This window comes from Microbacterium sp. SWDP-B6 (genome assembly GCF_059803615.1).
The window spans coordinates 788013-845308 of record NZ_JAPFGV010000001.1 but is presented as its reverse complement, the minus strand read 5'-3'; the positions used below and the strand labels follow the sequence as shown (position 1 = coordinate 845308).

51 protein-coding genes (2 of these 51 cut by a window edge) are annotated in these 57296 nt (G+C 67.6%); 36 read left to right on the top strand and 15 right to left on the bottom strand.

Features of this window, described 5'->3' with window-relative positions; all coding sequences use genetic code 11:
* From atpA to OPU70_RS04225, 8 genes are all read left to right on the top strand, one after another.
* Positions 1–1605, top strand: the 3' portion of a protein-coding gene (gene atpA, locus OPU70_RS04260; RefSeq protein WP_042541848.1) for a F0F1 ATP synthase subunit alpha. Its footprint begins 36 nt before the window's first position; only the last 1605 of its 1641 coding nucleotides appear in the window; the start codon falls outside the window, past its left edge; its stop codon occupies positions 1603–1605.
* Between the two features lie 20 nt (positions 1606–1625).
* On the top strand, positions 1626–2525 hold the full coding sequence (locus OPU70_RS04255; protein ID WP_042541847.1) for a F0F1 ATP synthase subunit gamma: 900 nt from the start codon (positions 1626–1628) through the stop codon (positions 2523–2525).
* 21 nt (positions 2526–2546) lie between these two features.
* Entirely contained in the window at positions 2547–4001 is a 1455-nt protein-coding gene (gene atpD / locus OPU70_RS04250; RefSeq protein WP_042541846.1) for a F0F1 ATP synthase subunit beta, read from the top strand.
* A 2-nt stretch (positions 4002–4003) separates the two neighbouring features.
* Positions 4004–4264 carry a F0F1 ATP synthase subunit epsilon gene (locus OPU70_RS04245; RefSeq protein WP_042541845.1) on the top strand — a complete coding sequence of 87 codons (261 nt, stop codon included), beginning with the start codon at positions 4004–4006 and terminating at the stop codon, positions 4262–4264.
* Between the two features lie 73 nt (positions 4265–4337).
* A complete protein-coding gene (locus OPU70_RS04240; protein WP_498557204.1) occupies positions 4338–5084 on the top strand; it encodes a YaaA family protein in 747 nt (248 codons plus the stop codon).
* Positions 5085–5202: 118 nt separating this feature from the next.
* Positions 5203–5988, top strand: a complete 786-nt coding sequence (locus tag OPU70_RS04235) for a DUF5684 domain-containing protein (protein ID WP_052493006.1) — start codon at positions 5203–5205, stop codon at positions 5986–5988.
* A 242-nt stretch (positions 5989–6230) separates the two neighbouring features.
* Positions 6231–7070 carry a PP2C family protein-serine/threonine phosphatase gene (locus OPU70_RS04230; protein ID WP_042541843.1) on the top strand — a complete coding sequence of 280 codons (840 nt, stop codon included), beginning with the start codon at positions 6231–6233 and terminating at the stop codon, positions 7068–7070.
* Between the two features lie 57 nt (positions 7071–7127).
* Positions 7128–9893, top strand: coding sequence for an FtsK/SpoIIIE domain-containing protein (locus OPU70_RS04225; RefSeq protein ID WP_042541842.1), 2766 nt, complete (start codon positions 7128–7130; stop codon positions 9891–9893).
* A 19-nt stretch (positions 9894–9912) separates the two neighbouring features.
* Here the strand turns inward: OPU70_RS04225 and OPU70_RS04220 are convergent, their stop codons facing one another.
* A complete protein-coding gene (locus tag OPU70_RS04220) occupies positions 9913–10908 on the bottom strand; it encodes an asparaginase (RefSeq protein WP_042541841.1) in 996 nt (331 codons plus the stop codon).
* An 81-nt stretch (positions 10909–10989) separates the two neighbouring features.
* On the opposite strand from OPU70_RS04220, the gene OPU70_RS04215 reads away from it, so the two are divergent.
* A complete protein-coding gene (locus OPU70_RS04215) occupies positions 10990–11484 on the top strand; it encodes an OsmC family protein (protein ID WP_498557203.1) in 495 nt (164 codons plus the stop codon).
* A gap of 14 nt (positions 11485–11498) precedes the next feature.
* On the opposite strand, the gene OPU70_RS04210 is transcribed toward OPU70_RS04215, so the two are convergent.
* Positions 11499–12278, bottom strand: a complete 780-nt coding sequence (locus OPU70_RS04210) for a lysophospholipid acyltransferase family protein (protein ID WP_042541839.1) — start codon at positions 12276–12278, stop codon at positions 11499–11501.
* Positions 12279–12401: 123 nt separating this feature from the next.
* On the opposite strand from OPU70_RS04210, the gene OPU70_RS04205 reads away from it, so the two are divergent.
* Both OPU70_RS04205 and dxr read left to right on the top strand, forming a co-directional pair.
* Entirely contained in the window at positions 12402–13391 is a 990-nt protein-coding gene (locus OPU70_RS04205; RefSeq protein WP_367820854.1) for an FKBP-type peptidyl-prolyl cis-trans isomerase, read from the top strand.
* A 36-nt stretch (positions 13392–13427) separates the two neighbouring features.
* Positions 13428–14510, top strand: a complete 1083-nt coding sequence (dxr, locus tag OPU70_RS04200) for a 1-deoxy-D-xylulose-5-phosphate reductoisomerase (RefSeq protein WP_498557202.1) — start codon at positions 13428–13430, stop codon at positions 14508–14510.
* Between the two features lie 95 nt (positions 14511–14605).
* On the opposite strand, the gene OPU70_RS04195 is transcribed toward dxr, so the two are convergent.
* The 3 genes from OPU70_RS04195 to OPU70_RS04185 form a co-directional block, all read right to left on the bottom strand.
* Positions 14606–16228 (bottom strand): Mur ligase family protein, encoded by a 1623-nt coding sequence (locus OPU70_RS04195; protein ID WP_498557201.1) that lies wholly within the window; start codon positions 16226–16228, stop codon positions 14606–14608.
* Positions 16229–16317: 89 nt separating this feature from the next.
* On the bottom strand, positions 16318–17004 hold the full coding sequence (locus tag OPU70_RS04190; RefSeq protein WP_498557200.1) for a YcnI family copper-binding membrane protein: 687 nt from the start codon (positions 17002–17004) through the stop codon (positions 16318–16320).
* Positions 17005–17093: 89 nt separating this feature from the next.
* Positions 17094–17666, bottom strand: a complete 573-nt coding sequence (locus OPU70_RS04185; protein WP_498557199.1) for a hypothetical protein — start codon at positions 17664–17666, stop codon at positions 17094–17096.
* A gap of 82 nt (positions 17667–17748) precedes the next feature.
* Here OPU70_RS04185 and OPU70_RS04180 point away from each other — a divergent pair, with 82 nt between their 5' ends.
* Positions 17749–19065, top strand: coding sequence for a M50 family metallopeptidase (locus OPU70_RS04180; RefSeq protein WP_153302160.1), 1317 nt, complete (start codon positions 17749–17751; stop codon positions 19063–19065).
* 59 nt (positions 19066–19124) lie between these two features.
* Here the strand turns inward: OPU70_RS04180 and OPU70_RS04175 are convergent, their stop codons facing one another.
* Positions 19125–21008 (bottom strand): chorismate-binding protein, encoded by a 1884-nt coding sequence (locus OPU70_RS04175; protein WP_498557198.1) that lies wholly within the window; start codon positions 21006–21008, stop codon positions 19125–19127.
* 251 nt (positions 21009–21259) lie between these two features.
* Here OPU70_RS04175 and ispG point away from each other — a divergent pair, with 251 nt between their 5' ends.
* Positions 21260–22390 (top strand): flavodoxin-dependent (E)-4-hydroxy-3-methylbut-2-enyl-diphosphate synthase, encoded by a 1131-nt coding sequence (gene ispG / locus OPU70_RS04170; RefSeq protein ID WP_042541832.1) that lies wholly within the window; start codon positions 21260–21262, stop codon positions 22388–22390.
* Positions 22391–22421: 31 nt separating this feature from the next.
* Positions 22422–23288, top strand: a complete 867-nt coding sequence (locus OPU70_RS04165) for an alanyl-tRNA editing protein (RefSeq protein WP_042541831.1) — start codon at positions 22422–22424, stop codon at positions 23286–23288.
* A 6-nt stretch (positions 23289–23294) separates the two neighbouring features.
* Here the strand turns inward: OPU70_RS04165 and OPU70_RS04160 are convergent, their stop codons facing one another.
* Both OPU70_RS04160 and OPU70_RS04155 read right to left on the bottom strand, forming a co-directional pair.
* The gene (locus OPU70_RS04160; protein WP_498557197.1) at positions 23295–24518 is read right to left on the bottom strand and encodes an NUDIX domain-containing protein; all 1224 of its coding nucleotides are present in this window, start codon (positions 24516–24518) and stop codon (positions 23295–23297) included.
* A gap of 17 nt (positions 24519–24535) precedes the next feature.
* The gene (locus OPU70_RS04155; protein ID WP_498557196.1) at positions 24536–25951 is read right to left on the bottom strand and encodes an RNB domain-containing ribonuclease; all 1416 of its coding nucleotides are present in this window, start codon (positions 25949–25951) and stop codon (positions 24536–24538) included.
* A gap of 216 nt (positions 25952–26167) precedes the next feature.
* Between OPU70_RS04155 and OPU70_RS04150 the strand changes: the two genes are divergently transcribed.
* Positions 26168–26938: an isocitrate lyase/PEP mutase family protein gene (locus OPU70_RS04150; protein WP_498557195.1), complete on the top strand. Its 771-nt coding sequence runs from the start codon at positions 26168–26170 to the stop codon at positions 26936–26938.
* Positions 26939–26980: 42 nt separating this feature from the next.
* Positions 26981–28738: a proline--tRNA ligase gene (locus OPU70_RS04145; protein WP_367820834.1), complete on the top strand. Its 1758-nt coding sequence runs from the start codon at positions 26981–26983 to the stop codon at positions 28736–28738.
* Between the two features lie 72 nt (positions 28739–28810).
* Here OPU70_RS04145 and OPU70_RS04140 read toward each other — a convergent pair whose 3' ends face one another.
* Positions 28811–29314, bottom strand: a complete 504-nt coding sequence (locus tag OPU70_RS04140; protein WP_042541827.1) for a pyridoxamine 5'-phosphate oxidase family protein — start codon at positions 29312–29314, stop codon at positions 28811–28813.
* 117 nt (positions 29315–29431) lie between these two features.
* On the opposite strand from OPU70_RS04140, the gene OPU70_RS04135 reads away from it, so the two are divergent.
* A complete protein-coding gene (locus OPU70_RS04135; protein WP_079112653.1) occupies positions 29432–30472 on the top strand; it encodes an LOG family protein in 1041 nt (346 codons plus the stop codon).
* On the opposite strand, the gene OPU70_RS04130 is transcribed toward OPU70_RS04135, so the two are convergent.
* Positions 30441–31796, bottom strand: a complete 1356-nt coding sequence (locus OPU70_RS04130; RefSeq protein ID WP_082041183.1) for a flavin monoamine oxidase family protein — start codon at positions 31794–31796, stop codon at positions 30441–30443. The two genes, OPU70_RS04135 and OPU70_RS04130, sit on opposite strands and share 32 nt — an antisense overlap.
* A 130-nt stretch (positions 31797–31926) precedes the next feature.
* On the opposite strand from OPU70_RS04130, the gene nusA reads away from it, so the two are divergent.
* From nusA to OPU70_RS04105, 5 genes are all read left to right on the top strand, one after another.
* Positions 31927–32910 carry a transcription termination factor NusA gene (gene nusA, locus OPU70_RS04125; protein ID WP_042541824.1) on the top strand — a complete coding sequence of 328 codons (984 nt, stop codon included), beginning with the start codon at positions 31927–31929 and terminating at the stop codon, positions 32908–32910.
* A gap of 59 nt (positions 32911–32969) precedes the next feature.
* Entirely contained in the window at positions 32970–33224 is a 255-nt protein-coding gene (locus OPU70_RS04120; RefSeq protein ID WP_079112655.1) for a YlxR family protein, read from the top strand.
* A gap of 95 nt (positions 33225–33319) precedes the next feature.
* Entirely contained in the window at positions 33320–36160 is a 2841-nt protein-coding gene (infB, locus tag OPU70_RS04115) for a translation initiation factor IF-2 (RefSeq protein WP_498557194.1), read from the top strand.
* A 71-nt stretch (positions 36161–36231) separates the two neighbouring features.
* Positions 36232–36666 (top strand): 30S ribosome-binding factor RbfA, encoded by a 435-nt coding sequence (gene rbfA / locus OPU70_RS04110; RefSeq protein ID WP_042541822.1) that lies wholly within the window; start codon positions 36232–36234, stop codon positions 36664–36666.
* Between the two features lie 304 nt (positions 36667–36970).
* Positions 36971–38926: a helix-turn-helix domain-containing protein gene (locus OPU70_RS04105; protein WP_082041166.1), complete on the top strand. Its 1956-nt coding sequence runs from the start codon at positions 36971–36973 to the stop codon at positions 38924–38926.
* Positions 38927–38935: 9 nt separating this feature from the next.
* On the opposite strand, the gene OPU70_RS04100 is transcribed toward OPU70_RS04105, so the two are convergent.
* A complete protein-coding gene (locus OPU70_RS04100) occupies positions 38936–39835 on the bottom strand; it encodes an iron-sulfur binding domain-containing protein (protein WP_269430353.1) in 900 nt (299 codons plus the stop codon).
* 108 nt (positions 39836–39943) lie between these two features.
* Here OPU70_RS04100 and truB point away from each other — a divergent pair, with 108 nt between their 5' ends.
* The 6 genes from truB (at position 39944) to OPU70_RS04070 (ending at position 46259) form a co-directional block, all read left to right on the top strand.
* On the top strand, positions 39944–40837 hold the full coding sequence (truB, locus tag OPU70_RS04095; protein WP_042541819.1) for a tRNA pseudouridine(55) synthase TruB: 894 nt from the start codon (positions 39944–39946) through the stop codon (positions 40835–40837).
* On the top strand, positions 40834–41202 hold the full coding sequence (locus tag OPU70_RS04090) for a hypothetical protein (RefSeq protein ID WP_042541818.1): 369 nt from the start codon (positions 40834–40836) through the stop codon (positions 41200–41202). Before truB ends, OPU70_RS04090 begins: the two co-directional genes overlap by 4 nt.
* Positions 41203–41256: 54 nt before the next feature.
* The gene (locus tag OPU70_RS04085) at positions 41257–41703 is read left to right on the top strand and encodes a hypothetical protein (protein WP_235558963.1); all 447 of its coding nucleotides are present in this window, start codon (positions 41257–41259) and stop codon (positions 41701–41703) included.
* Complete coding sequence (locus tag OPU70_RS04080; RefSeq protein WP_042541816.1) at positions 41700–42653, top strand: bifunctional riboflavin kinase/FAD synthetase; 954 nt, start codon at positions 41700–41702, stop codon at positions 42651–42653. Before OPU70_RS04085 ends, OPU70_RS04080 begins: the two co-directional genes overlap by 4 nt.
* 209 nt (positions 42654–42862) lie before the next feature.
* A complete protein-coding gene (locus tag OPU70_RS04075; protein ID WP_042541815.1) occupies positions 42863–45007 on the top strand; it encodes a DEAD/DEAH box helicase in 2145 nt (714 codons plus the stop codon).
* A gap of 223 nt (positions 45008–45230) precedes the next feature.
* The gene (locus tag OPU70_RS04070; protein ID WP_042541814.1) at positions 45231–46259 is read left to right on the top strand and encodes an ATP-dependent 6-phosphofructokinase; all 1029 of its coding nucleotides are present in this window, start codon (positions 45231–45233) and stop codon (positions 46257–46259) included.
* A gap of 132 nt (positions 46260–46391) precedes the next feature.
* Here OPU70_RS04070 and OPU70_RS04065 read toward each other — a convergent pair whose 3' ends face one another.
* Positions 46392–46667, bottom strand: a complete 276-nt coding sequence (locus OPU70_RS04065; RefSeq protein WP_228385701.1) for an endonuclease domain-containing protein — start codon at positions 46665–46667, stop codon at positions 46392–46394.
* Between the two features lie 426 nt (positions 46668–47093).
* Complete coding sequence (locus tag OPU70_RS04060) at positions 47094–49193, bottom strand: S9 family peptidase (protein ID WP_498557193.1); 2100 nt, start codon at positions 49191–49193, stop codon at positions 47094–47096.
* A 159-nt stretch (positions 49194–49352) separates the two neighbouring features.
* Here OPU70_RS04060 and OPU70_RS04055 point away from each other — a divergent pair, with 159 nt between their 5' ends.
* Positions 49353–50717: an inorganic phosphate transporter gene (locus OPU70_RS04055; protein ID WP_498557192.1), complete on the top strand. Its 1365-nt coding sequence runs from the start codon at positions 49353–49355 to the stop codon at positions 50715–50717.
* The gene (locus OPU70_RS04050; RefSeq protein ID WP_042541812.1) at positions 50714–51049 is read left to right on the top strand and encodes a peptidase; all 336 of its coding nucleotides are present in this window, start codon (positions 50714–50716) and stop codon (positions 51047–51049) included. The genes OPU70_RS04055 and OPU70_RS04050 overlap by 4 nt, the downstream gene beginning before the upstream one ends.
* A 25-nt stretch (positions 51050–51074) precedes the next feature.
* Here OPU70_RS04050 and OPU70_RS04045 read toward each other — a convergent pair whose 3' ends face one another.
* Positions 51075–51641, bottom strand: coding sequence for a TetR/AcrR family transcriptional regulator (locus tag OPU70_RS04045; protein WP_367820813.1), 567 nt, complete (start codon positions 51639–51641; stop codon positions 51075–51077).
* Positions 51642–51720: 79 nt separating this feature from the next.
* On the opposite strand from OPU70_RS04045, the gene OPU70_RS04040 reads away from it, so the two are divergent.
* Together OPU70_RS04040 and OPU70_RS04035 are read left to right on the top strand one after the other, a co-directional pair.
* Positions 51721–52635, top strand: coding sequence for a phosphodiesterase (locus OPU70_RS04040; RefSeq protein WP_498557191.1), 915 nt, complete (start codon positions 51721–51723; stop codon positions 52633–52635).
* 93 nt (positions 52636–52728) lie between these two features.
* Positions 52729–54189 carry an aspartate ammonia-lyase gene (locus OPU70_RS04035; protein ID WP_042541809.1) on the top strand — a complete coding sequence of 487 codons (1461 nt, stop codon included), beginning with the start codon at positions 52729–52731 and terminating at the stop codon, positions 54187–54189.
* Positions 54190–54247: 58 nt separating this feature from the next.
* Here the strand turns inward: OPU70_RS04035 and OPU70_RS04030 are convergent, their stop codons facing one another.
* Positions 54248–55117 (bottom strand): fumarylacetoacetate hydrolase family protein, encoded by an 870-nt coding sequence (locus OPU70_RS04030; protein ID WP_042541808.1) that lies wholly within the window; start codon positions 55115–55117, stop codon positions 54248–54250.
* Between the two features lie 87 nt (positions 55118–55204).
* Between OPU70_RS04030 and OPU70_RS04025 the strand changes: the two genes are divergently transcribed.
* From OPU70_RS04025 to OPU70_RS04010, 4 genes are all read left to right on the top strand, one after another.
* A complete protein-coding gene (locus OPU70_RS04025; protein WP_498557190.1) occupies positions 55205–56545 on the top strand; it encodes a PrsW family intramembrane metalloprotease in 1341 nt (446 codons plus the stop codon).
* Between the two features lie 13 nt (positions 56546–56558).
* The gene (locus tag OPU70_RS04020) at positions 56559–56741 is read left to right on the top strand and encodes an alpha/beta fold hydrolase (protein WP_042541807.1); all 183 of its coding nucleotides are present in this window, start codon (positions 56559–56561) and stop codon (positions 56739–56741) included.
* Positions 56701–56835: a hypothetical protein gene (locus tag OPU70_RS04015; RefSeq protein WP_257788275.1), complete on the top strand. Its 135-nt coding sequence runs from the start codon at positions 56701–56703 to the stop codon at positions 56833–56835. Before OPU70_RS04020 ends, OPU70_RS04015 begins: the two co-directional genes overlap by 41 nt.
* 222 nt (positions 56836–57057) lie before the next feature.
* Positions 57058–57296 carry the 5' portion of an FKBP-type peptidyl-prolyl cis-trans isomerase gene (locus tag OPU70_RS04010; RefSeq protein ID WP_042541806.1) on the top strand. 130 nt of this gene lie beyond the right edge of the window, so only the first 239 of its 369 coding nucleotides appear in the window; the start codon lies at positions 57058–57060; its stop codon lies off the right edge, out of view.

Sequence of the window (57296 nt, the reverse complement as noted above, 5' to 3'; positions counted from 1 at the left end):
GACGCGCTGAAGGACTTCGCCGCAGCATACGAGCCCACTGGGGCCGCGGCGACCGAGGTCGGCACCGTCATCGACGCGGCAGACGGCATCGCGCACGTCGAGGGACTTCCCGGCGTGATGGCGAACGAGCTCGTCACCTTCGCAGACGGCACCAAGGGACTCGCGCTCAACCTCGACGAGCACCAGATCGGTGTCGTCGTGCTCGGTGAGTTCACCGGCGTCGAGGCCGGCCAGGAGGTCACCCGCACGGGTGAGGTCCTCTCCGTCCCCGTCGGCGACGGCTACCTGGGCCGCGTGGTCGACCCGCTGGGCAACCCGATCGACGGCCTCGGCTCCATCGCCACCGACGGCGTGCGTGAGCTCGAGCTTCAGGCTCCCGGCGTCATGCAGCGCAAGTCGGTCCACGAGCCGATGCAGACCGGCATCAAGGCCATCGACGCGATGATCCCCGTCGGCCGCGGTCAGCGTCAGCTGATCATCGGCGACCGCCAGACCGGTAAGACGGCCATCGCGATCGACACGATCATCAACCAGAAGGACAACTGGGAGTCGGGCGACGTCAACAAGCAGGTTCGCTGCATCTACGTCGCGATCGGCCAGAAGGGCTCGACCATCGCTTCGGTGAAGGGCGCGCTCGAAGAGGCCGGCGCTCTGGAGTACACCACCATCGTGGCCGCTCCTGCATCCGACCCCGCCGGTTTCAAGTACCTCGCTCCGTACACCGGTTCGGCCATCGGTCAGCACTGGATGTACGGCGGCAAGCACGTCCTCATCATCTTCGACGACCTGTCGAAGCAGGCTGAGGCCTACCGTGCCGTATCGCTCCTGCTGCGCCGTCCGCCGGGCCGCGAGGCATACCCGGGTGACGTCTTCTACCTGCACTCGCGTCTGCTCGAGCGTTGCGCGAAGCTGTCCGACGAGCTCGGCGCGGGCTCGATGACCGGTCTGCCGATCATCGAGACCAAGGCGAACGACGTCTCGGCATACATCCCGACCAACGTGATCTCGATCACCGACGGCCAGATCTTCCTGCAGTCCGACCTCTTCAACGCCAACCAGCGTCCCGCGGTCGACGTGGGTATCTCGGTCTCGCGAGTCGGCGGTGACGCTCAGGTGAAGTCGATCAAGAAGGTCTCCGGAACCTTGAAGCTGGAGCTCGCGCAGTACCGCTCGCTCGAGGCGTTCGCGATGTTCGCGTCCGACCTCGACGCGGCTTCGCGTCGTCAGCTCTCTCGCGGTGCGCGTCTCACCGAGCTGCTCAAGCAGCCTCAGTACTCGCCGTACCCGGTCGAGGAGCAGGTCGTCTCGATCTGGGCCGGAACCAAGGGAAAGCTCGACACCATCGAGGTCTCCGACGTCCTGCGCTTCGAGCGTGAGCTGCTCGACTACCTGCGTCGCAACACCCAGGTTCTCGAGACGCTGCGCGACACCAACGTCCTCGACGACGACACCGTCGCCGAGCTCGAGAAGCACACTGACGCTTTCATCCTGGAGTTCCAGGGTGGCAAGGGACACGCCATCGGCGCTCCCGGCCACGAGGAGCACGCTGCAGCAGAGGCTGACGACGTCAACCAGGAGAAGATCGTCAAGGGTCGTCGCGCGTAACCGCGTGAGGAACTGAACTCATGGGCGCTCAACTCAGGGTCTACAAGCAGAAGATCAGCTCTGCTCAGACGACCAAGAAGATCACGAAGGCGATGGAACTCATCGCGGCTTCGCGCATCCAGAAGGCGATGGGACGTGTCAAAGCGTCCAGTCCCTTCGCGCGAGCCGTGACGAGGGCCGTGTCCGCCGTCGCGACGCACTCGAACGTCGACCACCCGCTCACGCGCGAGCCCGAGACGATCCGCCGCTCCGCGGTCGTGATCTTCTCGTCGGACCGCGGTCTCGCCGGAGCCTTCAACTCGCAGATCCTCCGTGAGGGTCTCGAGGTTGCGGAGCTCCTGCGCGAGCAGGGCAAGGAGCCGGTGTTCTACCTCGTCGGACGCAAGGCCGTCGGCTACTTCCAGTTCCGTCGCATCGCGGCGGCTGCGGAGTGGACCGGCGACACCGACACCCCGTCGTTCCACACCGCAGAGGAGATCTCGGCGAAGCTGCTCGAGGACTTCGGCCGCGGGGCAGACGACGGCGGCGTCGACGAGATCCATCTCGTGTACAACCGTTTCGTCAGCATGATGACGCAGTCGCCCGAGTCCGTGCGTCTGCTTCCGTTGGAGATCACGGAAGCCGACGACTCGGAGGCCGGCAACGCCGTCTATCCGTTGTACGAGTTCGAGCCGGATGCCGAGACAGTCCTCGACGCGATCCTGCCGGTGTACATCCAGAGCCGTGTCTTCAACGCTCTCCTGCAGTCGTCTGCTGCCAAGCAGGCCGCGACGCAGAAGGCGATGAAGTCGGCCAGCGACAACGCCGACAAGCTCATCACCGACTACACCCGTCTGCGCAACAACGCGCGTCAGGCGGAGATCACGCAGCAGATCGCGGAGATCGTCGGCGGCGCCGACGCACTCTCGTCGAGCAAATAGACCATCAGGAGAGAGACGAAAATGACCCCCACCGCTACGGCTGACCAGCCGGCGACCGCGGTCGTCGGGCGCGTCGCACGCGTCAACGGTCCGGTTGTCGACATCGAGTTCCCGCACGACTCGATCCCCGACATCTACAACGCACTCAAGACCACGATCGTGATCGGCGACTCTTCGGTCGAGATCACCCTCGAGGTCGCTCAGCACCTCGGTGACGACCTCGTTCGCGCCATCGCTCTGAAGCCGACCGACGGCATCGTGCGCGGCCAGGAAGTGCGCGACACCGGCGAGGCCATCTCGGTCCCCGTCGGCGACGTCACCAAGGGCAAGGTCTTCAACGTGATCGGCGAGGTCCTGAACCTCGAGCCCGGTGAGACCATCGAGGTCACCGAGCGCTGGCCCATCCACCGCAAGGCTCCGAACTTCGACCAGCTCGAGTCGAAGACCACCATGTTCGAGACCGGCATCAAGTCGATCGACCTTCTGACGCCCTACGTGCTGGGTGGAAAGATCGGTCTGTTCGGTGGAGCCGGTGTCGGCAAGACCGTCCTCATCCAGGAGATGATCCAGCGCGTCGCGCAGGACCACGGTGGTGTGTCGGTGTTCGCCGGTGTCGGCGAGCGTACCCGTGAGGGCAACGACCTGATCCACGAGATGGAAGAGGCGGGTGTCTTCGACAAGACGGCCCTCGTCTTCGGCCAGATGGACGAGCCGCCGGGAACGCGTCTGCGCGTCGCCCTCTCGGCTCTGACGATGGCGGAGTACTTCCGTGACGTGCAGAAGCAGGACGTGCTGCTCTTCATCGACAACATCTTCCGCTTCACGCAGGCCGGTTCCGAGGTCTCCACGCTGCTGGGCCGCATGCCCTCCGCCGTGGGTTACCAGCCGAACCTCGCCGACGAGATGGGTGTGCTCCAGGAGCGCATCACGTCGACCCGTGGCCACTCGATCACCTCGCTGCAGGCGATCTACGTGCCCGCCGATGACTACACGGACCCGGCCCCGGCGACCACGTTCGCCCACCTCGACGCCACCACGGAGCTCTCGCGTGAGATCGCGTCGAAGGGTCTGTACCCGGCCATCGACCCGCTGACCTCGACGTCGCGCATCATGGACCCCCGCTACTTGGGCGAGGACCACTACCGCGTCGCCACCACGGTCAAGCAGATCCTCCAGAAGAACAAGGAACTGCAGGAGATCATCGCCATCCTCGGTGTCGACGAGCTCTCCGAAGAGGACAAGATCGTCGTGTCGCGTGCACGCCGCATCCAGCAGTTCCTCTCGCAGAACACCTACATGGCCAAGAAGTTCACGGGTGTCGAGGGTTCGACCGTCCCGCTGAAGGAGACCATCGAGTCCTTCGATGCGATCACCCGCGGTGACTTCGACCACGTCGCCGAGCAGGCCTTCTTCAACGTCGGTGGCATCTCGGACGTCGAAGAGCAGTGGGCGAAGATCCAGAAGGAGAACGGCTGACCATGGCATTGCATGTCAGCCTCGTCTCCGCGGATGCGGAGGTCTGGACGGGAGAGGCGAGCCTCGTGGTCGCCAAGACCGTCGAGGGTGAGATCGGCTTCATGACCGGCCACGAGCCGGTTCTGGCCATCCTCGCCGAAGGCCAGGTCCGCATCACTCAGACGGATGGCACCAAGGTGCTCGCCAACGCGCAGGACGGCTTCCTCTCGATGGAGGGCGACGTCCTGACGATCGTGGCAGGCAACGCGGCTCTCATCGCCTGAGCAGTTCAGTTCATCGCGTCCGCCTCGACCCCTCCGGGGGTCGGGGCGGACGCGTCTGTATCACCGAGGTGTCATGAAGATTCTGCTGCCCCCATCAGAGACGAAGCGATCCGGAGGCGACGGTGCCCCTCTCGACCTGGGCGCGCTCGCGCTTCCGGGCCTCAGCGCGAAGCGTCAGGAGGTGATCGACGCTCTCGTCGATCTTGCAGGAGACGAAGAGCACGCGCGGAAAGTGCTGAAACTCAGCCCGAAGCAGGCCGGCGATGTCGCGCACAATCGGATGCTGCGCTCCGCGGCGACCATGCCGGCGGTGGATCGTTACACCGGCGTCCTGTATGACGCGCTCGACGCGGGCAGTCTCGCTCCCGCATCCCGTCGCTGGCTCGGCGCACACGTGTGGATCCACTCGGCCCCGCTCGGCCCGGTAGGCGCTCTCGACCCCATACCGACGTACCGTATCGCTGCAGGGATATCGCTTCCAGGTCTGCCCGCGCTGCGCCGACACTGGGCTGACGCCACCATGGAGGCGATAGCGGGGGAGGACCCCGACTTCGTCCTCGATCTGCGCAGCGAGGCCTACGTCGCGCTCGGCCCGGTGCCGGACGCCGTCGCCTCCTGCTACGTGCGAGTCGTGACGGAGCACGGTCGTGCTCTCAACCACTTCAACAAGAAGTCCAAGGGGCTGCTCGTGCGGGCTCTCGCCGAGGACCGCCCCCGCATCCGGTCGCTTCGGACGCTGGAGACGTGGGCCGGTGGCCGGGGACTCGTTCTCCGCCGCACCGACGAACCCGGTGTCGTGGAGCTCGTCGTCGCGGAATGACCGAGCATGTCGCGCAGGGAGATCTCCGCGCGTGTGTCGTTGCCCCAAATATCAGCACACCGATATGGTTGGTGTCGCGGCGCGCACAGCGTCAGCTCCATCGGATCCGGAGGGGATCATGTACAACGACTATTACGACAACGGGGCGGCTATCGCCGGCCTCTTCGTCGTCTTCTTGATCAGTCTGCTCTTCGCACTGGCGTTCTATGTGATCTCGTCGATCTTCCTCATGAAGATCTTCGAAAAGGCGGGCGTGCAGGGCAAGTGGCGCGCGTGGGTTCCCGTGTACAACACGATGATCTTCGCGAAGCTCGGAGACATCTCGCCGTGGGTCGTCCTGATCGGCATCGGGCTCTCGTTCATCCCGTACCTCAACTTCCTGACGGGTATCGCGCTCGCGGTCGTCCTCGCTCTCGCTGCATGGCGTGTCGGACTCAAGCTGCAGAAGGACGCTGTCTGGGTCGTCCTGTTCGTTCTGCTCTCGATCGTCTGGTATGGCATCAACGCCTTCGACAAGTCCCGCTGGAACCCGAACATCGTTCCCGCTCCGTGGGCAGGGAACAGCTTCCTCGCTGACTCCACGGTCTGGGACGGCGTGCCCGTGCAGCCGCGCCCGGTCGCGGGCCCCGGCTACGGCGCTCCGCAGGGCTACGGCGCGCCTCAGCAGGGCTATGCGCCTCCCGCGCCGCAGGGCTACACTCCGCCCGCTCAGCCCGGCTACGCCCCGCCGGCTCAGCCTGCCCAGCCCGGCTACGCACCGCCGGCGGCGCCGTCGTCCCCGGCCGCACCCGGCGTTCCGCCCGCTGCGCCGTCGACACCCCCGACGGCTCCGCCCGCTCCGCCCGCAGCGCCCCCGGCAGCTCCGCAGGTTCCGCCCACGGACCCCACGCAGCCCCCGGCCTGATCTGACGCGACACAGAGCCCTCGACTTCGGTCGGGGGCTCTGTGCTGTACGGAGACGACGCTCTGTGGCTCAGAGCACCGGTTGAAGACGATAACGTGGAGGCATGGTCATGTCGCAGCCCCGGGACGGCGCCGCTCGACTGCGAGCGGCCTTCACGGGCGCGAGTGCCACCGTGGCAGCGTCCACTACGATGTGTGAGTGTCCTGGGGGACCCCGACCCGCAGGCGATCCGGAGGCGATGAGTGGCTGAGACGACGACGAAGACGCACAGCGTCAGGGTTGCGCAGCGTTCGCTGTTGCTCTCCTGGGCGGGTGTCACTGATGTGGGGCGCCGCCGTGAGACGAATCAGGATGCGTTCTTCGCGGACTACCCGCTGTTCATCGTCGCCGACGGCATGGGGGGTCATGCCGGTGGAGAGATCGCGAGCCGGAGCACGGTCAGACGACTCGATGCGGTCGTCGCCGCCGGCGCGGTCGATCGCGGAGCCATCGAGGGAGCGCTCCAGCTGGCCGTTGCCGACATCGCCGACCACCCCGAGACCACCGATGAAGGCACCGGCACCACCCTCACCGGGGTCTTCCTCGAGTTCGAGGGGGACGAGCCGCACTGGACCTCGCTCAACATCGGCGACTCGCGTGTGTACCTTCTCAGGGACGAACGTCTGGTGCAGATCACCACCGACCACTCGGTCGTCCAGGAGCTCATCGCCGCTGGCAAGATCAGCCCCGAAGAGGCCGAGGGTCACCCCTACAGCAATGTGATCACACGAGCGGTGGGAGCGAGTGAACTCACTGCACCCGACTACGTCACTCTCGATGTCCGCCCGGGCGACCGGTTCGTGATCTGCTCGGACGGGCTGACGAAAGAGCTCACTGACTACGGCATCCAGCATTTCCTCCGTGAGAACGCCGATCCTGCCGCTGCCGTCGATGCGATGCTCGCGGCGGCGTTGGAGAACGGTGGCCGCGACAACGTGACGCTCGTCATCGTGCAGATCGAGGACGAGCCCTCTTCGGCGCCTGACGATGCCCCCTCCGCAGCGGACGAGTCCTCCTCCACACAGGGCGAATCCTCCGAATAACGTCCGATCCCTGTGGAGGGCGCTCTCTGGGCCCCTCCCGCGCGGTCCACTGGGGGCATGGATTCTCTGCCCATAGCGATCCCCGCCGCCCCCGTGCCCGCACGCAGACCGCCGACGCCGTTCATCGCGGCGCTCGTGCCCGTCGCCGCCGGGGTGGTGCTCTGGCTCGTCACCGGTTCCCTGTTCTCGCTGTGCTTCGCAGCCCTCGGACCTCTGATGATCCTCGCGTCGCTGATCGACGGGTCGCGCTCCCGGCGAAAGGCGTTCCGCGTCGCGGAGGCCGAGAGCGCGGCGGCGTGGTCGCTCGCGGAAGCGCAGCTGTCACGGCTCCATGATGACGAGCGTCAGATGCGATGGCACCGTCATCCCGATGCGGCCGCAGGTCTGGCGCAACCTCCGCTGCGCGGCCTCGAGCCACCGGACGCCGACACCGAGATCGTCGTCGGCAGCGGTGTCGGCACCAGCGGTGTGCGGGCGTCGGGAGGCGACGGGGAACGCGAACGAGACTTCAGAACGCGATGCGCCAGGGTCGAGAACGTGCCGATGACGGTTCCGCTCAGCAGTGGCCTCGGTCTGCGCGGTGCGCACCCCGTCGTCGCCTCCGTAGCGAGAGCCCTCGTGGTGCAGCTGTGTGTGAGATTCGGAGCTGCGCAGATGTCGATCGTCGGCCCACATCTCGAGGAGCTGGGGGTCGCGCGGTTTCCGCAGGCGCGCTTCACGCGGCGCGGGTCGCTCAGCGTCGCGGTGGCGCGAAGCGGGGACCCCCGGCCGGCGGCTGACGCCGTGATCTGGCTGCTCGGACGCGGCGAGGATGTCCCCGAGGGAATCACGACGGTCATCGACATCGTCGAGCCGCACCGCGCGAGCGTGCGCACACCGCAGGGGATCGTCGAGGTCTCCACCGAATGCGTGTCCCGCGATCAAGCGATCGCGACCGCAGAAGAGAGCTCGGTCGAGGGCGATGAGCTGGACTCGCTCCCGAGCAGGGTGGCACTGAGCGACCTCCGCCAGCCCGAGTCGCAGGTCGGTCTCGCTGCGGTGGTGGGCCGAGGCGAACACGCCGACGTCCTGCTCGACATCGTCGACGACGGGCCGCACGCCATCGTGACCGGCACGACGGGCAGCGGCAAGAGCGAGCTGCTGGTGTCGTGGGTGACAGCCATGGCGAGCAGCCATGGGCCGGATCGAGTGACTTTCGTCCTGGCGGATTTCAAAGGGGGCACGGCTTTCGAGCCGCTTCGGACGCTTCCGCAGGTGGCCGCGGTCATCACGGATCTCGATGAGGAGGGTGCGCGCAGAGGAGTCTCGAGCCTGACCGCAGAGCTGCGCCGCCGTGAGTCCGTCCTCGCAGAGGCCGGCGCACGTGATGTGCGGGAGATCGGAATGGCGAGGCTGGTGATCGTGGTCGACGAGTTCGCGGCGCTGCTTCAGGATCATGCCGACCTCGGTGCCGTGTTCACCGATATCGCTGCTCGGGGCAGAGCCCTCGGTATGCATCTGATCCTCGGAACCCAGCGTGCTTCCGGCGTGATCCGCGATGCGCTGGCAGCCAACTGCCCGCTTCGAGTGAGCCTGCGCGTCGCAGACGCCGCAGACAGCCGCGCCGTGATCGGCACCGACGGTGCGGCTGAGCTTCCCGGCGGGGTGGAGTCCAGGGGACTGGCGTTGGTCCGTCGTCCCCAGGATGCGGAACCGACGGCGATGAGAGTGGCGCTGACGGGCGCGGCCGACCTGAGAGCCATCGCCATGAGATGGGCCGACGCCGAAAGCCCGCACAGCCCGTGGCTGCCCGTGCTTCCGCGCATGCTCCCACTGGCCACGCTTCAGGTGGAGACGCGGAAGGGCGATGCCGTTCTGGGGCGAGCCGACGAGCCGGAGCGTCAGCGCCAGCCGCTCGTGTTCCTCTCAATCGGGTCCGATCGTGGCATCGTGCTCCTGGGCGGGCCGGGGTCGGGGCGTTCCTCGGCTCTGCGTGCGCTGGCCAAGCAGCACGCAGACCCGCTCTGGATACCGTCCGACCCGGAGCACGCCTGGGACGCCGTCGTCGCTCTGGCTGCAGACGGATCGCGCGGCGCAGGTCTCGTTCTCTGCGACGACATCGACGTCAGGATCAGCGAGCTGCCTGTGGAATACGGTCAGCATGTCGCGCAGCTCTGGGATCAGATCCTGCGGCACGGTTCCCGTACCACCTTCGTGCTCACGGCGACGAGAGCGGCGGGGCCCATCGGTCGGCTTCTCGATGCGCTGCCACGCCGGGGGCTCCTGAGGATGCCGAGCCGTGTCGATCATCTCGCCGCAGGCGGCGAGTCCGACGGTTTCGATCGAGACCGACCGCCGGGGCGGATGCGGATGGGAGATCGAGAGATTCAGCTGGTCTGGGTACCCGAGGAGCGACTGCGATCGTCAGGCCCTGCCCACGGTGCCTCTCGGTATCGGCAGGACAGCGGTTGGTCGCCGCGATGCGCTCTCACGGCGCTCGTCACCGCGGGGGTGCCGACGGTCGCCGAATCGCTGGCCGCCGCGCACCCAGGATGCGATGTCGTGGCGCTCTCGGGTGAACCTCGCGACCTCACGGCGTCGACACGTCCGACCATAGTGATCGGCGACGCGGACGCGTGGCAACGGAACTGGCCGCTGTGGCAACGGGTGCGCCGAGAGGGTGAGACTCTCATTCGGGCAGAGAACGCCGCCGAGCTGCGGCAGCTCGCGGGCGTGCGAGAACTCCCGCCCTACGCGCGACTGCATGCCGGACGTGCCTGGTCTCTGATCGGCGACGCCGGGCCTCGTCGTGTCGTGGTCCCGGCACTGGCGTCCGGGCGATGAGCAGCGGTACGTCGTGTGGTCAGATGCCGCTGCCGGGGCGGACGGCTCCGACCTCCGCGCCGCCACCGAGCACCTCGAGAGGCAGAGCGGCGGAGAGAGTCGCGACCTCGGAGTCGGTGAGCCCGCCTGCGCGTGCGAGCAGAGTCGCGGCCACGATGGTCGATGCGCGTGCGCCGCCGTCGAGCATCTTCAGCGCCACGGTCGTTCCGTTCGGAGCGACCATGACCATGACGCCCTCTGCGCCGCCCTTCGCGAACACCCCGAGCTTCTCGATCGCGATGGTGTCAGGGCGACCGGGTCCGTCGATGGTCCACGGGTGCTCGCGCACCGCGCGCACCAGAGAACCTGCGACCCGATGCAGGGCGAACGGAGAGCGATCGGAGGCGGTGCCGATCCGGTGGATCGAACGGGCGAGACCCGTCAGCGTGATCGCGTAGACCGGGGCGCCGCATCCGTCGATCGCCGTGTGGGCGACCTTCTCGCCGGTCAGACGCTCGATGACCTCGCGGATGTGCAGCTGCAGCGGGTGAGTCGGGTCGAGGTAGCTGTCGGTGGGCCAGCCGGTCGCGACGCAGGCGCGAAGCATCGCCGCATGTTTGCCGGAGCAGTTCATGCGGATGCGGGTCTGCGCACCGTGCTCGCGCACGAGCTCGTCACGGGCGGACGTATCGCCGGGCCACGCCGGCGGGCAACCCAGGTGGTCCTCGGTGAGGCCGCCCTCGGTGAGGACGTCGCGGACGACCGCGGCATGACGGTCGGTGCCGCTGTGGCTCGCGGTGGACATGGCGAGCTGCGCGCCCTCCAGAGCGGCTCCTGCGGTGATGCACGCCACGGCCTGCAACGGCTTGAGGCTCGAGCGAGGCAGGATCAGAGCGTCCGCGTTCCCATAGCGCGCGACGATGTCGCCATCAGGTGAGAGCACCACCGCTGCTCCCGCGTGGCGGGACTCGATGAATCCGCTCCGTTCGACGACGGCGAGTTCCACGGCATCTTGAACGGTGAGAGTCTCCAGCACCTCCCAAGGATATCGTCGGTTGGGTGCACGCAGTGCCAGGCGCGGGGATCGTCGAGGGCTTCCTGGTGGCAGACTGTCGACATGGCAGATAGACCAGTGCCGCTCGGCGAGCATCGCTATTCACTCAGCTCCACCTGGACCGGCAACTCCGGCACCGGCACCAGCGGCTATCGCGAATATCGTCGCGATGTCACGCTGGAGGTCGCGGGCAAGCCCGACATCCTCGCCTCAGCCGACAAGCCGTTCCGTGGCGATCCGTCGCGGTGGAATCCCGAGGATCTGCTGCTCGCCTCGCTCTCCGAGTGCCATCTGCTCTCCTACCTGCACGCCTGCGTCACTGCAGGCGTCGTCGTCGTCTCCTATCGGGACTCGGCTACGGGGATGATGCGAGAGGACGGGAAAGGCGGCGGCGCGTTCGTCGAGGTGATGCTGCGTCCGGAGGTGGTCGTCGCGGATGTGTCGATGATCGACGCGGCCGAGCGTGCTCATGCGCAGGCCAACGAATGGTGCTTCATCGCGAACTCGATGAACTTCCCGGTGCGGCACGAGGCGTTGGTGCGCGCCGAGACGGACTGAGCGGTCGGTCCGCGTCAGCGGCGTTCGTGGGGGAGCGCCTGCTTGATCTTCTCGATCGTGCTCTGCGCGGGAGCCTCGTTGTAGGCGTCGGCCAGCTCCTGGCCGGACAGGGCATGGATCGCGGCCATGATCTCGTCCGTCGCGAGTCTGCGGGCGCGACCGCTCGTGGCGGGGCCATGGGGCGAGAGGTCGAGCGGTTCGCCGAAGCGCACCGTGATGCGTTCCTTCAGAGTGGGCATCTTGGCGCCGACGGGCATGACCTTGTCCGTGCCGATCAATCCGACCGGGACGACAGGTGCTCCGGTCTGCAGCGCAAGGAAGGCCACACCCGTGCGCCCCTTGTACAGGCGTCCGTCGGTCGAACGCGTGCCCTCGGGATAGAGAGCGACGGCGAGGCCCTCGTCGAGCAGCTGGCGTTGCACGTCGAGGGCGTCGAGGGCGGCCTTGCCCGCACCACGGCGCACGGAGATGGCGCCGATGGACTCGAAGAACGTCTTGCTGAGCCAGCCCTTGAACCCCGTCCCCTCGAAATAGGTGGACTTCGCCAGAAAATGCACGGGACGCGGAGAGGCCACCGGAATCGCGATCGAGTCGATGAAGGACAGGTGATTGCTCGCGAAGATGACCGCGCCGTCCTTCGGGACGTTCTCCCTGCCCTCGATGCGTGGGCGGTAGATCGTGCGCGCGAGCGGGGTGATGAGGCTGCGACCGAGCGCATAGGCGAAGCCTGCGTGACGAGGCTTCTCAGTCTCTGCGGGCGAAGTTTCGGGCTCCACGGACTGCTCTGACGTCATCAGAGCAGATTACCCCGGCAATCATGCCGCGGTGGGAATGAAGCGCCAGCGCGCGCCTCCCAGCATCAGCAAAGGGGCGTGAGAGATGATGGGGTGTCCCGCCCGCGATCCTGAGGTTCAACTGTGCGCAAGCGTCCGCTTATCGTCCTGTCCACCGTCGCCGCGGCGACCCTTCTGCTGGCCGGGTGCTCCGGTGGTGCGACTCCGGAGTCGACCGCCACCCCGGACGCCGGCTCCGAGAGCTCCTGCCTCGCTGACATCGCGTCGGGGGCAGGTTCCGATGCCGTGTCCGTCGAGGGATCCGGCGCAGGTGCCAAGGTCTCCGTACCCGAGGGCACGGATCTCGCCGAGGCCGAGCGTTCGGTCGTGGTCGAGGGCGATGGTGACGACGTCATGCCCGGAGACCTCGTCTCGCTGCGCTACCAGCTGATCGACGCCACGACCAACGAAGTGCTCAGCACCTCGGAGCGCGGGCCCGACGGAGTCCTGTCCGCTCTCCTCGCCGTCCAGCAGCCGCAGCAGATCGTCGATCCGACGCAGTCCACCGTCTTCACCGTCGCGGCGGAGTGCCTCCCGATCGGTTCGAGCGTCGTCCTGACCCTTCCTGCAGCGCAGGAGGGCATGAACCCGAGCGTCCTCTACGTCGAGACGATCGAGCAGCTTCCCACGACGGCTTCCGGCTCCGATGTCGATGCGACTGAGGGCATGCCCGTCGTCGAGCTCGACGACGCCGGTTCTCCCACCATCACGATCCCCGACGCCGACGCCCCCACCGAGACGGAGGTGGCCGTCCTCAAGCAGGGTGACGGCGCCGTCGTCGGAGCGGGCGACCTCGTCACGGTGCAGTACCGCGGCGTGAAGTGGTCGGACGGCTCCGAGTTCGACTCGAGCTGGAGCCGGGACGCAGCGCCATCGCAGTTCCCGACCAGCGGAGTGGTCCCCGGGTTCAAGATGGCCCTCGAAGGCCAGAAGGTCGGGTCGCAGGTGGTCGTCGCCATGCCTCCGAAGGACGGCTACGGTGAGGGCGAGACGAACGACACCGATCTGACCGGAGAGACCCTCGTCTTCGTCGTCGACATCCTCGCGACGACTCCGGTCGAGCAGGCGCCGTAACGCAGAGGGGCCGGGGGCTTGCCATAGGCTGGCGGCATGCGTCGCATCATCGTCCTCGGCTCCACCGGCTCCATCGGCACGCAGGCGCTCGACGTCATCCGCGCCAATCCTCGACGTTTCGAACTCGTCGGCCTCGCCGCCGGGACGAACGCCGAGATGCTCGCGGAGCAGGCTGCGAGCTTCCACGTCGACAGCACCGCACTGGGTGCGGCCGAGGCCGAGCAGCTGGTCCGCGATGTCGAGGCCGACGTGGTGCTCAACGCGATCACCGGATCGATCGGACTCGGTTCCACTCTTGCGGCGCTGAAAGCCGGCAGAACCCTCGCTCTCGCGAACAAGGAATCCCTCATCGTCGGTGGTGAGCTGGTTCTCGCTGCGGCCGCCCCTGACCAGATCGTCCCTGTCGACTCGGAGCACTCGGCCCTGGCGCAAGCGCTGCGCAGCGGCACCCACGCCGAGGTGAGACGCCTGGTGGTGACGGCATCCGGTGGGCCGTTCCGCGGGCGCTCACGCGAGCAGATGCTCGAGGTCACCCCGCACGAGGCACTCGCGCACCCGACGTGGGACATGGGTCGGATGGTCACGACGAACTCCGCGACGCTGGTGAACAAGGGTCTCGAGGTGATCGAGGCGCACCTGCTGTTCGACGTCGCCTACGACGACATCGAGGTCGTCGTGCACCCGCAGTCGATCGTGCACTCGATGGTCGAGTTCATCGACGGCTCGACGATCGCCCAGGCGTCCCCGCCCGACATGCGTCTGCCGATCTCGCTGGGGCTCGACTGGCCGAGTCGCGTCGGCGGGGTCGGACGGCCCCTCGACTGGACCCAGGCGACCTCGTGGACCTTCGAGCCGCTCGACGACGTCGCGTTCCCGGCTGTCGACCTCGCCAAGGCCGTGGGCCGTGCGGGCGCGACATTCCCCGCCGTCTACAACGCCGCCAACGAGCAGGCGGTCGATGCCTTCCATGAGGGACGCCTGCCGTTCCTCGGAATCGTCGACACGATCTCGCGCGTGGTGGATGCCCACGAGCCGCCGCAGACGCTGACGGTCGAATCGCTCGCCGAGGCCGAGGAGTGGGCGCGCCGCAAGGCTGACGAGCTGATCGCGCGCGCCTGATCCGCGCTCAGGCGGTCACCCGCTCGAGGCGAGAGACCATCGAGGGCCGCCCCGCTGCCGCGCCGCCGCGGATCGCGACGGCACCGGCGCTCGGGTCAGTCCTCGTCGGGGTAGGGGACCGGCCAGTGCGAATCGGGCACCGGCCACCCGGCCGCACGCAGCGCACGTCGCGCCAGCTCGCGGGCCGAATAGGGCGTGCGCACGCCCCGGATGTCGCGATAGTCCTGATGCCCCGGACCCGCCCACAGGATCGAGTCGCCCTCTCCGACCAGGCCGACCGCTGCCACGATGGCCGCCTCGGGAGGCGAGTACTCGTGGATCTGGGCGTCTGGCCGCGTCGCGCGGGCGCCGGCGACGAGAGTGGCCCTGATCGAATCGGGGTCTTCGAAACGGGGGTGGTGGTCCGTCACGACGAGGATGTCACTGCCCTCCACGGCCGTGCGCGCCATATCGAAGCGTTTGCTGGCATCGCGGTCGCCGTCGGCGCCGAAGAGCATCAGCACCTTGCCCGGTGTGACGCGGCGGACCGCGGCGAGGGTCTTCTCGAACGCGTCGGGAGAGTGCCCGAAGTCGACGAAGACGACAGGGCCGGTGTCGCCGGAGACGAGTTGGGTGCGACCCGGGAGATGCGCCAGGATGCCGCCGTCACGGTCGAGCGCCGAGGCAATGCGGTCCCATTCGTAGCCGCCTTCGAGCAGCATCACGATCGCGAGGGCGGCGTTCGCCGCCATGTGCGGGCCGATCACGGGAACGGTCGTCGTCAGTCTTCCTGCCGGGCCGGTCAGCGTGAACGTGGTTCCGGATGCGCGCTCGTCGTCGATCACCACGACCCAGTCCGCGCGGGCCGCGCCCTCGGGATCCGCGGCGATCGAGGGGGTGCCGACGGTGACCACGGGGATCTCCGAGCGCTGCGCGACGGTGGCGCCCGACGGTGAGTCGAGGCATACCACTGCGCGCGTCGCCCGATCCGGTCGGAACAGCGCCAGCTTGGCCTCGAAGTACTCCTCCATGTCGGCGTAGTCGTCGAGGTGGTCATGGCTGAGATTGGTGAAGCCGGCGACGTCGAAGCGGATGCCGTCCACGCGGTGACGAGAGAGCGCCTGAGCGCTGACTTCGACGGCGACGGCCTCGACGTCGCGCTCGCGCATCAGCGCGAGCAGCGCGTGCATCTCCGAGGCTTCCGGGGTCGTCAGTCTCGAGACGATGACCTCACCGGCGATGTGGCGCTCGGCGGTCGACGAGAGTCCGGTGACGACGCCGAGCTGGCCGAGGATGCCCTCGAGCAGATGCGAGACGCTCGTCTTGCCGTTGGTGCCCGTGGTGGCGAACAGCAGCGGGAGCGGTTCGCCTGCGCCCGTGCCGTAGACCCAGGCGCTCAGCGCACCGAGCACGGCGCGGGGGTCGTCCACGATGAGCACGGGGAGTCCGGCCGGTTCGGCGATGTCGGCGCCGTCCTCGTCGGTGATGATCGCGACGGCACCCTTCTCGGCGGCGGTGGCCGCGAACTCGGCCCCGTGGCGGTTCACACCCCGGATCGCGACGAAGGCCTCGCCGGTGCGGAGGTCGGCGGTGGCGAGGGTGATCCCTGACAGGGTGACACCGTTCACCTCGCCACGGACGTCTCGCGCGAATCGAGAGGCGAGTTCGGACAGCTCACGCCGGGGCGGGTTCGCGGGGCGGAGCACGGGAGGCAGGCTCGGTTGTTGTTCAATCGACATGTCGCATCAATGATCTCACGGCTCCGACGAGAACACGGGGTGCGGCACGTCTCCTCGGCCCCATCGAGCCGAGGAGACGCGCCGGGGCGTCACGCCTTGCGGCGGTACGCCAGTACGGAGACGACGAGTGCGGCGATGCCAGCGACGAGGCCGCCCGCGCCCAGTGCCGTGCCGAGCGCGTTCGCGGAGACCGCATCGTCGTCGGCATCCGAGTTCGCGGTGTCCGCGTCTTCGGCCCCGTCCGCGGAGCCGTGCTCCCCGTGTCCGTCAGCGGACGCGGCGACGACCTCGACGACCGGAGCCGGGGCGTCGAGGCTGTGCGGGTCTTCGCCGTCCTCTGCGAGCTGCGTCCATTCGGTGCTGCCCTCGACGCATGTCTGGACGACCGGGAATGCGAGCGAGTCGGGCGTGTCCTCGTCGAGCCCGACAGCCATGCTCACTGCGCCGCGCAGTTCATTGGGCACCGGCGCGATGGCGGTGTAGGTCACGGCGCTGACGAGGCCGTCATCGCCTTTCTCGATGTCGATCGTCCAGTCGCTGTCCATGGTGGGCGCGACCGAAGCGAGGCCCTCGGGCATCGTCACCTTCAGCGAGGTGGTCGGCGAGTTCTCGCAGCCGTGGGCGAACGAGAAGGTGAGTACGCCGTGGTCTCCTGCAGTCAGCTCATCCGGGCTGACACTGACGTGGGCGCTGGCCATCGTGGGGAGGGCGAGAGCGAGCATCGTGCCGCCGACGAGTCCTGCGGTGATGTTGCGGCGGGTGGTGGTGGAACGCATGGTGGTACTCCTGTGTGCTGATCTGCGGGCGCGTCGGTGTGCGCGGCATCCGCGGGAAGGTGGAAACGCCTCGGGGAGGCGATACGTGATCAGACGTGCGCAGGAGGACCGCGGCGCGAGACCGATACCGAGAAGTCGTGCTGGGTCGGCACTCGGATCGCGAACACTGGGAAGGCGGGACGTTCATGGGCCGGTCGGAACAGGGTGACCGTGCGGCGGAGGCGTGCCTGCACCCAGCCGGCGATCGCTCGCACCGACGACTCGCCGTGACAGACCAGAGCGGTGGTGACGATCGCTGCGATGGCGTGACCGACGATCATGAGCGCATCAGGAGCGGTCGTCGCGACCACCGGGCCCAGGGCGGCGAGGTCGAGATGATGTTCGTGGCCACCGAGCGCCGTCGTGCCGGTCGGTGTGCCGAGCAGCTGGAACACGAGGTGGAAGAGCCCCTGACTGACCAGCACCGTCAGAGCGACGCGCGATCTGGAGACCCGGGCGCCGATGAGCAGTGCCGCGAGAGGCACGAGGAGCGCTGCGACGGCGAGGACCAAGAGCGGATGCGGGGCGGCTCCGCCCGCGGTGGTGTGCGACGCCGCGGCCACGAGGGTTGCGGCAGCGGACGCCGCGGCTGCGCGCAGAAGTCGCAGCTGGCGGGAGGTCACGACACAAGCCTAACCGCGCCGCGTCATCGCCCTGCGCAGCACATGGGGCTTATTCCTAGGCGACGAGCACTAGCTTGGGGGAGTGGAAGCACTGCTCTATCTGGGTGGCATCGTGTTCATGCTGATCGGCCTCGGCCTGTCGATCGGTCTGCACGAGGTCGGCCACCTCCTGCCGGCGAAGCTCTTCGGCGTGCGTGTGGGCCAGTACATGATCGGCTTCGGCCCGAGACTGTGGTCCAAGCGCATCGGCGAGACGGAGTACGGCTTCAAGCTGCTGCCGCTCGGCGGATTCATCTCGATGTCGGGGATGTACCCGGCCTCCACCGCATCGGGCCCGGCGAAGGGCGTCTTCCGTGCTCTCGTGCAGGACGCACGATCGGCGAACGACGAGACGATCGCCGAAGGTGCTGAGGACCGCGTCTTCTACCGTCTCCCCGTGTGGAAGCGCGTCGTCGTGATGCTCGGCGGCCCGTTGATGAACCTGATCCTCGCGATCGTGATCTTCACTGTTCTGGTGTCCGGCATCGGAGTGCAGCAGGGGACCACGACCATCGCGTCGGTGAACCAGTGCGTCCTGCCCGCCGGATCGACGGCGACCGAGTGCGAGGCCGACGACCCGGCGACGCCGGCTGCCGAGGCCGGCATCAGGCCTGGCGACGTGCTGGTGTCCGTCGACGGTCAGCCCGTGTCGACCTTCGCGCAGGCGACCGCCATCGTGCAGGCCGCTCCAGGAGAGACCCTGGAACTGGTGGTGCTTCGAGACGGTGCGGAGGAGACCCTGAGCATCACGCCGATCGAGGCTGAGCGCACCATCACCGATGCGAGCGGGCAGCCGGTCATCGGCGAGGACGGGCAGCCCGTCGTCCGGGAGGTCGGCTACGTCGGCATGGCGGCGCAGATGGGCTTCGTCCCCCAGCCGCTGTCGGCAGGACCCCAGATGGCGGCCGATACCGTCGTGCGCGTGGGGTCGATGATCGTCACCCTTCCGGTGCGGATCTGGGAGACCGGCGTCTCACTGGTCACCGGGTCTGAGCGCGATCCGAACGGGCCGCTGAGCGTCGTGGGGGTCGGACGCATCGCGGGTGAGGTCGCGGCGATCGATGCGCCGATCGTCAACCGCTTCTCCGTGCTTCTCGGGCTTCTCGGATCCCTCAATGTCGCACTGTTCGTGTTCAACCTGATCCCGCTGCTGCCGCTCGACGGAGGGCACGTGGTCGTCGCGCTGTGGGACGGCATCCGTCGCGCCTGGGCGAAGCTGTTCCGGCGACCGCCGCCTCCGCCCGTCGACGCCACCAGGCTCGTGCCGCTGACCGTGGTCGTGGCGACACTGCTCATCGTGATGGGGGCCGTGCTGCTCCTCGCCGATGTCTTCAACCCGGTGAACATCTTCGGCGGCTGAGCCGCCTTCGCGGGGTCGGCTGGCTGGACGGGCGGGTCGCGACGGCATCCGCCATCGGATCAGGCGAGCGCGTGCGAGACCAGACGCTCGAGAGTGCGGATGCCGTCGCGCGACAGGATCGACTCCAGGTGGCCCTGCACCGATGCGAAGCGCTCGCCGCGAAGCGCGTAGACGTCGCCTGATCCGGGGTCGGCCGACACCTCGACCGTTCCCGTCCACGTCGTGCCGGGGGTCACCCTGGCCGTGAAGGTGTTGTAGAAGCCGATCGAGGCGTCTTCGCCGAACACGGGGACCGACTTCTGCAGCCCCTGATGCGGCGCGGCGAGGGGCATCAGGGCGATGCCGAGGCGATCGCTGAGGATCTGGTGGCTCAGGCACACGGCGAGCAGCGGCGACCCGGTGTCCACACGTCGCGACACGACCTCGCGCAACCTGGTGATCCGAGAGCTCTCGACGTCGCGGGGGTCGCCGGGTCCCGGGCCGGCGACCACGAGGTCGGCCGCGTCGAGCTCGGCGTCGTCGACGTCGCTCCAGGCGCGGATCGTGACATCGAGTCCGAGGTGGCGCAGCTGGTGAGCGAGCATCGTGGTGAAGCGGTCCTCCGCATCGACGACGATCGCCGAGCGCCCGGCGAAGGGCCCGGTCAGATCGTCACCCTGCGGATTCAGCCAGAAGTCGGCCAGGCGCGCATTGCGCGAGGAGAGGAGCTCAGCGACTACGGGGTCGTCGGCGAGGGGCAGTCGTTCGCCCGGCGCGTCGGCATCGTCGCGCGCCTCGGCGACGCTGTCGCGATCGATCGCCCCGATGGCGCCGAGCACGCCGGCGGCCTTGCCGTGGGTCTCCGACACCTCACCGTGCGGGTCCGAGTGGCGCACGAGCGTCGCGCCCACGGGCACACTGAGCGAGCCGTTCTGGAGATACACGGTGCGGATCAGGATCGGTGCGTCGAGGTCGTGCCCTCCGGCGTCGTTCGGAGTGAACAGGGCGGCGACGCCCGAGTAGTAGCCGCGCGGCTTCTTCTCATGGCGACGGATCACCGCGCATGCGTTCTGCATCGGCGAGCCGGTCACGGTCGGCGCGAACATCGTCTCGCGCAGGATGTCGCGGGGGTCGAGCGCACTGCGCCCGCGGAGCATGTACTCGGTGTGGGTGAGGCGCGACATCTCCTTCAGATGCGGGCCGGTGATGCGTCCGCCGTCGGAGCATACGGCGCTCATCATCTTGAGCTCTTCGTCCACCACCATGAAGAGCTCTTCGGTCTCCTTCGTAGAGGAGAGGAAGTCGACGAGCGTCTCTCTCGTGGCTCCCCCCGCAGGGTGGCGGAACGTGCCCGAGATGGGATTCATCGTGACGACGCCGCCGCGCGCGACGACGTGCGCCTCAGGACTCGCGCCGACCGCGATGTGCCCGGGTGTCACCACCGCGAAGGTCCAATAAGCGCCTCGTTCGTGCGCGAGAAGAGCCCGGAACCAGGTGAGAGCGGCGGTTCGGTCGTCGACCTCGATCTCGGCGGTGAAGTCGCGACGGATCACGAAGTTCGCGCCTTCACCGCGTCCGATCTCGTCGGCGATCACGGTCTCGACGATCCCTGCGTACTCGTCGTCGGCGATGTCGAAGCCGCCGTCGCTCAGCGGCACGGCATCCGTCGGAAGCTCGGCGAGCAGCGCAGACGTGGGCAGGTGGAGGTGCTCATCGACCACGATGCAGCGCAGGGGCGCGCCGTCATCCTGGGCGACGAAGCCGCGCTCGCGCACCTGACGGTAGGGCACCATGGTGAAGATCTCGCGGGGGATGCCGTCTATCGACAGCGGAATGTCAGCCAGCAGTTCGACATCGACGACCTCGCCGGTGAGCAGCTCGACGGTGTCGGCGCCGTCTCGGGCGATCAGCACGAACGACGCCGCGGGATCTGCGGTGAGCTCGGAAAGACGTGAGAGGGTCATCGGTGTCTCCTGTGCATGGCTCCGGCTCGGCTCAACGAAAAGACCGCCCCGGAGGCGGTCTGGATTCGTGGGAACGCGAACACACCGCCTAAGAGGCGGGCCACCAGGTGAAGTTCGCGAGCATGGGCTGAAAACTATCACACCGCGCACCGCCGCCCCGGCCGTGTGACGCGCGTCTTCGCCGTGCGGCATCCAGCCTGTGTGCATGCAGGCGGCGTAGGCTGGGGGTTGTGCCAGCAGTGAATCTTGGGATGCCGAAGATCCCCGAAGTCCTCGCCCCGCGCCGCAAGTCTCGCCAGATCAAGGTGGGCAAGGTGCTCGTCGGCGGTGACGCCCCCGTGACCGTCCAGTCCATGACGACGACGAAGACGACGGACATCAACGCGACTCTCCAGCAGATCGCGGAGCTGACCGCATCCGGATGCGAGATCGTCCGCGTCGCCGTCCCGCATCAGGACGACGCCGACGCGCTGAAGATCATCGCGATGAAGAGCCAGATTCCCGTCATCGCCGACATCCACTTCCAGCCGCGCTACATCTACACCGCCATCGACGCGGGCTGCGGCGCAGTTCGGGTGAACCCGGGCAACATCCGTGAGTTCGACGGCAACGTCGGCAAGATCGCCGAGGCTGCCAAGGCTGCGGGTGTCTCGCTGCGCATCGGTGTCAATGCGGGCTCGCTCGACCGCCGCATTCTGACCAAGTACGGCAAGGCGACCGCTGAGGCGCTCGTCGAGAGCGCCGTCTGGGAGGCTTCGCTGTTCGAGGAGCACGACTTCCACGACTTCAAGATCTCGGTCAAGCACAACGACCCGATCGTCATGGTGAAGGCCTACCGTCAGCTCGCCGAGCGGGGCGACTGGCCGCTGCACCTCGGTGTGACCGAGGCGGGCCCCGCGTTCCAGGGCACGATCAAGAGCGCCACGGCATTCGGCATCCTGCTCGGTGAGGGCATCGGAGACACCATCCGTGTGTCTCTGTCAGCGCCGCCGGCTGAAGAGGTGAAGGTCGGTCACCAGATCCTGCAGTCCTTGAACCTCCGTGAGCGCAAGCTCGAGATCGTCTCGTGCCCCTCGTGCGGACGCGCCCAGGTCGACGTGTACACGCTCGCCGAGAACGTCACCGAGGGACTCAAGGACATGACCGTCCCGCTGCGAGTGGCCGTCATGGGCTGCGTCGTGAATGGCCCGGGTGAAGCCCGCGAGGCTGACCTCGGTGTCGCATCCGGTAACGGCAAGGGCCAGATCTTCGTCAAGGGCGAGGTCATCAAGACCGTGCCGGAGGCCGACATCGTCGCGACTCTGATCGAAGAGGCCAACCGCATCGCCGCTGAGATGGGGCCTGAGGCGCCGCTCGGCACCGCGCAGGTCGTCACGGCCTGACCGACCCCGTCGATCCGACATGAGGAGTTCCATGCCGTCGTCCACGATCGTGTCCTTCGCCGGAGGCGACCTCAGAGGGTCGAGCACTGTTTCGCGGGTCGAGACATCATCGCGGGGAACGATCGTCGTGGTCGACGCGACCCCGTTCCACCCGGTCGACCACACCTGGCCGGACCAGCCAGGAGACACAGGCGAGCTCTCTGCCGAAGGGAACGTCGTCCGTGTCGCCGAGGCCGTGATGGCCGCCGTGTCGGACGAGGGCCAGTTCGCGGTCGGAGCCGACATCCCGGTCAAGCGCGGCGTCGAAGGATGGACGTGGCTCGTCGGTCACCCGATCGCCGGCGACGCTCCATCCTGGCTGGTCGAGGGGGCACGCGTCGAGTTGTCGGTCGACGCCCCACGACGGGCAGGCCTCAGCCGCGGCCACACCGCGTGCCACCTGGCGTCGTTGGCGTTGGACATCGCTCTCGGCGATCTGTGGCGCAAGGATCCCGGTGCGGATGCTCTGGGCAACCCGAACTTCGAGGCCAGGGCGAACCAGTCCAGCCGCATCCATGAAGACGGCGCGGTCGACGAGTACCGCCTGGGCAAGAGCCTGCGCCGGGCCGGATTCGACACAGAGACCTTCGTGGCGACGCTCGGAGAGCGCGAGGCGGCGATCAACGCGCAGCTGGCCGCGTGGGTCTCCACCGGTGCGGCGAGCCGCGTGGCGCCCGAAGGCCCCGCGATCGTTGATCGTCGCAGCTGGCACTGCGAACTCCCGGAGGGCGACGCGCAGATCCTCTGCGGCGGAACGCACGTGGAGTCTCTCTCCGAGTTCGTCTCTATCTCGGTGGCGCTCGACCTGACGGATCCGCAGCTGCTGGTGATGACCACGAAGGCCGTTCCCGCGGTCTGAGTCCGCTCAGCGAACGAAGCCGGACTGCACTCGACCGCCGGCGCGCTCGAGCTCATCCGAGACGCGGGCTGCGAAGGTCGTGTAGTCGCTCTCGAGCAGAGGGACGGTCAAGCGGTCCCCTCGCTCGACGCTCAGCTCGCGGAGGCGTCGCGGCAACCATTTGCCCGTCCCTATCCACCGCCCCTCGGTGAGCAGCATGAGCTCTGCGATCCGCTCGAACAGGACGGATGCCTCCACACGCTGCTCGAGAGGGTCTGTCGCGTCCGCCAGATCGTCGAGCACATCGGTGATGACGTAGCGACGGAACGCGGACTCACTCGCGCTGAGCGATGGCCCTGAGTCGAGCACGCTCCGCCACTGCCGGCGGAGCGATGCCAGTCGGCCATCGTCTCTGATCGCGGTGCCGTCGACCAGCATGTGCACCGTCACCGGTCGATGCTGCGCGATGCCTCGTGCCGCCCACTCGTCGAACCCCGTCGGCGTGTATGCGAAGACCTCGAAGGTCTCGCCCTCGAACTCGTGCGTCGAGGCTTCGCTCGTCTGCCCTTCGACATCGAAGAGCTGATCGCCGACCAGCAGCAGGTCGATGTCACTCGTCGCAGTGCGATCGCCTCGTGCCGTGCTTCCGGCCACGATGGCCACGTCGGCGCCGGGAAAGCGGGCGGTAACGAACCGTGCTGCGACGGCGAAGTGGTCCACCCCGACAGCGCGATCTTCATCCTTCTCGACGATCGGGGTCGGGGTCGGGGGCGGGGTCGCGGCGGGAGCCCGGGCGAGGTCGACCGCATCTCCGAGGATTCGGTCGATGGCTCGATCACGTCGCAACGCTGCGATCTCGTCGAGCGCGAACCACCCTGTCTCGGCCAGTTCTCCGTCGGCGAAGACCAGGGGTGAGCCATCCGGGATCGAGCAGAGGAACGCGGTCGTGACGTAGCTGACGACGTCGTGGTTGGCGTGTCGGACGAGGAGCTCCTCGCCGCCGTACGCTCCGACGAGACCATCGATGCCGACACGGATCCCGAGCTCTTCGCGCACCTCGCGCAGCACGGCATCCTTCGGATCCTCACCGGGTTCGACCCCGCCGCCGACCAGGCCCCACTCCGACGCGTCCACCCGCCGACACAGCAGGAAGCGGTCATCTCGCCGGATGACGGCAGTGACGGCGGGGAGCAGCAGGAGATCGTGACCGATGCGTTCGCGGATCCCGCTGACGTAGGGCGATGTGGGCATGGAGCAGAGCCTAGGGGTCAGATCGCGAACTCGATCTCGCCTCGGGCGACGTCGGTGCTGACGAGGCGCAAGGAGACACGTCCGCCGGGCACCGTGCCGGCGGGTACAGGGGCAGACGCGGTCACAGCAGGGTCGGCGAGCTGGACCGTCGCGCGCTCGCCGCGTATCTCGATCACGGTCGCCTCGACCGTCCGGCCCACGAAAGGCGTGAGCAGTGCGGCTTCGACGCAGTTGATCGTCGCCGAGTCGAGTCTGGACGCGCGTTGCCCGGAGCTCTGCATCAGCGCAGGGAGGTCGGGCAGCGACTCGCGAACCCAGCCGGGCACGTCCCGGTCTTCCGACACGGCGAGGCAGATCTCGAGAGACCAGCGATCGACGAGTCGACGCAGGGGAGCGGTCGCGTGGGCGTAGGGCGCCGCAATCGCAGCCTGTTGTGCGTCGCTCGGGGCGGAGCCGTCGAAAGTCACGTAGCCGGCGCCGCGGAACAGGGTCGCGGCTGCCTCGAGAACGGGCAGGGTCATCGGGTCGGCGCGATCCAGGTCACGCAGATAATCGCCGTATCGTCCCGTCGTCCACGGTCGTCCGAGAGCCTCGGTCTGATGGCGGAACGCGTCGAAGGCCTTCTCGTCGGGCTGCGGCATGGTTCGAAGGATGCCGGTGCCGGCGCCCAGCATCAGCGACGCCGCCGCCATACCGGTCATGAGGGACAGCTGGGCGTTCCACTCCTCGACGGGAAGAGGATGGCGGCGCTCGATCGCGTAGCTGCCATCGGCCGCTCTGGTCACCTCCTCGTCCGGGAGGTTCAGGCTCGCGCCGCCGCGGATCCTCTCCTGCTCGATCCGCAATGCGCCGATCTCCGGCAACAGCGCCGCGGGACCGCCTTCGCCGCGGTCGAGTGCGGCCTGGGCGCTGACGTAGTCCAGCTGGGCGCGGGAACGAACCAGTGCCCGCTCCAAGCGGAAGTCCGTGACGGTGCCCGAGGAGTCGAGCGCGAACGTCCAGACCAGGGCAGGGCGATCCACATCGGCCAGGAGCGATGCGCGGTCCTCGCTGAGGATCTTCGGATGCAGGGGAATCGTCCCGTCCGCGGCGTACAGCGTCTGGCCGCGGCGCCTAGCCTCCGTGTCGACCTCTCCGCCGGGCGCAACGAACCCCGGGACGTCGGCGATCGCGTAGCGGACTGCGAAGCCGGAGCCATCGCGTTCGAGGTGGAACGCCTGGTCGAGGTCGCGTGACCCGAGCGGATCGAGGGTCGCGAAGGGGATGTCGCGCAGATCGAGCTCGGGAGTCGCCGCTTTCGTGGCCTCTGCTTCGGCGACGACAGCGGCGGGGAAGTCCGTGGGCGCGTCGAGGGACTCTCTCAGCGCGGCGAGCGCTGCGGCGAGCTCGGTCTGCGCGGCTGACGGGGCGACGTGCGATCGGCGCTGAGGCATGTCCCCACACTATGACGCCGCGGACGAGACAGCCGTCGCCCCCGAGCCGGGTCGCCCGGAACTCCTCAGGAGGTCGGCGGCTGGCTGTCTTGAGCAGCGGTGGAGGCGCACACGGGAGAGGAGGCGGAGGGTCCGTGATGCGCTGCGACCCCTCGGAACCTGTGATTCGCGTGTCCGTCCGACCCAGACCGGAATACTGGGCGTTAGCGTGGGGGTATGACCACTGCTGCGAAGGCCAAGACCTTGATCGGACTCTATGAAGCCCCGGAGATCCTCCGCGTCGTGAATGTGTGGGACGTCGTGTCAGCCCGCGCTGTCGCGAAGCTTCCCGAGACGAAGGCGATCGCGACTGCCGGTCACGGCATCGCCGCCTCGTTCGGTTTCGAGGACGGCACGATCTCCCGAGACATCATGATCGACATGGTGGGTCGCATCGCGGCCTCCGTCTCGGTCCCGGTGACCGCCGACCTCGATGACGGATACGGCGACGCAGGGGAGACCACCCGCCTGGCGATCGGCGCGGGCGTGGTCGGAGCCAACATCGAAGACCGCCTCAAGCCGTTCGACGAATCCGTCGCCGCAGTCGAGGCCATCGTCAAGGCAGCGGAGGCCGAGGGCGTGCCGTTCGCGCTCAACGCGCGCACCGACGCGTTCGTCCGCGCCGGCCACCGCCCTGTCGCGGAAAGCGTCGCGGATGCGATCCAGCGCGGCCGGGCGTTCCTCGACGCCGGAGCCACCGCGGTGTTCGTGCCGGGAATGCTCGACGCCAACATCACCCGCCAGCTCGTCGAGGGTCTCGGCGAAGGCAAGCTCAGCGTGATCGGGCTCCCTGGAACCCTCGCCGCCTCGGAGTACGAGAAGCTGGGCGTCGCCCGCATCTCGTACGGGCCGCTCCCGCAGCGTGTGGCGCTCACCGCTGTGCAGGAACTCGCCGCCAGCCTGTATGCGAGCGGCGTGATCCCGAACGGCCTCCCTGCGCTCAACTGACGCGACGCGAAACGGGTGACCACCGGTCAGTAGACTTGCCCGGTGGTCACTCGTCTTTCGAACTTCTTCCTCCGCACGCTCCGCGAAGACCCTGCAGAAGCAGAGGTCGCCAGCCACAGGCTGCTGATCCGCGCCGGCTACATCCGCCGCGCGGCACCGGGTGTGTTCACGTGGCTGCCTCTGGGCCTCAAGGTCAAGGCGCGCATCGAGGCCATCGTGCGCGAGGAGATGGCGAATGCCGGCGCGCAGGAGGTCCACTTCCCCGCGCTGCTTCCGCGCGAGCCCTACGAGCTGTCCGGACGCTGGGAATCGTACGGCGACGGGATCTTCCGCCTTCAGGACCGGAAGGGCGCGGACTACCTTCTCGCGCCGACCCACGAAGAGATGTTCACGCTCCTCGTGAAGGACCTCTACTCGTCGTACAAGGATCTGCCCCTCACGATCTATCAGATCCAGGACAAGTACCGCGATGAGGCACGCCCGCGGGCTGGCCTGCTCCGCGGTCGCGAGTTCACGATGAAGGACGCCTACTCGTTCGACGCGTCGGATGCCGGTCTCGAGACCAGCTATCAGGCGCAGCGGGACGCATATGAGCGGATCTTCCAGCGGCTCGGTCTCGAATACGTGATCGTGAATGCCGACAACGGACTCATGGGCGGCGCGCGAAGCGAGGAGTTCCTCCACCCGACGCCTGTCGGTGAGGACACCTTCGTGCGCAGCGCGGGCGGATACGCCGCGAATGTCGAGGCTTTCTCGACCGAGGTCCCTGACGCCATCGGTTTCGACGCCGATGCTGCACCGGTCGTCTTCGACTCACCGGACACGCCCACGATCGAGACGCTCGTGGCGCACGCGAACGCGAACCTGGATGGCGACTACACCGCCGCCGACACCCTCAAGAACGTCGTGCTGGCGCTCACGCATGTGGACGGCACGCGCGAACTCGTCGTCGTCGGGATCCCGGGCGATCGCGAGGTCGATGAGAAGCGCGCGGAGGTCGCTTTCGCTCCGGCCGAGGTCGAGACCGCCACCGCTGACGACTTCGAGAAGAACCCGCTGCTCGTGCGGGGCTACATCGGTCCGTGGTCACCGACCGGCGCGGTGCTCGGAGAGGAGTCCGCGACCGGGATCCGCTACCTGGTCGACCCCCGCGTGAGCGAGGGGACCAGTTGGATCACCGGTGCGAACATCGATCAGAAGCATGCGCATTCGGTCGTCGCCGGTCGGGACTTCTTCGCCGACGGGGTCGTCGAGATCGCGAACGTCAGGGCCGGGGATCCCGCGCCCGACGGCTCCGGACCCGTGGAGCTCGCACGGGGCATGGAGATCGGTCACGTCTTCCAGCTCGGAAGGTTCTTCGCCGAGACCCTGGGCCTCAAGGTGCTGAACGAGAACGGCAAGCTCGTCACGGTCACGATGGGTTCGTACGGAATCGGCATCACGCGCATCCTCGCGATCATCGCCGAGCTGCACAACGATGAGAAGGGTCTCATCTGGCCGGCATCCGTCGCACCGTTCGATGTGCAGGTCGTCGCAGCCGGTCGCGATCAGGTGGCCTTCGACGTGGCGACCGAGCTCTCGGCGCAACTGGAGTCCGCAGGCCTCGACGTGCTCTACGACGACCGTCCGAAGGTGTCGCCCGGTGTGAAGTTCGGAGACGCGGAGCTCGTCGGCGTGCCGAAGATCGTCATCGTCGGCCGTGGCGCTGCCGACGGCCAGGTCGAGCTGTGGGATCGCAGCACCGGTGACCGCGAAGCGGTGTCGGTCGAAGAGGCCCTGCAGCAGCTGTCCCGGCGCTGAGCGCGGACGGAGAATGCCGCGCACCTCGTCCGAGGTGCGCGGCATTCCGTCTGTCCGGGGGCGAACCGTCTGTCAGCAGACGATGCGACCGTGGTTCATGATGTCGTCGTCGGGGGTGTCCTTGGTGACGAGCGCCTTGAGCGCCCCGGCCGCCATCGCGATCTTGCCCTTGGCAGGCTCCCAGAACTCGGTCACTGTCGGCGTCACCTTCAGAAGTGCGATGCCGGGGGTGTCGAGGCCGTCTTCGAACCAGATGTCGAGCGAGGGCGAGTAGAGCTCCTCCATCTTCGCGCGGTCGTGCACCACGGACGCGTTCCCGGCCACCGAGACATATCGCATGCCCTTGGCATCGCAATACGAGAGGCCGACCTGATGGTGGGCTCGTGCTTCTTCGACCTTCTCCGTGTCTTCCGCGGTGAAGAACCAGATGTCTCCGGCATCGTCCATCTGCCTGGTCGACATCGGTCTGCTCACCAGGTTGCCGTCGTCGTCCGTCGTCGTCAGCATCGTGAAGTCGATGTCCTCGACGAGCTCGGTCACGCGTGCGAGTGCTTCTGGTCCAGTGATCTCAGTCATGCGGACACTGTGCCTCGGATGACATCCGTGCGCACGGGTATTGACACCGCGTGATGAGGATGATCACAGCGGCGTTGCGTCGACCCGGCCGACACGCCCTCGTGACAGGCTGAGGGCATGACCGACGAACCGCTGCCGGAATCGCTGAGCGCCGAGATCAACAACGTCCTCGACGAGGCCGGGGTGAAGACCGACCGCAGGCTGGTCATGCGCATGATGCGCACGGCGGTCCTGCTGGGTGAGGACGGCACCGACCGTCTCGACCTCAAGATCGCCTCCGCCGCTCTCGCCGAGATGCGAGACGCCTTCCGGCTGTTCGCTCCGTTCGAGGGTGTGCCCAAGGTCACGGTGTTCGGTTCGGCTCGGACCCGGCACGATGATCCGCTCTACGTGCAGGCCCGTGACGTCGCCGCCGCTCTGGCAGCGGATGGGTGGATGGTGGTCACCGGGGCAGGCCCGGGGATCATGCAGGCTGCGGCGGAGGGTGCGGGCCCGGCGCTCTCACTCGGGGTGTCGATCAGGCTTCCGTTCGAAGAGAAGGCCAACAGCCTGATCGCGGCGAGCGAGCACGTGGTGGCGATGAAGTACTTCTTCACCCGCAAGCTGATGCTCATCAAGGAGTCCAGCGGCTTCATCTGCCTGCCTGGCGGGTTCGGCACGCTCGACGAGATGTTCGAGCTGCTCACGCTGCAGCAGACAGGCAAGGCCGAGCCGACGCCGATCGTCCTGCTCGACGAGCCAGGCGGCACCTTCTGGAACGGTCTCAAGCGGTTCATCGACGAGGATCTGGCGCCCACGGGCGTGATCTCCGAGGGCGACTTCGACCGCGTCGTCATCACCGACTCCGTCGAGTCGGCCGCCTCCGTGATCGCAGGGTTCTGGCGCAACTACGACTCACTGCGGTGGTTCGGAGACACCCTGGTGCTCCGCCTCCGAGCCGAGCCGTCCGATACCGAGGTGGAGCAGCTCAACGAGCAGTTCGCCGGGATGCTGGCGAGCGGACGTATCGAGAGGACTGCTCCGCGGTCGCCCGAGGTCGCCGACGATGACGTGCTGCATCTACCGCGACTGGCCCTGCACCTCGATCAGCGTCAGGTCGGCAGTCTGTTCCGCCTGATCGGCGCGATCAACTCGCTGGAGTCCGCTCCCGCGCTCTGATCCCAGCGGCGAACCGGGCGAGATCCACGGAGCCGGCGAGGATCCTCTCGGCCGCGCGGTGGCCTGAATAGAAGGCCGCCCCCACTGTCGCCGGCTCGTCTCCCCACGTCGCCTCGCCGGCGAAATGCAGCACTGCGTCGACCGGTCCCGCGAGCTCGTCGTGGTCGTGGTGCGACGACCCGACCGCGAGATGCGAGTACGAGCCGTTCGAGAACGCGTCGTGGCCCCAACGGGTGACCCAGTGAGCGGTGGGTTCGCCGACGGCATCGGGGTAGAGGTCGCGAAGAGCGCGCACGACATCCGCGACGATCTCGTCGTCGGACAGCTCCTGCATCCGGCGGCCGAACGGACCGGCCGCGAAAGTCAGCAGGGTGGGAAGTCCGCTGACGGCTGACACGTCGTACCAGGAGTGCCAGTGCTCGCCGGCCTCGCCGAGTGCCCGCAGCACGTAGCTGTCGTCGTTCCAGAAGCGTTCCGGGAACTGGATGAAGATCTTGTTGAAGACCCCCATGCCCAGCCGCTCGATCGGCCCGGCGACAGCCTCGGGCAGGGGAGGGGTGAAGTCGATCGACCCCGCCTTGAGCACGCCGAGCGGCACGGTGACCAGGGCGCTTCGTGCGGAGAACTCTCCGTTCTCGGTCGACACGGTGACTCCGGCATCCGTGCGCGCGATCCGGGTGACCGCCTGGCTCAGGCGGATGTCGAGTCCGGCGGCGATGCGCCGCGGGAGCTCGTCGTACCCGCGGGGGAAGATGACCTCGTCTCCGTCGATCGCGTCCTCGTCGAGCCCGTGCGCGTCGAGGTCGCCGATCCACGCTCCGCACTGCTCCTCGACGCGATGACGGAAGAACTCCCGGATCTCATCGATGCGCTCAGGATCGAAGCCGGTGCGGTCGAGCGCGCGCTCGGTGACATCGAGATAGGTGTCGCCGGGGGAGGAACGTTCGATCTCGTCGACCAGTAGGCGATCGGCCTCCTCGACCTCGGCGACCCACTGGGAGGTGCGGGCGGCATCCATCGGCCTGCCGTCGCCGTCGAAGTTCTCGATCGGCCGCCCTCCGGCCTGGAAGCTGCCGACGGTGTATTCGAGCGTCGGAATCTCGAGAGCCTGCACGAGATCCCACAGCGCTGAGCCCTCGATGCCATGCACCCACGACGCGCCGAGATCGACGGGGAAGCCTGCGGTGCGATCGGTGTGCATCCGGCCGCCGATGCGATCCCTCGCCTCGAGGACGATGACGTCCGCTCCGGCATCGGCGAGCATGCGAGCCGCCGTCACCCCGGACATCCCCGCCCCGATCACGATGGTGTCGTACGTCGTCACTGAGTCCTCCTGCATGCTGGGCACCGCATCGGTGCGGCCGCCTCGTGGCGACCGGCGGTGGGCACAGGGTATCGTGGTACGGATGTCGCGTGTGCACACCCGCGCGACGAGAGCTGAATAGGGAGTCGTCATGGATATCGAACTGAGTCTGCTGCGTGGGATCGAGAAGGAGAAGGCGATCCCCTTCGACGAGCTGGTCTCGATCATCGAGCAGGCCATCCTGACCGCCTACTCCAAGCATGTCTCCGCGGAGGGCGCCACCCCCGAGGGTGTCCGCGTCGAGCTCGATCGTCGGACCGGGCACGTCGCCGTGCTGCAGGTCGTCAAGGACGAAGAGGGCGCGATCATCGGGGAAGAGGATGCCACGCCGGATGACTTCGGCCGGATCGCCGCCTTCGCCGCGAAGCAGGTCATCAGCCAGCGTCTGCGCGACATCGCGGACGACGTGGTGCTCGGCGACTTCAAGGACAAGGAAGGCGACATCGTCGCCGGCGTGATCCAGCAGGGACCGAACCCTCGCATGATCCACGTCGACCTCGGAGCTGTCGAGGCGATCCTTCCTCCCGAGGAGCAGGTGCCGGGCGAGGAGTACACCCACGGCTCGCGTCTGCGCGTGTATGTGACGAGCGTCGCGAAGGGCCTCAAGGGGCCGCAGATCACCGTCTCGCGCACGCACCCCGGTCTCGTTCGCAAGCTGTTCGCACTCGAGGTGCCCGAGATCGCCGCAGGTCTCGTCGAGATCGTCTCGCTGGCCCGCGAGGCCGGACACCGCACCAAGATCGCCGTCCGCGCCAACGACCCGGCGATCAACGCCAAGGGTGCCTGCATCGGTGAGATGGGGCGTCGCGTGCGCGCCGTCACCGAGGAGCTCGCAGGCGAGAAGATCGACATCGTCGATCACGATCCGGAGCTCGCCGCCTTCGTCGCGAACGCCCTCTCGCCGGCCAAGGTGACCAGCGCGTTCATCCTCGACGCGAACACCAGGGCCGTGCGTGCACTGGTGCCCGACTATCAGCTCTCTCTCGCCATCGGCAAGGAGGGTCAGAACGCTCGTCTGGCTGCGAAGCTCACCGGCGCGAAGATCGACATCCAGCCCGACAGCGTCCTGGACTGACCGCTCGTCACGTCCGACTCGCGCCCGTCGCGCGAGTCGGACGGGAACACAGGTGTAAGATGGAACCTGTACGAACGTGCGTCGGCTGTCGCACGCGTGCTCCCCGCGCCGCTCTTCTCAGAGTGGTGTCCCAAGACGACATCCTCATCATCGATGAGCGAAGCGTCCTGCCAGGGCGAGGCGCGTGGGTGCATCCGACACCGGAATGCATGGATGCCGCTCTGCGGCGCCGAGCTTTCGGCCGAGCACTTCGCGCATCCGGCAATCTGGATACGCGGATCATCGAACAATACCCACCAAGAAACAAAGGCTGAACGGCTATGGAAACAAAGTGAACGGCTCGAAATGAGACCCGTCCGCGACTAGTGGTCTGCCCTGTCTGGGTGGACCGACCCCAGACAGGAGAATTGTGGCTGGTAAACCACGCGTACACGAGATCGCCGCCGAACTCGGCGTCGACAGCAAGATCGCACTTGCAAAGCTCAAGGAACTCGGAGAGTTCGTCAAAAGCCCCTCTTCGACCATCGAACCGCCGGTGGCGCGCAAGCTTCGCGCTGCCATCGAGTCGGACGCCTCGCTGAAGGCATCCGCTGACACGGCTCCCGCTGCGGCCAAGCCCGGTGCCGCCAAGCCCGGTGCGGCCAAGACCGGTGCTGCGACGCCCGGTGCTGCAACGTCCGGTGCTGCAACGCCCGGTGCCGCGAAGTCCGGTGCCGCCAAGACGGGTGGACCGACTCCCGGGCCCAAGCCCGGACCCAAGCCGGCCCCCGCGCCGGAAGAGCCCGTTGCCGCTCCGGCTCCTGAGGCTCCCGCCCCGGCCGCAGAGGCTCCGGCCGAGCCTGCTGCTTCGGCCGAGGGTACGTCCGGATCCGCTGCGCCCAAGTCGAACGACGGCGGCGCACCGAAGCCCGGCGCACCGCGTCCGGGCAACAACCCGTTCTCGTCGGCGCAGGGCATGGGCCAGCGTCCGGCAGGTCCTCGTCCCGGCAACAACCCCTTCGCCTCGGCGCAGGGAATGGGCCAGCGGCCGAGCCCGACTCCCGGCAACATCCCGCGTCCGCAGGCTCCGCGCCCCGGTGCCCCGCGTCCCGGTGCGCCTCGTCCCGGTTCTCCCCGTCCCGGCGCTCCGCGCGGCGGTCAGGGTGGTCGTCCCGGTGGTGCACCGTTCCAGCAGCGTCCCGGCGGCCCCGGTCGTCCCGGCGGTGCCGGTGGACCCGGTGCCGGTCCCGGTGCTCGTCCCGGCGGTGGCTTCGCAGGTCGCCCCGGTGGTGGCGGCGGTCGCGGCCGTGGTCCTGGTGGAGGTACCGCAGGTGCCTTCGGCAAGGGCGGCGGCAAGAGCAAGCAGCGCAAGTCGCGGCGGGCGAAGCGGCAGGAGTTCGAGATGCGGAGCGCCCCGGTCGTCGGTGGCGTCAACGTCACCCGCGGCAACGGGGAGATCATCCGCATGCGCCGTGGTGCGTCGATCGCGGACTTCGCCGACAAGATCGAGACGCTGACCGGCTACACGGTTCAGCCCGGAACCCTCGTGACGATCCTCTTCAACCTCGGCGAGATGGCCACGGCCACCGAGTCGCTGGATGAGGCGACGTTCGAGGTGCTCGGCGAGGAGCTCGGATACAAGATCCAGATGGTCTCGCCTGAGGACGAGGACAAGGAGCTCCTCGAGGGCTTCGGTCTCGACCTCGAGGCCGAGCTGGAGGCGGAGAGCGAGGACGACCTCGAGATCCGTCCTCCCGTCGTCACCGTCATGGGTCACGTCGATCACGGTAAGACCCGCCTGCTCGACGCCATCCGCCAGACCAACGTCATCGAGGGTGAAGCCGGCGGCATCACGCAGCACATCGGTGCGTACCAGGTGTGGACGGAGCACGAGGGCATCGAGCGTGCCATCACCTTCATCGACACCCCGGGTCACGAGGCGTTCACCGCCATGCGTGCTCGTGGAGCGCAGGTCACCGACCTCGCGATCCTCGTGGTCGCAGCCGACGACGGCATCATGCCCCAGACGGTCGAGGCGCTGAACCACGCCCAGGCGGCGAACGTGCCGATCGTGGTCGCGGTGAACAAGGTTGACAAGCCCGACGCCAACCCGGCCAAGGTCCGTCAGCAGCTCACCGAGTACGGTCTGGTCGCAGAGGAGTATGGCGGAGACGTCATGTTCGTCGACGTCTCGGCTCGGGCGAACACCGGAATCCAGGAACTCCTGGACGCTGTGCTGCTCACCGCCGACGCGGGTCTCGACCTCACGGCCAACCCGAACAAGGCCGCTCGCGGTGTCGCCATCGAGGCGAAGCTCGACAAGGGCCGCGGATCCATCGCCACGGTGCTGATCCAGTCCGGAACACTTCGGATCGGTGACGCGATCGTCGCAGGAACGGCTTACGGCCGTGTGCGTGCGATGGCAGACGAGAACGGCGAGCAGGTCCTTGAGGCCTACCCGTCGCGTCCGGTGCAGGTGCAGGGTCTGAACTCGGTGCCGCGTGCAGGCGATGTCTTCATCGTCACCGAAGAAGACCGCATGGCCCGTCAGATCGCTGAGAAGCGTGAAGCAGTCGAGCGCAACGCCCAGCTGGCCAAGGCCCGCAAGCGCATCTCGCTCGAGGACTTCACCCGTGCTCTCGAAGAGGGCAAGGTCGAGTCGCTCAACCTCATCATCAAGGGTGACGTCTCCGGTGCCGTCGAGGCACTCGAGGAGTCGCTGCTCAAGATCGAGGTCGACGATTCGGTGCAGCTCCGCATCATCCACCGCGGTGTCGGTGCGATCACGGAGTCCGACGTCAACCTCGCGACGATCGACAACGCGATCATCGTGGGCTTCAACGTCCGCCCCGACACGAAGGCGCGCGAGCGCGCTCAGCGTGAAGGTGTGGACATCCGGTTCTACTCGGTGATCTACAACGCGATCGACGAGGTCGAGAGCTCGCTCAAGGGCATGCTCAAGCCGGAGTACGAAGAGGTCCAGTCGGGTGTCGCCGAGATCCGCGAGGTGTTCCGCTCCTCGAAGTTCGGCAACATCGCCGGTGTCATCGTGCGATCGGGAACGATCACGCGAAACGCCAAGGCTCGCGTCATCCGCGACGGTGTGGTCATCGCAGATGGCCTGGCCATCGAGTCGCTGCGTCGCTTCAAGGACGACGTCACCGAGGTGCGTACGGACTACGAAGCCGGTATCGGCCTCGGCAAGTTCAACGACATCCAGATCGGTGACGAGATCGAGACGACGGAACTGATCGAGAAGCCTCGCGGCTGATCGAGTTCGATATCTTCGGGCGAGGGTGCGTGATGCATCCTCGCCCGAAGAGTACGTAGAGGGAGAGAACAATGGCTGGTGAACGACAGGCCCGTCTGGCTGATCGGATTCGAGTGATCCTTGCGGAGCGCCTCGAGAAGGGGTTGCGAGACCCGCGCCTCGGCTTCGTCACGATCACGGATGTCCGTGTCACGGGTGACCTGCAGCACGCCTCGGTGTTCTACACGGTGCTCGGTACCGAAGAGGAGCGACTCTCCAGCGGGGAGGCTCTGACCTCCGCCACTGGCATGCTGCGCAGCGAGGTCGGTAAGCAGCTCAGCACGCGCCTCGTGCCGACGCTCGAGTTCATCCCCGATGCGCTGCCGGAGAACGCCGATCACATCTCGGCCCTCCTCCGTGAAGCGCAGCAGCGCGACGCCGAAGTGGCGAAGCTCGCATCGTCCGCGTCGCACGCGGGCGACGCAGATCCGTACCTCCGCGACGAAGACGACGACACGAAGTCCTGAATATCGGCGCCCTCTTCGGGGCGTCGGAGTGTCTTGATAACCTCAGCTCAACGGGTGATCGCCCGCGGGGACTGGGGGGTTCGGCATCGTTTTTTCGCGCGCGCACGGGGCGGCCTCGGTCGCACCCGCGGTCGTCGAGGCGATCCTCGACGACCTTCTCGAGCATGATCTGAGCTGCGCGCCGCATGTCGCGGCGCGACTCGCGTTCGAGCTGTCGGAGGATTCGCAGACGATCCTGGCGGTCGCGGCACGACTCGACGCTGCTCAGCGGCACGGTCTCAGGGCGCTCCCGTCGCCGCTGCCGATGGTGCCATCCGTCGAGGCGCTGTTCGCTCAGCTGAAGCTCGACGATCGCGACCGTGAGATCCTCGTCGCCGTGTCTCTGCGGCTCGACGACAGGCTCGACCCGCTGGTGGATTTCGCGGGACGGTCCGCCGCAGAACTCGTCGGCGGACCGCTCGGAGCGCTTCTCGAGATCCACGCGGGCCGAGTCCGGCTCGCCGACCCCCGGTTGGCGATCTGGTTGCGTGCGACGACGGCGTCTTCGTCGGCCGCCGCGGTGCACTCGAGACTGCACCGACTCTTCGACGCGCGCGGCGAGCGGGTCGATGCCGACTGGCACGGCGCTCGAGCGGCGATGCACGGCGAACCGGCGACCGCGGGGGAGCTGACGCGCATCGCCAGGGAGCATTCGGAGGCGGGACTGAGCGAGCGGGCCTTCCACCTCGCGGCAGAAGCAGCCGCGCACTCGAGCGGGATCGAACGGGATGAGGCCACTCTCGTCGCCGGTGTCGCGGCCATCGCCGCGGGCTACGCGGTCGACGCGGCGAGGCGACTGGGGAGTCTGTTTCCCGGCGGTGACGAGCTCTATCGCCTGCAGGGTCTCGGCGGGTTGCTCGTCGCCGAGGCGCATCTCCGTGGGGCCGTGCCTGAGGTCGACACGAGCGTCATCCAGCCGCGCGTCGATGACGCCGACCAGTGGTATTCGTGGGCCCGGGCCTCGGCGTTCGCGGCGATGCTGTGCGCCGAACGGGGCGACCGCCGGGGGATGCGTCCGTGGCTCGAGGCTCTCAGAAAGGCGAGCGCGCGCGTCGGGGCCGATCGAGAACTCCGCGACCCGGTCGTCGCGCTCGCATGGCTGGTGATCGGCGACGGCGACGGAGACGACGTGAGCGGCGCAGGCCCGCTCACCGGAAGCTTGTTCCGCGCCCTGCGAGCGGCAGTCGACGGAGACGTCGACAGGGGCCTCAGCCTGCTCGCCGCGGGCGATTCGCCGGTCGGGGTCGAGGTCGACCCGTTCGTCGCGGGCTTCGAGCTCAGTCCACTGGTCGCGGCGTATCGAGCGGTCGTCGAAGTCCTGCTCCTGATGTGGCGGGGAGACATCGGCGCTGCGCGCGACCGGATGCTGCATGCCGCGCTCGAGCTGCCCGTCGCTGTGCCGTTCGCCGGACTCGGCGTCGTCGTCGCTCGACGGCTCGACCTGGCGGTTCTCGGTCACCTCGGGCCGTTCGCCAAGGCTCTCACTGCCGCACTTCCCGCGCCTCCGCGCATCGATCAGCTCGTGGATCGAGGCATCGAGGCGTTCCTGGCGGGCAACTCGGCCGAGGCTGCGGCATGCATGCGGCTCTGGCGCGACCGCGGCGCTCCGCAGCCGACGCTGTCTGTTCCCGGACTCGAGGAGGCGATCGTCGTCACGCATGGTGCATCGTGGCGTCCGCATCGGATCGAGCCGCCCGAGATCGGTCTCGCCCAGCGACTGCGGGTGCAGATCACCAGCTGTTCGGATGACGAATGGCGTGTCGAGCGTCCGCTCGTCGTCGCAGCGGCACGCACTCTGACCTCGCCGTTCTCGCGCGGGCGAGTCGAGGCGATGATCGGCACCAGATCGCTGATCAAGGGTGACATCGCCATCGGCAGAGAGCACCTGGCGATGGCGCGGAACCTCCTGGAGGTCTCCGGCGCGACCGCCTGGGCGAGGGCGGTCGCCGTGCGTCTGGAGCGGGTGGAGGTCACCGACGGCGCAGCGACCGAAGATCCGCTCTCATCGTGCCGCCGAGTCTGGGCATCGATGCTCACCGCTCGAGAGCTGGAGGTCGCGATGCTGGTGGCCGGTGGTGCTCCAAACCGCGACATCGCCGACTCGCTCCACGTGTCGGTGCGCACGGTCGAGGTTCATCTGGGCAGGGTCTTCGCGAAGCTCGAGGTCAGGACCCGCGTCGAGCTGACGGTGCTGGCCCATCGCATCGGGCAGTTCGTCTGACCGTCGGAGTCAGCGGGGGAGCGACAGCATCTCGCCATCGGCCTCGGCGAGGCCGTCGGCGATGAGGGAGTCGATCGCACGGTCGCGCTGAAGAGGATCCGGCCACTCGGCGAGCACGGAGTCGATCAGGACCGCGTCAGGTGCAGCGGCTCGCAGGATCCGCAGCACGGCGCCTCTCGCCTGACGGTCAGAGCCCTCGAAGGTCGCTTGGCGCCTCCGGGTGTCACCGGTGTCCGGCCGCCCTGCAGCCACCCACGCGCACACGCCGACCAAGGGACAGATCTCGCAGCGCGGCGACCGCGCCGTGCAGATGGTGGCGCCCAGCTCCATCGCCGCGGCGTTGAACACGGCGGATTCGGCGACATCCGCGGGGAGCAGCGAATCCATGAGCTCGAGATCGCGGCGCGAGGGCGGGCCCGGCTGCGCCTGGCCGAGGATCGCGCGTGCCATCACGCGACGAGTGTTGGTGTCGACGACGGGGTGTCGGTCGCCGTATGCGAAGACGGCCACAGCTCTGGCCGTGTAGTCGCCGATTCCCGAGAGCTTCAGCAGCGCATCCACGTCTTTGGGCACGACGCCCCCGTGTCGCTCCGTGATCTCGACGGCAGCGCGGTGCAGCCACAGGGCGCGGCGGGGATAGCCGAGATTGGCCCACTGCTGGAGCACATCGGAGGTCGAGGCGGCAGCCATCGCCGCGGGGGTGGGCCACCTGTCGAGCCACGCCTCGAGGTGCGGTATCACCCGGTTGACCGGTGTCTGCTGCAGCATGAACTCGCTGACCAGCGTGCCCCAGGCGCCGAAGTCCTCATGGAATCGAGGGCGCCTCCACGGCAGATCTCGTGCTGCGCCCCGATACCAGTCCGCAAGAGGCAGAGACACCGCGGAGGCGGGAAGCGATGTCGAGGGCACCTCGACAGCCTAGGCGAACCGGGATACTGGCGGGAGTCGAGGGCAGGTGGCGGCGCGAGCGAGGCGGAACGTGCGGTGGAGCATTCAGACGCATCGTAGGCTTGAGAGATGGTCTCGCCCGGCATCCTTCTCGTCGACAAACCAGCTGGACTGACCAGCCACGACGTCGTCGCACGCACCAGGCGTGCGCTCGGCACCCGCAAGGTCGGGCATGCGGGAACCCTCGACCCCATGGCCACCGGTCTGCTCGTGATCGGGGTCGAAGGCGCGACGCGACTGCTCACGTACATCGTGGGAGCCGACAAGACCTACGAGGCCACGATCCGACTCGGGCAGACGACCGGCACGGACGACGCCGACGGTGAGATCCTGACGCGGGCCTCTGCCGAGTCATGGGATTCGGTGACCCCCGAGCGAGTGTCCGCCGGGATCAGGGAGCTCACCGGTGCGATCTCCCAGGTGCCGAGCTCGGTGTCGGCTATCAAGGTCGATGGACGCCGCGCATACGACCGCGTGCGCGCGGGGGAGGAGGTCGTGCTGGCCGCCCGCGACGTCACGGTCTCGCGCTTCGATCTCATCGCCGAGCGCTCCGGCGACGGGTTCCTGGATCTCGACGTCGTCGTCGACTGCTCCTCCGGCACCTACATCCGCTCGCTCGCTCGAGACCTGGGCACAGCGCTCGGAGTCGGCGGGCACCTGACGGCGCTGCGGCGCTCACGCGTGGGGGACTTCGACGTCACGGATGCCGTGGCGGTCGACGATGTCGTGGAGACGGCGCTGCTCACCCCGGCCGCCGCGGCCGCCAGGGTCCTCGACCCGCTGTCGGTGTCGGCCGAGGAAGCGAGAGATCTTCGTCACGGCAAGAGGCTCATGGGACAGGCCGATCGGCTGACCGGCTCTCTGGCGGCCGCGATCGACGAGGAGGGCGTCCTCGTCGGCGTCGTCGAGAGACGCGGTGCTGACCTCAAGAGCGCCATGAACATGCCGGAGGCACCCAGATGATCCTCTGGTTGACCATCGCTCAGGTGGCGGTCGCGACCGCGGCGGGGCTGTTCTGCGTCGTCCTCGGTCTGGCCGGCCGGCGTCCGAGCGACTACACCGTCGGCGCGCTCGCCCTGGTCGAGCTGCTCCTCGTCGTCCAGGTCGTGGCCGCAATCGCGGCACCGTTGACCGGAAACCCTCCGACGGGCGACCTGCTCGAGTACTGGGTCTATCTCGTCTCCGCTGTGCTGCTGCCCATCGGCGCGGTGCTGTGGGCGCTGATGGAGAGGAGTCGCTGGAGCACAGTGATCCTCGGTGTGGCCGCTCTCGCCGTGGCGATCATGGTGTGGCGCATGCACGTCATCTGGACCGTTCAGGTGGCCTGAGCCGGTCGGGAGCGCATCCGCCTCTTCCCGCCCGGATCTAGAATGGAGGACGCTATGAGCACCACCGTTCCCACCTCCCGCATGACCGGCATCGGCCGTGTCCTCGTGATCGTCTATGCCGTGATGGCGCTGGCGGCCACCGGCCGAAGCTTCGTGCAGATCTTCCGACAGTTCGACGAGGCGCCTCTCGCGTACTCCCTCTCGGCCCTCGCGGCTGTCGTGTACATCCTCGCCACGTTGGCGCTCGTTCTCGCGAGCCGACGCGGCTGGTACGCGGTGGCGTGGGTGGCGATCGTCTTCGAGCTCGCCGGAGTCCTGGTGGTCGGCGCTCTGAGCATCTTCTTCCCCGACCTGTTCCCGCACGACACGGTCTGGTCGATGTTCGGGCGAGGCTACCTGTTCATCCCGCTGGTGCTGCCGATCTTCGGCATCTGGTGGCTGCGCACGCACAGGCCGACGCGAGAGACTCGATCTGTTCTCCACGCCGAGGCCAGCGCATGATCGTCTTCCGTGACCCGAGCGAAGTGCCGGACGGCTTCGGCCCCTCCGCCGTGGCCATCGGAAAGTTCGACGGCGTGCACGCCGGTCACCGCGCGGTGATCCGGCGTCTGAAGGAGATCGCGGCGCAGTCGGGAGTCCGCGCCGTCGCCGTCACCTTCGACCGCAACCCACTCGCGGTGCTTCGACCGGATCGCTGCCCCGAGAACGTGGTCACGGTCGAGCGCAAGCTGGAGCTGCTGGGAGAACTCGGGCTCGACGCCACACTGCTTCTGACGTTCGACGAAGAACTCGCGGCGCGCAGCGCCGAAGACTTCGTGGCCAGCATCCTGACCGGTGCACTGCATGTGTCCACCGTCCTCGTCGGCAGGGACTTCCGGTTCGGTCGAGGCGGGGCAGGAGACCCCGAGCTCCTCAGAGAACTCGGGCCGAGGTACGGATTCACGGTCGAGGTCGTCGACGACGTGTTCCTCGACGGATCCGACCGTCGCGTCTCGTCCACGTGGATCCGTGAACTGCTGATGGCCGGCGATGTCACCGCGGCCGCCCGCGTGCTCGACCGCAACGTCGACGTGCGCGGCGAGGTGGTGCACGGACTCAAACGCGGACGCGAACTCGGTTTTCCCACCGCGAATCTCTCGGCTTCGGTCGATTCGTTCGTCCCCGCCGACGGGGTGTACGCCGGATGGCTCGTCGATCACGAGACGGGGTTCAGGCATCGGGCAGCCATCTCGGTGGGTACCAACCCCACCTTCGACGACGTTCTCGAGCGGCAGGTCGAGGCGCACGTGATCGGCGAGACCGATCTCGATCTGTACGGTCACGACGTGACCGTCGAGTTCGTCGAGCGTCTGCGCGGCATGGTCGCGTTCGAGGGGATCGAGAAGCTGAAGGCGCAGATGGCCGCCGACGTGACGGATGCCGAGAGCGTGCTGTCGCGCAGCTCCAGCTGAACTCCGGTCGAACTCTGCGTGTCCTGATCTGCGTCGCTCAGGTCGCATGGCATAGAATGGGCCTCGGTGGTCCTTGATCCTCGCGCGTCATTCGCTCGTAGACGATCACCGGAAATACTGTTCGTACGGTCCTGGCTCACGCCACACGCGGACACCGAGAACGGCCGACGCATCCCACGGATGCTCCGGCCTTCACGCTCAGGAGGAGCATGCCGACCACGGCAACCGCCGCAACACGGCGCAAGAAGACGTCTCGTCGCGACGATGAGGCACCCCTCATCCCGATCCTCGCCCGCAAGGTGCGTGAGATCGAGGCGAAGTCGCAGCGGGGAAAACTCGGACCCACGAACCGGGTCAAGTTCCAGGTCATCGCGTTCCTGGTGCGTGAAGAGCGCGCACGAGTCAAGGCCGATCCTGAGATCGCGGATGCCGCCCGCGCCGAGCTGCTCAAGCGGCTCGACGGCGTGGCGACGATCCTTGCGAAGACGGCAGCGCGCGACACTTCGCTGATCCAGCTTCTCGAGGCCGATCAGGCGACCTCGCCTGTTGCGAAGCGCATGCGACGCGACTGGCTGCTCGAGTCGGGAGCGGAACTCGCTCCCGAAGAGCTCATCATCGCGGACGTCGCTCCCGTGCAGACGCCGATGGTGTCCGCGGGGATCCCCGAGCGTCAGGTCACACCGCCCTCCGTCGAGGCGCGCCAGCTGGCGAATCCGTTCCTCGCCCCCGATCTCACCCCGCGCGCCGCCACGACTCCGCGTCGACGCCTGGACGGCTGGGAGCTCATGGGCCCCCTGTACAAGGCGTTCGAGACCGGAGCCGGGGGAGGAGCCGCGAGCATGGACCTGCCGCCGGCCCCCGAGTACGACCACCTCTCTCCCAAGGGCCTCGAGGTCATGGTGCACCAGTCGCGCTTCCTCGAAGCGGTGCGCGAAGGACACAGGAGCTTCCTGCTCGCTGACGAACCGGGCCTCGGCAAGACCGCGCAGTCGGTGCTGGCCGCATCCGTCGCCGGCGCCTACCCGCTGCTCGTCGTCGTGCCCAACGTCGTGAAGATGAACTGGGCGCGAGAGGTCGAGCGGTGGACCCCGCAGCGCAGGGCGACCGTGATCCAGGGCGACGGCACCGACATCGACGCGTTCGCCGACGTGTTCATCGTGAACTACGAGATCCTCGACCGTCACATGTCGTGGCTCGCCTCGATCGGTCTTCGCGGCATGGTCGTCGACGAGGCGCACTTCATCAAGAACCTCAGCTCGCAGCGTTCGCAGAACGTGCTGTCGCTGGCGAACCGCGTGCGCGAGCGCACTCCGGGTGGCAAGCCCCTGATGCTCGCGCTCACAGGCACACCGCTCATCAACGACGTCGAGGACTTCGACGCGATCTGGCGCTTCCTCGGCTGGACCACAGGCGAGAAGCCGGGCCCGGAGCTGATGGAGAAGCTCGACGCGACCGGCTTCACCCCCGCCGACAAGGCGTTCTACCCGGAGGCCCGCGAAGCGGTGATCTCGATGGGGATCGTCCGGCGCAAGAAGAAGGACGTCGCAGCCGATCTGCCCGACAAGCTCATCGCGGACCTCCCGGTGCAGCTGGATGACGAGTTCGGCCGCGGCATCCGTCAGGCCGAGCGCGAGCTGGGCGAGCGGCTCGCCGCCCGCTACCGGCGGATCATCGAGGCGCGAGGGGATCGCGGACTCGCACCGGGCGAGATCGACCAGGACATCGTGCGCCTGGTCGCTCAGAACGAGCTCGAGGAGTCGAAGGCCGCAGGCACCGGCGGAGACAACGTCTTCACCATGGTGCGCCGCATCGGACAGGCGAAGGCGCATCTGGCGGCCGACTATGCGGCCCAGCTCCAGCGCTCCGTGGGCAAGGTCGTGTTCTTCGCGAAGCACATCGACGTGATGGATCAGGCCGAGGCGCACTTCGCCTCCGCCGGCATCCGGTCGGTCTCGATCCGCGGCGACCAGACCTCGACCGTCCGTCAGCAGGCGATCGACGACTTCAACAGCGACCCCGCCGTGGGTATCGCGGTGTGCTCGTTGACCGCTGCCGGTGTCGGTCTGAACCTGCAGGCGGCGTCGAACGTGGTCTTGGCGGAGCTGTCGTGGACCGCGGCCGAGCAGACGCAGGCGATCGACCGGGTGCACCGCATCGGTCAGGACGAGCCGGTGACCGCCTGGCGGATCATCGCGGCGCACACCATCGACGCGAAGATCGCAGAGCTCATCGATCAGAAGCAGGGTCTCGCAGCCCGTGCGCTCGACGGTGAAGCACTCGACGAGGCTGCCGCCGAGCCCGTGCAGCTGGGCGCCCTCATGCATCTGCTCCGGGAGGCGCTCGGAGCCGTGTGACACACGCTTGATTCCACGGAGATCGGCGTTAAGAACTTCGGTTCTTGACGCCGATTTCTGGTGTTCGGTGACATGTTCGCTCATTTCTCGCTGATCGTCTCGAATCGTCGGCAAGATCCCCGGTTTTCATCGTCTCGAATGGCGCCCGGTCGGCTCGGAGCGCTAGTGTCGATCGCAGGCATCGTCGCCTGTTCCCCCTTCCCCTGAACCGTCTGAGGCAAGCATGAAGATCGGCATTCTGACGAGCGGTGGCGACTGCCCCGGACTCAACGCGGTCATCCGCGGCATCGTGCTCAAGGGCACCACCACCTACGACCTCGAGTTCGTCGGCATCCGTGACGGCTGGCGCGGCGTGGTCGACGGCGACTTCTTCCCCCTCACCCGACACGAGGTGAAGGGTCTGTCGAAGGTCGGCGGCACGATTCTGGGCACCAGTCGCACGAATCCCTACGAGGGTGAGCGCGGTGGCGCCGAGAACATCGCCAAGACGCTGTACGGGCACAAGATCGACGGCATCATCGCGATCGGCGGCGAGGGCACTCTCGCGGCAGCCGACCGCCTCGCCAAGGACGGCATCAACGTCATCGGTGTGCCGAAGACGATCGACAACGACCTTCGCGCCACGGACTACTCGTTCGGTTTCGACACGGCCGTCAACATCGCCACGGACGCGATGGACCGCCTGCGCACCACGGGAGACTCGCACCAGCGCTGCATGGTCGCGGAGGTCATGGGTCGTCACGTCGGCTGGATCGCTCTGCACGCGGGCATGGCGGCGGGCGCGCACGCCATCTGCATCCCCGAGGTGCCGATGTCCATCGACGACATCACCGCCCTCGTCTCCAGCGCACATGACCGTGGTCGTGCACCGCTCGTGGTCGTCTCCGAGGGGTTCAAGCTGCTCGGCATGGACGAGGCATACAGCGACAAGGGCCTCGATGCCTTCAACCGCCCTCGTCTCGGCGGCATCGGCGATCAGCTGGCTCCCGCGATCGAGCGCATCACGGGCATCGAGACCCGCGCGACGATCCTCGGACACATCCAGCGAGGCGGATCACCGTCTGCGTTCGACCGTGTGCTCGCGACCCGCCTCGGACTCCACGCGGCCGACGCGATCGTCGAGAAGGCATGGGGCCAGATGGTCGCGATGCAGGGCACCGACATCGTCCGCGTCCCGTTCGCAGAGGCACTGGGCGAGCTGAACACGGTTCCCCGAAGCCGCTACGACGAGGCTGCAGCGCTCTTCGGCTGAGACCGAAGCCTGTTCCCCGTCACTCCGCACGGGTGTGGAGGTGAGAACAGGGCTACCGACGCGAATCAGGAGGATTCCGACTGAACTCTCCTGATCTCAGGCGGTCGTCTTGAACCCAGTTGGTGACGCCGTTCATCCCCGACGATGCAACTGCTGGGCGATCGCCGCACGCACCATGTTCAGGACCAGTTGTGGTTGGAACAGCACCTGGTGATAGTCGAATCGGAGCACGGTGTAACCGCGCAAGCGCAATCGAGCGTCTGCCTCGATGTCGCGCCGTCGATCCTGGGCGCTGCTGTGATGGGCGAATCCGTCCAACTGGACCGCGAGGCGATCACCGATCAGGGCATCCAGCGGGTGCCCGTCGACCCACACCTGCTGGACGGCGACCACCCCGATCGAGCGCATCAGGATGACGAAGTGGGTCTCGAGCCCGGAATCGGACAGGACGTCAGCGACCGCAGCGATGCGTGATGCCCGCGCACTGCGCCGATCGATGCGATCCAAGATCGGCGGAGCCGCAGCATCCGCCCGGAGTCGACAGCCGAGGCGACCGCATGTCTGCTGAATCCAGCCGCGTAGATCTCCCCGGTGTGTGCGGCTCCGTCGCGCTCGCGAAGCCAGTCCTCCAGTCGCATGCAGTCACTCTGCAGCGGTACGCCCTCTGGTGGGACCCGGCAGCTCTGATGTGAATCGAATCGGATCAATCGCCGAATGTGCAGGAGTGAGTGCGGCTGTCGGAAGCAGGAGAACAGCGCGAGATCAGGCTGATGCTGTGCGGTGCGTCCTGATCTCAGCCGGTCGCCCTGAACTCAGATCACCGAGTGTCGAGCGTCACTCCGAGGCGAGGCCCACCGTGTCGAGGATCCAGGCGAGCTCGAAGGCGCGCTCCTTCCACGAGTTGTAGCGACCACTGACACCGCCGTGACCGGCGACCATCTCGCATTTGAGCAGAGCGTCGGATGCTCCGGCGACGCGCAGGGCGGCGATCCACTTCGCGGGCTCGACGTAGAGGACTCGGGTGTCGTTGAGCGAGGTCACCGCCAGGATCCGCGGATAGTCCACTCCGTCCCGCACGTTCTCGTACGGCGAGTACGACTTCATGTACTCGTAGACGTCGGCACCGTGCAGCGGGTCGCCCCACTCGTCCCACTCGATCACCGTCAGGGGGAGCGAGGGGTCGAGGATCGTCGTGAGCGCGTCGACGAACGGCACAGCCGCCAGGACTCCGGCGAAGAGCTCGGGGGCGAGGTTCGTCACGGCTCCCATGAGGAGCCCGCCGGCGCTTCCGCCCTCGGCGACGAGGCGCTCAGGAGACGTCACTCCCTGCTCGATGAGGTGCTCGGCGCACGCGACGAAGTCGGTGAAGGTGTTGCGCTTGTTCAGCAGCTTGCCGTCCTCGTACCATTGCCGACCCATCTCACCGCCGCCGCGGACGTGCGCGACGGCGAAGACGATTCCTCGGTCGAGCTCTGAGAGCCGCGCGACCGAGAAGCCGGGATCGATCGAGTGCTCGTACGATCCGTAGCCGTAGAGGTGCACAGGTCGCACTTCCGAGCCCGGCTCGCCGAACGAGCGCTTCCAGACGAGAGAGACGGGCACCCGGGTGCCGTCCGATGCCGTCGCCCAGTCGCGCTTCTGCCCGTAATCGAGAGGGTCGTACCCGCCGAGCACGGCGACCTGCTTGCGCAGGTGTAGTTCCCGCGTGGCGAGGTCCAGCTCGTAGACGGTCCCCGGGGTCACGAACGACGTGTAGCCGAGCCGGAGGAACGGCGAGTGCCACTCCGGGTTGCCGCTGACCCCGGCCGAATAGAGCGGCTCGTCGAAGACGATGTCGTTCACCGCGTCGGTCGCGTAGTCGAGCAGCCCGACACGCTCGAGCCCCTCGCGGCGGTACTCCACCGTCGCGAAATCGCGGAACGCATCCATCCCGAGCAACCGGCGTCCCGGTTCATGCGCGAGGACCACATGACGGTCTCCCTGCGGGTCGGATGCCGGCACCGAGACGAGCTCGAAGTCCAGCGCGTCGTCGTTGTGCAGGATGTAGAGGCGGTCCTCGCCGTCGACCACGGCGTGCTCGAGGGAGTACTCGACGCCCTCACGGCGCGGCCAGACGATCTGAGGTGCGGCGGTCAGATCGCCCTCGAGATCGACGAGATACTCCTCGCTGGTGATGCTCGATCCGACAGCGATCACGAGGTACCTGCGGCTGCGGGTGATGCCGGCTCCGAGCCAGTACTTCTCGTCGGGCTCGTGAAAGAGCTTCACGTCGTCCGCGACGGGGGTGCCGAGGCGATGCAGCCACAGCGTGTCAGGACGCCACGCGTCATCGCGGGTGGTGTAGACGATCCCGGTTCCGTCAGGTGTGAAGAACGCGCCACCGGTGTCGGGGATCTCATCGGGGAGAGTCTCTCCGGTGATGAGGTCGCGCACATGCACTGTATAGAGCTCGTCTCCCTCGAAATCCGTGGCCCAGAGCAGCTTCGTCGCATCGTCCGAGGTGTCGAACGCGCCGAGCGAGAAGAACTCGTGCCCTTCGGCTTCGACGTTGCCGTCGAGCAGCACGGCCTCGCCGGGCACTGCAACGCCAGGTTCCAGCACCGGGGGAGTCCAGTCGTCCTCGGCAGCCGCGGTCCGGCAGTGGATGCCGTACTGCGCGCCCTCCTCGGTGCGGCTGTAGTACCACCAGTTCCCGCGACGCGTCGGCACGGAGAGGTCGGTCTCCTGCACGCGGCCCTTGATCTCGTGGAAGAGCGTGTCGCGCAGATCCGCCAGGTGTGCGAGCTCGTGCTCGGTGTGGGCGTTCTCGGCCTCGAGATGTGCGATCACCTCGGAGGAGTCCTTCTCGCGGAGCCATTCGTAGGGATCATCGAATGTGTCGCCGTGGTGCGTGCGGAGGGTCGAGCGGCGGTCTGCGATCGGGGCATCAGTCACAAGTTCCACGCTAGCCCAGGTCGAGTTGACCGGTACCCGAGAGGGTGGGAGGATCTACCGGGGCCGGTTAACGGAAGTAAAACCCACGGTGAACTCTTCGTTCGTCACGTCGATCCCGTCGACACCTCTCCTTTCTTCCTCAACGACCGAAAGCGAACGGTGGAAACCGCAGCCCTCATCGTCGTGCTGGTTATCGCGCTGGCACTCTTCTTCGACTTCACCAACGGGTTTCACGACACGGCCAACGCGATGGCGACCCCCATCGCGACGGGCGCACTCAAGCCCAAGACAGCGGTCCTTCTCGCGGCGGTGCTGAACCTCGTCGGCGCGTTCCTCTCGACCGAGGTCTCCAAGACCGTGTCGCACGGGATCATCCGCGAGGACACCATCCAGGGCGACGTGTTCCTCCCGATGATCTTCGCCGGTCTCATCGGCGCCATCACCTGGAACATGCTGACCTGGCTCCTGGGTCTGCCCTCGAGCTCGTCCCACGCGCTCTTCGGCGGTCTCATCGGAGCGACGCTGGTCGGCGTCGGGGTCGGCGGCATCGACTTCGGCATGGTGCTGTCGAAGATCATCCTCCCGGCACTCATCGCCCCGCTGACGGCCGGCATCATCGCGTTCGCGGCGACCAAGCTCGCGTACTCGATCACCCGGCGCTACGACGGCAAGCCCGACGGGCGGGACGGTTTCCGCTGGGGGCAGATCTTCACGTCATCGCTGGTGGCCCTCGCGCACGGCACGAACGACGCCCAGAAGACGATGGGCGTGATCACCCTCGCGCTCATCACGGTCGGCTGGCAGAACAGCGAGCAGGCGGACCCGTATCTCTGGGTCATCATCGCCTGTGCGGTCACGATCGCTCTCGGCACGTATCTCGGAGGGTGGCGGATCATCCGCACGCTCGGCAAGGGCCTGACCGAGGTCAAGCCCGCGCAGGGCTTCTCGGCGGAGAGCTCGACAGCCGCGACCATCCTCGCCTCCAGCGCCTTCGGCTTCGCTCTGTCGACCACGCAGGTGGCATCGGGTTCGGTCATCGGCTCGGGCCTCGGACGCCGGGGGTCGACGGTTCGCTGGCGGACCGCCGGTCGAATCGCCATCGGCTGGCTCCTCACACTTCCGGCGGCAGGTGCCGTCGGCGCTCTCGCGGCCCTGCTGATCACATGGCTCGGACTCTGGGGCATCGCGATCGACACCGTCCTCGCACTTGCCGTGATCATCGGCCTGTTCCTGCGCTCACGCAAAGATGCAGTGACCTCGGCGAACGCGATGAGCGACGTCGCCGAGTCGGGGCTCGCGATCGAGCACCCGGACACGACGCCGCCCACGCGCAGGCAGCAGCGGATCATCGAGGCCAAGGCCGAGGCGAAGGCCCGCGCAGAGGCGCGAGAGAAGGCCAAGGCCAAGGCCAGATCGGATGCGAAGGCGAAAGCTGCGGCGAAGGCCGCGAAGAAGGCGCCGAAGACGGGCGTCATGACGCAGACGGACAACCCGGAGAAGACGAACAGCGAGGAGTCGAAGTGAGTGTCGGCATCGACTGGGGCGCATTCGTCCAGGTGTTCCTCGCCGCTCTGATCGGCGCCTGCGCCGTGGTGACGTTCTACGCGTTCGGTCTGCGTCTGCTGGTCCGCAGCGGACACGCGCCGGTCGTGAGTCCGGCGGAGTTCACCGACGCCATCACCGTGATCTCCGAGAAGGAGCTCAAGCGGGCGGCGAAGCAGGCCGCCAAGGCGGCGAAGAAGAGTCCTCTCACCGAGGCGCAGCGACGCATCGCGCTGTACGGCGCCTACGGGTGCTTCGCGCTGTGCGCGGTGGCCGTGGTGGCCGGCATCCTGATCATCGTCGTCGGGCACTGACCGGAGTGTCCGGCGGCGTCCGGATTCAGCGCAGAAGGCCGGTGACGAGGTCGTCCACGATCTCGTCGGTCGACGTGTCGGGATCGATCGGAGACGTCAGCCGATCGAGCAGAAGCCCGTCGATCGCGTAGTGGAACAGCGCGATCTCGCGTCGGCCGCCGGGAAGCCCCGCTGCCGTGTTGAACGCGACATCCGCATCGAAGCCCGCTCGCTGCCATGCCCCCAGGAGGGCGGCCAGCTCGGGGCGACGGCTGCTCTCGAGCCTCAGCTCGAACAGCGCCAGCGTGACGTCGCGGTCGTCGGTCAGACGACGCACGATGTCTCTGACGTAGTCGGCGAAGAGCTCCCTGCTCGGCTGCTCGGATGATCGGCGGGCGAGGTCATCGTCGCTGGGGGCGAGACGTTCGCCGATCCGCTCGACGAGGCCCTCGATGAGCGCATCCCGACTGCGGAAGTAGTTCGAGGTGGTGCCCACCGGCACGCCGGCCACCATGTCGACGGCGCGGTGCGTGAGCCCGCGAGAGCCGTCCGTCGCCAGGACGCTCAGCCCCGCATCCGCGATGTTCCGTCGCCTCGTCTCGTTCTTCGCCATCCGAGCACACTATCGCGACTACTACAGCTGCCGTGGAGGTGTCATGGTCCGATGTCGCCGTGCGGCCTAGGCTGAGACCATGCCAGTGCCTTCCGACAGCGAGTTCGTCTTCGGTCGCCATGATTCCGCGAGTCACGTCATCATCCACGTGAGCGACCCGCACTTCCTGGCGAACGGCGTGCGGCTCGGCGGACGCTTCGACGTCGAGTCGAACTTCGCCCGCACTCTCGAGGCCATCAGGGCTGTGCATCCGCACCCGGCGGCGATCGTCATCACCGGAGACCTGGCGGATCTGGGGGAGCCGGACGCGTATCGTCGGCTCCGTCGTGCAGTGGAGCCCGTCGCGCGAGAGCTGGCGGCGCCGATCGTGTGGGTGGCAGGCAATCACGATGAGCGCCCGGCCCTGCGAGAGGGGCTGCTCGATCTGCCTCCGACCCAGGAGCCGGTGACGGGGGTGTGGGACCTCGACGGGCTGAGACTGATCGCGCTCGACACGAGTGTGCCGGGGTGGCATCACGGTGACCTGGACGCCGGTCAGCTCTCGTGGTTGGGGGAGATCTTGAGTGAACCGGCGCCGCACGGCACTCTGCTCGCGATGCACCACCCGCCGCTGCCGAGCCACCTGCCGCTCTTCGACATCCTCGAGCTGCGGCACCAGGACGAACTGGCGGCGGTCATCCGCGATACGGACGTGCGCGGCATCCTGGCCGGTCACCTGCACTACTCCTCGCACGGCACGTTCGCGGGCGTGCCGGTCAGCGTGGCTTCGGCGACCTGCTACACCATGAATGTCGCGCGCCCCGCCGCCGATGTGAACGGCATGGATGCCGCACAGGCCTTCCAGATCGTGCATGTGCGTCCTGAGACGATCACCCACACCGTGGTGCCCGTGACGGACGCGCCGACCGGAGATCACTTCTCGCTGGAATGGCTCGAGAGGATGGCGCGACTCAGCCCCGACGAACGACTCGAGGCCTTCTCGCGCAAACGCTGACCCGCCGTCGTATCCCTGGCGGCGCATGCACGCGGGCGTAGACTGGGAGCATCCCCCGCACCACACACTCGCCACTACCCACAAGGATGTGACATGGCTTCTGCCGCGCCTGCCCCCACCCGCACCGAGACCGACTCTCTCGGGAGCATGGAGATACCCGCCGACGCGTACTGGGGGATCCACACTGCCCGCGCCGACGCGAACTTCCCGATCACGAAGCGCCCGATCTCGGTCTATCCCGACCTCGTCGTCGCGCTGGCCATGGTCAAGCAGGCCAGCGCCAGGGCCAACCGCGAGATCGGGGTCCTCGACCCCGAGCGCGCCGATCTGATCGACCGGGCCGCTCAGCGTGTGATCGACGGCGAGTTCCACGACCAGTTCACCGTCGGGGTGATCCAGGGCGGCGCCGGCACCTCGACGAACATGAACGCCAACGAGGTCATCACCAACATCGCGCTCGAGCTCGCCGGGCGTGAGAAGGGCGACTACGCGTTCCTGTCGCCGATCGATCACACCAACCGCAGCCAGTCGACCAACGACGTCTACCCGACCGCTGTCAAGATCGGTCTGTCGCTGACGCTCCGGTCACTGCTGGAAGAGCTCGATCTGCTGCGCATCTCGTTCCTGCACAAGTCGCATGAGTTCCACGACGTGCTCAAGGTCGGACGCACCCAGCTGCAGGACGCTGTGCCGATGACTCTGGGCCAGGAGTTCCACGGCTTCGCCTCGACCCTCGGCTACGACCACACGCGCCTCACCGAGAACGCGTCACTGATGTTCGAGATCAACATGGGCGCCACGGCCATCGGCACGGGCATCACGACCCACTCCGACTACGCGCCCGCCGTGCTGAAGCACCTGCGCGAGATCACCGAGCTCGACCTGGTCACCTCCGCCGACCTCGTCGAGGCGACGAGCGACACCGGTTCGTTCATGTCCTTCTCCTCGACGCTGAAGCGCAATGCGATGAAGCTGTCGAAGATCTGCAACGACCTGCGACTGCTGTCGTCCGGTCCGCAGGCGGGCTTCGGCGAGATCAACCTGCCCGCCATGCAGGCCGGTTCCAGCATCATGCCCGGCAAGGTGAACCCGGTGATCCCGGAGGTCGTGAACCAGGTGGCGTTCGCGGTCGCGGGTGCGGACATGACGGTGACGATGGCAGCCGAGGCGGGGCAGCTTCAGCTCAACGCCTTCGAGCCCGTGATCGCTCACTCGATCTTCCAGTCGATCACCTGGATGCGCCAGGCGATGTGGACGCTGCGCGTCAACTGCGTCGACGGCATCACGGCGAACCGCGATCGTCTCGGCGCCATGGTCGGCGCCTCGGTCGGCGTCATCACCGCTCTCACGCCGTTCATCGGATACGCTGCCGCGGCTGCTCTGGCCAAGACCGCCCTCCTGACCAACCGGAACGTGGCCGACCTGGTCGTCGAGGCCGGCTTGATGTCGCGTGAAGAGGTCATCAAGCAGCTGTCGCCCGCGCGTCTGTCCGGACTCGAGGCGATCACCGCTGCGATTCCGGTGATCTCGTCCGAGGACCTCATCGAGATCTGATCTGCGAGAAGGGGCCCCGGCGCATGCGCCGGGGCCCCTTCTCATATCCGCGTCCGGCTCAGTCCAGCACGCGGCAGTGGGTGGTGAGCTCGCCGATCCCGTCGATGCCGACTGTCACGGTCGAACGATCGCGGAGGAAGATCTGCGGGTCACGGGAGTAGCCGGCTCCACCGGGGCTGCCGGTGGAGATCAGCGTGCCGGGCAGCAGCGTGAGCGACTGCGAGAGGTGTGCGATGAGCTTCGCGACCGATCGGACCATCTGGTCGGTGCTCGCGTCCTGCACGGTCTGGCCGTCCACGACGGCCCAGATGTGCAGGTCCTGAGGGTCGGCGATCTCGTCGGCCGTGACGGCGAACGGACCGGTCGGGGTGAAGCCGTCGAAGGACTTGCACCGTGACCACTGCGCCTCAGAGAACTGCACGTTGCGTGCGGTGATGTCGTTGACGACGGTGTAGCCCCAGACGTACGACAGGGCGTCGGCCTCTGCGACGTCTTTCGCAGGCGTGCCGATCAGCACGCCGAGCTCCGCCTCGTAGTCCACGGCCTCGCTCAGTGCTCGCGGCCACGACGTCGTCTGCTGATGGCCCGTGAGCGAATTGGGCCACAGGGTGAAGACGGTCGGAGCCGCGTCGGTCTTCAGGCCGAGCTCGCTCGAGTGTGCGGCGTAGTTCAGGCCGACCGCGAGCACCGCGGGGGGAGCGATGACCGCTGACGCGAATGACCAGCCCTCGAGCGGATGCCGGGTGGCGGTGCCGCTCTCGACAGCGGCGCGAAGCGCGGAGAGCATCTGCTCACCGCCCTCGATCAGCTGCTGAAGCGTCGCAGGGGGGTCGGGAAGGAGATCGGAGACGAGGATGGCATCGGCACCCTCCACCACTGCGAGATGCGCAGCAGGGGAGTCGGCACGACGCAGATGAGCGAACCGCATGCTCCTACGCTATCCGCTGCCCGGCTCGATTGCCTGGAGGAAGTCACCAGACCCGGGGAAGTTGGTTGTTCGCCATATGCTTTGGCTATGAGTTCCGGAGGACCGTCCCAGCCATCGCCGTACACGCCGCCGCCAGCACAGCAGCAGCCCCCGGCGTATCCTCAGCAGCCCCAGGCGTATCCTCAGCAGCCGCAGGCCGGTCCGCCGCAGTACTCCGCTCAGCAATACGCGCAGTCGAGCTGTGCGCCGACGCAGTTCTCGCAGCGTCCGGACTACGCGTCGGTGCTCGCCCAGCCGACCCCGTATTCCCCTCCGGCCCCTGCCGCCCCTTCGCCTGCCCCCGGTCTTCCTGCACTGCCCGCGGCGCGCCGAGGCGGACGAGTCGCTCTGTTCTCGCTGTTCGGCTTCCTCGGTCTGCTGTTGCTCGGCCTGATCGCCTACTTCGGGCTGTTCCTCGGCCCGCTCGCATCGATCATCGGGCTCGTGCTCGCGCTCGTGCCGCTCGCGATCGTCTTCTTCGTCGTGCGCATGATCGACCGGTGGGAGCCCGAGCCCAAGTCGCTCGTGTTCTTCGCGATCGCCTGGGGTGCCATCGCCGCCGTGGGACTCACCCTTCTCGTCGACCTGGGGCTGACCGCCGTCCTGGGGCTCAGGGGTGAGGTCGCGGGCGCTGTGATCCAGGCTCCCATCGTCGAGGAGTTCTGGAAGGGCTTCGGAGTCTTCCTGATCTTCCTCATCGCGCGTCGGTCCTTCGACGGACCGGTCGACGGAGTCGTCTACGGCGCGCTGGTGGGTGCCGGCTTCGCGTTCACCGAGAACATCCAGTACTTCGCGATCAGCCTCATCGAGGGCGGGGGAGAGCAGCTGACGGTGACGTTCATCCTGCGTGCGATCATGTCGCCGTTCGCGCACGCCATGTTCACATCGCTCACCGGCCTCGCAATCGGCCTCGCCGCTCGACGTCACGCATCCACAGGTGCAGCGCTCGGCTTCGGCCTTCTCGGGATGCTGGGCGCGATGGTGCTGCACGGCCTGTGGAACGGCTCGTCCTTCGCGAACTTCTTCCTCCTCTACTTCGTCCTCCAGGTGCCCCTGTTCGTCGGGTTCATCTTCGGCATCATCGCCTTGCGGCGAGAGGAATCGCGCTTGACGAAGGCTCGTCTGGGCGACTACGCGGCTGCAGGATGGTTCACCCCTGAAGAGGTCACGATGCTGGCGACCCCGGCGGGGCGCAAGACCGGCCTCGCCTGGGCCTCGCAGCTGCGCGGCGATCGACGTCCGCTGATGCGCGAGTTCATCAAGGACGCGACGATGCTGGCTTCCGTCCGTCAGCGGGCGATCACGGGCCGCGACCCGATGGCCCCGGCAGACGAACAGGCCCTGCTCGCACGCACTCGCGCCACGCGGGCCGCTCTGCTGGCGTACTGAAGAAAGCTCCGCCATGGCCGTCTTCATCCTCGTTCACGGAGCGGGAGACACGGGATGGTCATGGCATCGCGTCGCAGCCGCACTGAGGGATCGCGGACACGAGGTGATCGCGCCCGACCTGCCGGGTGATGACGAGTCGCTCACTCTCATCGACTATGCGGGACCTCGCTCTCGAGCGCCTGGGCGTCGTCGCTGACGAGATCCTGGCCGGCCATTGCGTCGCGCTCAGCCAGCCGGACGAGCTCGCATCGTTGCTCGTCGAGTTCGCGGCCGAGGCGCATCGCGTCTGATGTTGACGCGAGAGACGAATGCCCCGCAGCAAGACTCAGCGCCCGGTGCTGCGGCGATGCCTGCATGTCTACCCGGGCGCTGAGTTGATCTGTAAACAGGGTGCACCCGGTGCGGGCGGGTGTCAAGGGCTTGGAGGGTTCGAGTCGGCACACATCGCCGTTTCGCCCTCAGCGGAGCGATCGCGTTGACCGGCGACCCACGGCTCAGGTTTGATGGAGAGCATGACTGATCGCACAAAGCCTGAGTTCGACGCACCCACCGGGCCCGCCCCCGCGGAGCTCGTCATCCGAGACCTCATCGAGGGAGACGGCGCCGAGGCCAAGCCCGGCGACACCGTGACCGTGCACTATGCCGGTGTCGAGTTCGATTCGGGCGAGGAGTTCGACTCGTCGTGGGGTCGCGGAGAGACCATCCAGTTCCCGCTTCGCGGCCTGATCCAGGGCTGGCAGGACGGCATCCC

Coding starts and splice junctions, on each gene's coding strand:
- ispG (WP_042541832.1), top strand. CDS start 21,260: ATGCCGAAGATCCCCGAAGTCCTCGCCCCGCGCCGCAAGTCTCGCCAG.
- OPU70_RS04245 (WP_042541845.1), top strand. CDS start 4,004: ATGGCATTGCATGTCAGCCTCGTCTCCGCGGATGCGGAGGTCTGGACG.
- OPU70_RS04135 (WP_079112653.1), top strand. CDS start 29,432: ATGACCGACGAACCGCTGCCGGAATCGCTGAGCGCCGAGATCAACAAC.
- OPU70_RS04155 (WP_498557196.1), bottom strand. CDS start 25,951: ATGCCTCAGCGCCGATCGCACGTCGCCCCGTCAGCCGCGCAGACCGAG.
- nusA (WP_042541824.1), top strand. CDS start 31,927: ATGGATATCGAACTGAGTCTGCTGCGTGGGATCGAGAAGGAGAAGGCG.
- OPU70_RS04255 (WP_042541847.1), top strand. CDS start 1,626: ATGGGCGCTCAACTCAGGGTCTACAAGCAGAAGATCAGCTCTGCTCAG.
- OPU70_RS04175 (WP_498557198.1), bottom strand. CDS start 21,008: ATGACCCTCTCACGTCTTTCCGAGCTCACCGCAGATCCCGCGGCGTCG.
- OPU70_RS04225 (WP_042541842.1), top strand. CDS start 7,128: ATGGATTCTCTGCCCATAGCGATCCCCGCCGCCCCCGTGCCCGCACGC.
- OPU70_RS04080 (WP_042541816.1), top strand. CDS start 41,700: ATGATCGTCTTCCGTGACCCGAGCGAAGTGCCGGACGGCTTCGGCCCC.
- OPU70_RS04090 (WP_042541818.1), top strand. CDS start 40,834: ATGATCCTCTGGTTGACCATCGCTCAGGTGGCGGTCGCGACCGCGGCG.
- OPU70_RS04240 (WP_498557204.1), top strand. CDS start 4,338: ATGAAGATTCTGCTGCCCCCATCAGAGACGAAGCGATCCGGAGGCGAC.
- OPU70_RS04190 (WP_498557200.1), bottom strand. CDS start 17,004: ATGCGTTCCACCACCACCCGCCGCAACATCACCGCAGGACTCGTCGGC.
- OPU70_RS04015 (WP_257788275.1), top strand. CDS start 56,701: ATGCGGGACCTCGCTCTCGAGCGCCTGGGCGTCGTCGCTGACGAGATC.
- OPU70_RS04025 (WP_498557190.1), top strand. CDS start 55,205: ATGAGTTCCGGAGGACCGTCCCAGCCATCGCCGTACACGCCGCCGCCA.
- OPU70_RS04105 (WP_082041166.1), top strand. CDS start 36,971: ATGGTGCCATCCGTCGAGGCGCTGTTCGCTCAGCTGAAGCTCGACGAT.
- dxr (WP_498557202.1), top strand. CDS start 13,428: ATGCGTCGCATCATCGTCCTCGGCTCCACCGGCTCCATCGGCACGCAG.
- OPU70_RS04045 (WP_367820813.1), bottom strand. CDS start 51,641: ATGGCGAAGAACGAGACGAGGCGACGGAACATCGCGGATGCGGGGCTG.
- OPU70_RS04215 (WP_498557203.1), top strand. CDS start 10,990: ATGGCAGATAGACCAGTGCCGCTCGGCGAGCATCGCTATTCACTCAGC.
- OPU70_RS04160 (WP_498557197.1), bottom strand. CDS start 24,518: ATGCCCACATCGCCCTACGTCAGCGGGATCCGCGAACGCATCGGTCAC.
- OPU70_RS04235 (WP_052493006.1), top strand. CDS start 5,203: ATGTACAACGACTATTACGACAACGGGGCGGCTATCGCCGGCCTCTTC.
- OPU70_RS04065 (WP_228385701.1), bottom strand. CDS start 46,667: ATGCGCTCGATCGGGGTGGTCGCCGTCCAGCAGGTGTGGGTCGACGGG.
- OPU70_RS04210 (WP_042541839.1), bottom strand. CDS start 12,278: ATGACGTCAGAGCAGTCCGTGGAGCCCGAAACTTCGCCCGCAGAGACT.
- OPU70_RS04030 (WP_042541808.1), bottom strand. CDS start 55,117: ATGCGGTTCGCTCATCTGCGTCGTGCCGACTCCCCTGCTGCGCATCTC.
- OPU70_RS04075 (WP_042541815.1), top strand. CDS start 42,863: ATGCCGACCACGGCAACCGCCGCAACACGGCGCAAGAAGACGTCTCGT.
- OPU70_RS04020 (WP_042541807.1), top strand. CDS start 56,559: ATGGCCGTCTTCATCCTCGTTCACGGAGCGGGAGACACGGGATGGTCA.
- OPU70_RS04165 (WP_042541831.1), top strand. CDS start 22,422: ATGCCGTCGTCCACGATCGTGTCCTTCGCCGGAGGCGACCTCAGAGGG.
- OPU70_RS04195 (WP_498557201.1), bottom strand. CDS start 16,228: ATGTCGATTGAACAACAACCGAGCCTGCCTCCCGTGCTCCGCCCCGCG.
- OPU70_RS04150 (WP_498557195.1), top strand. CDS start 26,168: ATGACCACTGCTGCGAAGGCCAAGACCTTGATCGGACTCTATGAAGCC.
- truB (WP_042541819.1), top strand. CDS start 39,944: ATGGTCTCGCCCGGCATCCTTCTCGTCGACAAACCAGCTGGACTGACC.
- OPU70_RS04040 (WP_498557191.1), top strand. CDS start 51,721: ATGCCAGTGCCTTCCGACAGCGAGTTCGTCTTCGGTCGCCATGATTCC.
- OPU70_RS04035 (WP_042541809.1), top strand. CDS start 52,729: ATGGCTTCTGCCGCGCCTGCCCCCACCCGCACCGAGACCGACTCTCTC.
- OPU70_RS04085 (WP_235558963.1), top strand. CDS start 41,257: ATGAGCACCACCGTTCCCACCTCCCGCATGACCGGCATCGGCCGTGTC.
- OPU70_RS04070 (WP_042541814.1), top strand. CDS start 45,231: ATGAAGATCGGCATTCTGACGAGCGGTGGCGACTGCCCCGGACTCAAC.
- OPU70_RS04140 (WP_042541827.1), bottom strand. CDS start 29,314: ATGACTGAGATCACTGGACCAGAAGCACTCGCACGCGTGACCGAGCTC.
- atpD (WP_042541846.1), top strand. CDS start 2,547: ATGACCCCCACCGCTACGGCTGACCAGCCGGCGACCGCGGTCGTCGGG.
- OPU70_RS04120 (WP_079112655.1), top strand. CDS start 32,970: ATGGAACCTGTACGAACGTGCGTCGGCTGTCGCACGCGTGCTCCCCGC.
- rbfA (WP_042541822.1), top strand. CDS start 36,232: ATGGCTGGTGAACGACAGGCCCGTCTGGCTGATCGGATTCGAGTGATC.